This is a genomic window from Streptomyces sp. NPDC002536 (assembly GCF_053594995.1).
Window position 1 is genome coordinate 1 of the sequence record NZ_JBSFWU010000043.1, and the last position, 55,660, is coordinate 55,660.

The following is a 55,660-nucleotide window of genomic DNA, read 5'->3' on the forward strand; positions in this document are numbered from 1 at the left end:
GCGGGTGTTCTGCTCGGGCTCGTACATCGGTCAGTTCGAAACGGCGATTCGCAAGCCGCAGTTGGACGTTGCACAGCGGATCGATGTCGTGCTGGCCGCGGAGCTGCTGGCGGTGCGGGGCACGGGGATCGCAGGGGTCCTGTCGCTGGGCTACAGCCGGCTCGTGGTGCACCGGGGGCGGGTGGTGGCGCGGACAAGCGCGGTGCGGGAGTTCTGCGACGCCCAGGCCGCGGTGGCCCTGGACCTGCCGCGGCAGGCGCCGCGCGGCGCGGACCCGGCCTGACCGCCGGTAGCGGGCTACGGTCGCATCATGCGCATTGTCATCGCAGGTGGACATGGTCGGATCGCGCTGCGGCTGGAGCGGCTGCTCGCCGCGCGCGGTGACGAGGTGGCGGGCGTCATCCGCCGCACGGAACAGGCGGGCGATCTGCTCGCTGCAGGTGCCGAACCGGTCGTGTGCGACCTGGAGTCGGCGACGGTCGGGGACGTGGCACGGCATCTGGAGGGCGCGGACGCCGCGGTGTTCGCGGCCGGCGCGGGCCCGGGCAGCGGCATGGAGCGCAAGGACACCGTCGACCGTGCGGCGGCCTCGCTCTTCGCCGACGCGGCCGAGGCGGCCGGGGTGCGGCGCTTCGTGGTCGTCTCCTCGATGGGCGCCGACCGCGAGCCCCCGGAGGGCACGGATCCGGTCTTCGCCGCGTACCTGCGTGCGAAGGGCGCCGCCGACGCGGACGTCCGCTCCCGGCCCGGCCTGGACTGGACGATTCTGCGCCCGGGGCGGCTGACGAACGAGCCGGGCACGGGCCGGGTGGCCCTGGCGGACTCCACGGGCCGGGGCGACGTCACGCGCGACGACGTGGCGGCCGTGCTGGCGGCGCTGCTGGACGAGCCGGGGACGGCGGGCCGCACGCTGGAGCTGACCGGCGGCGACACGCCGGTGGCGGAAGCGGTCGCGAAAGCGGCGGGAGCCTGATCCGACGGCCGCGCCGCACGCCGCGCCACAAACGGAAAGGCCCCCGATCCGAAGATCGGGGGCCTTGTCCGGTGGCGGCGCCAGGATTCGAACCTGGGTAGGCTAAGCCGACGGATTTACAGTCCGCTCCCATTGGCCACTCGGGCACACCGCCATGGGTTGTCGCCTCGGGTCCCTTGCGAGATCCCCCGGGGCAACGACGTAAACCATACCCGATGACCAGGGGTGGTCCGCCACTCGGTTCGCAGCACCCCTGCGGGGTCCGGGATGACTAGGCTGGCGGCGCGGCCGTCCCCGGCCACCGGCCCGGGTGCCACCGGGCCGCTCCCCTGACGGATCTATGCACGAGGAGCCAACTCAATATGGCCGACTCCAGTTTCGACATCGTCTCGAAGGTCGAGCGGCAGGAGGTCGACAACGCCCTCAACCAGGCCGCGAAGGAGATCTCGCAGCGCTACGACTTCAAGAACGTCGGTGCGTCGATCGCCTGGTCCGGCGAGAAGATCGAGATGCGCGCCAACTCCGAGGAGCGGGTCAACGCGATTCTCGACGTCTTCCAGTCCAAGCTCATCAAGCGCGGCATCTCGCTGAAGGCCCTGGATGCGGGCGAACCGCAGGCCTCCGGCAAGGAGTACAAGATCTTCGCCTCGCTCGAGGAGGGCATCTCCCAGGAGAACGCGAAGAAGGTCGCCAAGATCATCCGCGATGAGGGCCCCAAGGGCGTCAAGGCCCAGGTCCAGGGCGACGAGCTGCGCGTCTCCTCCAAGAGCCGCGACGACCTCCAGGCCATCATCGCCCTGCTGAAGGGCAAGGACCTGGACTTCGCCCTGCAGTTCGTCAACTACCGCTAGACGACTGCCGGTTGCGGTGACCACCCGAAGAGGGCGCGTCAGGGACGGTTCCGCCGTCCCCGACGCGCCCTTTTCCGTGTGCGGGGCGCCGGCCTGCCGTCACCAGCGGCCGAACGCCTCGTCCGTGGACACGATTTCCCGGCCGAGCGGCATCAGCGAAACCGGGATCAGCTTGAAGTTCGCAATGCCCAGCGGAATGCCGATGATCGTGCAACAGAGCGCGATTCCGGTGAAGATGTGCCCCAACGCGAGCCACCAGCCCGCGAAGACGATCCAGATGACGTTGCCGATGAACGAACCCGCGCCCGCGTCACGCCGCTCGACCGTCGTGCGGCCGAACGGCCACAGGGCGTACGAGGCGATACGGAAGCTGGCAATGCCGAAGGGGATCGTGACGATGAGCACGCAGCAGATGAGGCCTGCGATGCAATATCCGATGGCCATCCACAGGCCGCAGAGGACCAGCCAGACGATATTCAGGATGAACCTCATAGTTGACAGCCTTTCACGCGACCGGTTCTCCGGCCACTGAGACGCCGTCGCGCCGCGCTTCGGTTGCTCCTGGTCAGCGGGCCTCCCGGGGAACCTCCTTGACCTCTGCGCCCGCCGCGTTGCGCTTCACGGACTCGATGCCCTTCTCGCAGGCGGACTTCGAGTTGTAGGCCTCGCCGACGGCGATGATCTCGCCGTTGCCCGCCTTGAGCCGGTAGCGGTACTTCCCCGCCTTGTCCTCGTACATCTCGAACTTGCCGGACACGGTTCCTCCTCGGTCGCAGGGGTGCTGCTCCCAGGAACGCACCCCGCGCACCTCCCGGCAGCCCCATGACCACCGTCCGGGTGAGCGGACGTCGCGGCCCCTGCCCACGCGCGGGCCTTCCGGAACCAGGCATATCACCAGTCCGACAAGGGCAGTTCCTGGGTAACCCGGCATCGGCATGCACCCAGGGGGAACCTCATGCAGCCCTTCATCGAACACGCCCGCACCCTGAAGCGGCGCATCGCCCGCAACGCCCGCAGGCGTGCCGAGTTCGGGCGGCTCGCCGACGGGCAGTCGCCCACGGCGCTGTTCGTGACGTGCTCGGACTCGCGGGTCGTACCGTCCCTGATAACCGGCGCCCGCCCGGGCGAGCTGTTCGAACTGCGGACGGCCGGCAACGCCGTCCCTGCGTACGACGACACCCGGCCCAGCGGCGAGTCCGCGACCGTCGAGTACGCGGTGGACGTGCTCGAGGTGCCGGACATCGTGGTGTGCGGCCACTCGCACTGCGGCGCGGTCGGGGCACGGGTGCGCGGTGAGGACCTGACCGCCGTGCCGGCCGTCGCGGGCTGGCTCAACTCCCAGCTGCCGGACGGCCTGGACCGGCTCGGGCACGACGGCGACCCGGGCGTGCACGCGGCGGTGCAGCGCAACGTGCGCGTACAGCTGGAGCGGCTGCGCACGTACCCGTCCGTCCGGGAGCGGCTGGCCGACGGGCGGCTGCGGCTGCACGGCTGGTTCTACGAGGTGAACACCGGCCTGGTGCTCGCGCACGACCCCGGACTCGACGCGTTCCTGCCCCTCTGAGCCTCCGGCCGGCTGCCCCCCGAATGGGGTAACGCAGCGAGCCGTACGGCGGGGCGGCCGGTCATGGTGGGCGTGTCGCAACCCTGCGCATTCCGCGAGGAGTCCCCATGTCCATACGCATGTCCATACGCATGCCCCTACGGGCCCGGACGACCCGCCCCGCAGTCGTCGCCGCGGTGCTGGTCGCCTTCAGCGCACTCGGAGCCTCCGCCTCCGCCGTCGTCCCGACGGACACGGACTTCAAGAGCTGCTACAACGGCAAGGGCAGGCTCGACGTGATCAAGGGCGGGCTCCCCACGCAGCCCATGTACACGCTGGTCTGCAAGGGGGGCGCCTTCGACGGACAGAGCGTCATTTTCGCCAGCGGCGACGACTTCACGCTCGTCGACAGCGTCGCCGGTGCCGACGGCTTCACCGGCCTCGACGGCTTCGGCAAGGCCTGAGGCTACGGCCGCCGGTAGCCGGCCATCTGCTCCAGGCGGGCGATGCGCTCACCCATCGGCGGGTGCGTGGAGAAGAGCTTCGACATGCCCTCCCCCGCCCGGAACGGGTTCGCGATCATCATGTGGCTCGCGGTCTCCAGGCGCGGCTCCGGCGGCAGCGGCAGGCGCTGGGTGCCCGCCTCCAGCTTGCGGAGGGCCGAGGCCAGGGCCAGGGGGTCGCCCGTGAGGCGGGCGCCGGAGGCGTCGGCCTCGTACTCCCGGGAGCGGCTGACGGCCAGCTGGATGAGCGAGGCCGCGACCGGGCCCAGGATCATGATCAGCAGCATGCCGAGGATGCCGGGACCCTCGTCGTCCTCGTTGCGGCCGAAGGGGATCAGCCAGGCGAAGTTGACCAGGAACATCACCACCGAGGCCAGGGCACCGGCCACGGAGGAGATGAGGATGTCCCGGTTGTAGACGTGGCTGAGCTCGTGGCCGATGACGCCGCGCAGTTCGCGCTCGTCGAGCAGGCGCAGGATGCCGTCCGTGCAGCAGACGGCCGCGTTGCGCGGATTACGGCCGGTGGCGAAGGCGTTGGGGGCCTCCGTCGGGGAGATGTAGAGGCGCGGCATGGGCTGGCGCGCGGCCGTGGAGAGCTCGCGGACCATCCGGTAGAGCTGGGGGGCCTCGAACTCGCTGACGGGCCTGGCGCGCATCGCGCGCAGGGCCAGCTTGTCGCTGTTCCAGTAGGCGTAGGCGTTGGTGCCGAGCGCCACCAGGACCGCGACGACCAGGCCTCCGCGGCCGAAGAAGCTGCCGATGACGATGATGAGCGCGGACAGTCCCCCGAGGAGTACGGCCGTCCTGAGCCCGTTGTGCCGGCGGTGCACGGTACGCCCTCCAAATGGTGCGGCAGGGGAACCCTTGAACCAGTGGAACCTTTCGAACTGGTCAACGCCAGACGAGGGCCGCTAGTTCCCTTGTGCACGCTCCCTGGCGCTGCCCCGTTCGGGTGAGCGCGCCCGGGCGGCCCCCTACAGCAGCGCCCCCGAGGCGAAGCGCAGGACCAGCTGCGGGGCGCCGGAGAGGACCACGCCGAGGACGGCCGCCAGGCCGATGGCGGTGGCCAGGGGCAGCGGGATCCGGCCCGCCGGCTGCGGCGCCTCCGCCTCCCCGTCGGCCGGCCTGAACAGCACTGCCGTCCACTGCAGGTAGTAGTAGAGCGCGATCACGACGTTGACGGCCATGACGACCGCCAGCCAGCCGAGCCCCGCGTCCACGGCCGCCGTGAAGACCGTGACCTTCGCGAACAGGCCGATCACGCCCGGCGGCAGACCGGCCAGGCAGAGCAGGAAGAAGCCGAGGGCGAGCGCGGCGAGCGGGCGGCGGGCGTAGAGGCCGCGGTAGTCGGTGATGCGGTTGTCCGGGCTCGTCCGGGCGACGAGCCCGGCGACGGCGAAGGCGCCGAGGTTCACGGCCGCGTACATCAGGGCGTACGCGACGGTGGAGCCGATGGCGTGCCCCGGGCCGCCCGCGTAGCCGGCGGCCGCGATCGGCACCAGCAGGTAGCCGGCCTGGCCGACGGAGGACCAGGCGAGCAGGCGCACGGCGCTGCGGTCGCGCTCCGGGCGCTGGCGCACGGCGGCGACGTTGCCGATGGTCATCGTCAGGGCGGCGAGGACGGCGAGGGCCGGGCCCCACACGTCGGCGTACGACGGGAAGCCGAGGACCGTCACGAGGATGAGGCCGGTGAAGCCGACCGCCTTGCCGATGACGGACAGGTACGCGGCGACGGGCAGCGGCGCGCCCGCGTAGGTGTCGGGCACCCAGAAGTGGAACGGGACGGCCGCGGTCTTGAACGCGAAGCCGACGAGGGTGAGGGCGACGCCCGCCTCGGCGAGGGTGGCCAGGCGCGGGTCGACGTGGGTGAGGCCCTCGGCGACCTGGCCGAGGTGCAGCGTGCCGGTGGCCGCGTAGACGAAGCTGACGCCGAGCAGGGTGACGGCGGTCGCGGTGACCGACGACAGGAAGAACTTCAGCGCCGCCTCGGAGGAGCGGCTGTCGCCGCGGCGCAGGCCCACGAGGGCGAAGGCCGGCAGGGAGGCGACCTCCAGGGCCACCACGATCGTGGCGAGGTCGCGGGAGGCGGGCAGCAGCGCGGCTCCGGCGGCGGAGGACAGCAGCAGGAACCAGTACTCCCCACGGGGGAGTTCGAGATCGTCGAGCGCGCTGAAGGACAGCAGCGCGGTCAGCAGTGCTCCGCCCAGCACGAGGAACTGGATGACCAGGGTGAAGTGGTCCGCCGTGTAGCTGCACACGCGCGTGCCGGTCGTCAGGCAGAAGGTGGAGCGGTCGCCGCCCAGCAGCGGGAGCAGGCTCAGCCCGGCCAGCACCAGTCCGCCGACGGCGATGCGGCCGAGGAGCGGCTTGCGCTCCTCCGGCAGGAAGAGGTCGGCGACCAGGACGGCCAGCGCCACGAGGGCCGTGACGGTGGGCGGGGCGATGGCGAGCCAGTCGACGGACTGGACGAGGGAGCCCATCAGTTGCCTCCTCGGAGGAGCTGCTGTACGGCCGGGTCGGTGAGGCCGAGGAGGGCCGCGGGCCAGAGTCCGGCGAGGACGGTGAGGGCGACGAGCGGGGTCCAGGCGGCGAACTCGTACGTCCGGACGTCCGCGAGGGCGGGGGTCTCCTGCGCCTTCTCCCCCATGCACACGCGGCGCACGACGACCAGCATGTAGGCGGCCGTGAGCAGGGTGCCGAGGCCGGCGAGGGCCATGAACGTCAGGTAGGCGGGGCGGCTGAGGCCGTCGGCGGGGCGGAACGAGCCGAACATGGCGAGCATCTCGCCCCAGAAGCCGGCCAGTCCGGGCAGCCCGAGGGAGGCGACGGCGCCGAAGGCGAGGAGGCCGCCGAGCCGGGGGGCCCGGCCGTAGAGGGCCGCGCCGGTCGCGCCGGAGAGGGCGTCGAGGTCGCTGGTGCCGTACCGGTCCTTGATCGCTCCGACCAGGAAGAAGAGGAGGCCGGTGATGAGGCCGTGGGCGATGTTGGCGAAGAGGGCGCCGTTGACCCCGGTGGGGGTGAGGGTGGCGATACCCAGGAGGACGAAGCCCATGTGGCCCACGGAGGAGTAGGCGATCAGCCGCTTGAGGTCGCCCTTCGCGCCCGAGCGGGCCAGCGCCAGGCAGACCAGGGAGCCGTAGACGATCCCGACGGCCGCGAAGGCGGCGAGGTAGGGCGCCAGCGTGTGGGCCCCGTCCGGGGTGACCGGGAGGATGATCCGGACGAACCCGTACGTGCCCATCTTCAGCAGGACGCCCGCGAGCAGCACCGAACCCGTGGTCGGGGCGGCGGTGTGGGCGTCGGGCAGCCAGCTGTGCAGGGGCCACATCGGGGCCTTGACGGCCAGTCCGATCCCGATGGCCAGAGCCGCGACGAGCTGCGTCGTGTGGCTCAGCTTCGAGCCGTTGTCAGTGGCGAGTGCCACCATGTCGAAGGTGCCGCCCTTGATGCCGACGAGGAGGAGGCCGAGCAGCATCACGACCGAGCCGAGCACGGTGTAGAGGATGAAGCGCCAGGCCGCGCGCTCGCGGCCGTCGCCGCCCCAGCGGGCGACGAGGAAGTACATCGGGACGAGGACCATCTCGAACGCCAGGAAGAACAGCACCAGGTCGAGCACCGCGAAGCTCGCCAGGGTGCCGGACTCCAGCACGAGGATCAGCGCGACGTATGCCTTGGGAGACGGGCCCGCAGGCATGCGGAAGTAGCTGTACAGCGCGCAGAGGAAGGTCAGCAGCGCGGTCAGGACGAGGAGGGGGAGGGAGACGCCGTCCACGCCGAGGTGGATCCGGATGCCGAGGGCCGGGATCCAGCTCACGTCCGTGGTCGCCTGCATCCGCGCCGGGTGACCGTGGTCGAAGCCCGCGGCCAGGGCGACGGACAGCGCGAGGACGGCGCCGGTGACGGTGACGCCGTGCCGGAGCACGGCCTGCTCGGGGCTCCTGCCCTTCAGGCCGGGCGGGGCCGGCAGCAGCGCGGCGACGGCTCCGGCGAGGGGGACGACGACGATCGCAGCGAGGAGGATCTGCAGAACGGTATGACTCACGGTCAGGCTCCGGTGGCTACGAGAACGGCGGCGACGGCCAGGACGACGGAGCCGGCGAACAGGGCACCGAGGTAGGTCTGCACATTGCCGGTCTGCGCCCGGCGCACGGCGGCACCGAGCAGCCCGGGGGCGGAGGCGGCACCGCGCACGTAGGTCTCGACGACCTCGCGGTCGAGGAACTGCGCGAGGCGGGCGGCGGCGCGGGTGGGCCGGACGAACAGCGCGGAGTACACGGCGTCGAGGTGGAAGCCGGTGGCGGCGTGCCGGTGCAGGGGGCCGAGCAGCAGCCGGCCGGGGTCGCCCGGGTCCTGCGCGCCCGCGACGCTGCCGTAGGCCTGCTCGTGGGTGGCGATGGTCTCCGTCTCGGACACATAGGGGGCGGCGTCCGGGTCGGCGGCCACGGCGCCCATGGGGACGGCGGCGGTGAGTGCACGGGAACGGCGCCAGGCCGCGTAGACGGCGGCCAGGCCGAGCAGGGCACAGCCGGTGCCCAGGACGGAGGTGGTGAGGGTCGGGGTCAGCGCGTGCCCGCCGAACCAGTCGGGCAGCTTCCAGGCGGCCAGGCCCAGCGCGAGGGCCGGCACGAACAGCACCCAGAGCACCGCGTTTATGGCGACGGGCTCCCGGCCGTGGTCCGCGGCCTCGGGGCCGGTGCCGCGGAAGGCCATCAGCCAGAGGCGGCCGGCGTAGGCGGCGGTGAGCAGGGCGGTGAGCAGTCCTGCGGCCAGCACGGTCCAGCCGGCCGCGCCGGGGATGCCGTGCGCCTCGCCGCGGGCGGCGTGCTCCGCGGCGCCGAGGACGGCCTCCTTGGAGAAGAAGCCGCTGAAGGGAGGGATCGCGGCGAGCGCGAGCAGGGCGACGGTCATCGTCCAGTACGCGTCCGGGATGCGCCGGGCGAGGCCGCCCGTGCGGGCCATCGCGGACAGCGAGTTGGTGCCGGCGGCGTGGATGATCACGCCCGCCCCGAGGAAGAGGAGCGCCTTGAACGCACCGTGCGTGAGGAGGTGGAAGACGGCGGCGCTGCGGTCGCCGACGGCGAGGGCGCCGGTCATGTAGCCGAGCTGGCCGATGGTCGAGTAGGCGAGGACGCGCTTGATGTCGTCCTGCGCGAGCGCGGCGAGCGCCGAGCCGACCATGGTGACGGCGGCCATCACGGCGAGCACGACGAGCGCGGCCGTGGAGGCGGCGAAGACGGGCAGCAGCCGGGCGACGACGTACACACCGGCGGCGACCATCGTCGCGGCGTGGATCAGCGCGGACACCGGGGTGGGGCCGGCCATCGCGTCGGGCAGCCAGGTGTGCAGCGGGAACTGCGCGGACTTGCCCGCGACTCCGGCGAGCAGCAGCAGCGCGACCAGCGTCGGGTGCGCGAGGCCGCCGTTCGCGGCGGCGGTGAGGATGCCGTTGATCCGGAACGTCCCGGCGTCGGCGGCCAGCGCGAAGATGCCGATCAGGAAGGGGACGTCGCCGAGCTTGGTGACCAGGAAGGCCTTGAGGGACGCCTCGCGCGCCTCCTTGGTCTCCCAGTAGTGGCCGACGAGGAAGTACGAGCAGATGCCCATGACCTCCCAGCCGACCAGCAGCACCATCAGGTCGCCGGAGTAGACGACGAGCAGCATCGCGGAGGTGAAGAGGGAGACGAGGGCCGCGTAGGAGGCGTAGCGCGGGTCGTTGCGCAGGTAGGCCGTCGAGTACAGCTGGACGCAGGAGGCGACGACGCCGACGAGGACGGCGGCGAGCACGGCGAAGCCGTCCAGGTGCAGGGCGAGGTCGATGGGCACGGAGCCGGTCGGGGTGAGCCGGGTGGCCGCGTCGATCGCCCTGCCGCCGCCCTGCTGCCAGGCCACGACGACGGCCAGCACGGCCGCGGCCACGGTCGGCAGCACGGCGAGCGGCCGGACGAATCCGGGCGCGCGGCGGCCGGTGAGCAGGCCCGCGACGGCGCCGAGGAAGGGCAGCAGGGGGACGAGAACGGCGGTGGTCGTGGTCGTCACGCGGCGGCCTCCGCCTTCTGCTGGTCCTGCTCGGGTCGTTCGGGGCGGTCGTCCGGCGTCTCCTTGAGGTCGCGGAGCCGGTCGATGTCGGCGGTGCCGCGGTTGCGGTGGACGAGCAGGACGATGGCCAGGCCGATGCCGATCTCGGCGGCGGCAATGGCGATGACGAAGAGGGTGAGCGCCTGTCCGGCGTGGAGCGTGTCGCGCAGCCACACGTCGAAGGCGACGAGGTTGAGGTTGACGGCGTTGAGCATCAGCTCGACGGACATCAGGACCAGGATCGCGTTGCGCCGGGCGAGCACGCCGTAGAGGCCCACGCAGAAGAGGAGGGCGGCGAGGACGGCGGGATAGACGAGATGCATCAGGGCTGCTCTCCTTCTCCGCTTTCTCCGCGTCTTTCCCCGTGTCCCTTGCGGGACAGGACGATCGCGCCGACCAGCGCGGCGAGCAGCAGGACGGACAGGGCCTCGAACGGCAGCACCCAGTGCCGGAAGAGGATGTCGCCGGTGACCGCGGTGGTGCCCTGCGGGGAGCCGCGCAGGTCGATCCAGGTCGTGCGGAAGGCGTCCACGACGACCCAGACGAGCGCGGCGGCGGCCGCGACGGCCACTGTGAGGGCGGCCCACCGGTTGCCCGAATCGGCGTCCGGGGAGCGGCCGATGGGGGCCTTGGTGAGCATCAGCCCGAAGAGGAGGAGCACGACGACGGAGCCGACGTAGATCAGCACCTGCACCCAGGCGATGAACTCCGCCGTCAGCAGCAGGTACTCCACGGCGAGCCCGCCGAGCGTCACCACCAGCCACAGGGCGGCGTGCACGAGCTGCCGGGTGGTGACGGTGACGAGGGCCGCGCCGAGGGTGACGATGCCGACCAGGAGGAAGGCGATCTCGACGCCGGACGGGGAGAGGAAGCCGGGCGCCTGCGCGGCGAGCGCGGGGGCGGTGGTCATGCGTCTCCCTCCTGCTGTTGCTCTGCCTGTTGCTGTGCTGCCAGTTTCTCGGCGGCCTTGCGGGCGGCCGCGATCTCCTTCGGCTCCTCGGCCGCCGGGTCGAGCGCGGGCGGCTCGGGCACCGTCCACATCCACTCGCGGAGCCGGTCGCGTTCGTGCGTGAGCTCGTGGATGTCCGTCTCGGCGTACTCGAACTCCGGCGACCAGAACAGGGCGTCGAAGGGGCACACCTCGATGCAGATGCCGCAGTACATGCACAGGGCGAAGTCGATCGCGAAGCGGTCGAGGACGTTCCGGCTGCGTTCGCGGCCGCCGGGGGTGGCCGCGGGCACGGTCTCCTTGTGGGAGTCGATGTAGATGCACCAGTCCGGGCACTCGCGGGCGCACAGCATGCAGACGGTGCAGTTCTCCTCGAACAGGCCGATGACCCCGCGGGTGCGGGGGGCCAGTTCGGGCTGCACGTCCGGGTACTGGGCGGTGACCGAGCGCCGGGTCATCGTCCGGAGCGTGACGGCGAGGCCCTTGGCGAGGCCGGAGCCGGGGACGGGCATTACTGGATCGCCACCTTCACGATGCCGGTCAGCGCGATCTGCGCGAGCGCGAGCGGGATGAGCACGGTCCAGGCCAGCTTCTGCAGCTGGTCCTCGCGCAGCCGCGGATAGCTCACGCGCAGCCAGATCACGACGAAGGCGAGCACGGCCGTCTTGAGCAGCGTCCACAGCCAGCCGAGGCCGTCGGCCCCGAACGGGCCGTGCCAGCCGCCGAGGAAGAGGACGGCCGTCAGGGCGCAGAGGACCACGATGCCCGCGAACTCGGCGAGCAGGAACATCGCGAAGCGCAGGCCGGTGTACTCGGTGTACGCACCGAAGATGATCTCCGAGTCGGCGACCGGCATGTCGAACGGCGGCCGCTGCAGCTCGGCCAGGCCGGCCGTGAAGAAGACCAGCCCGCCGACGATCTGCCAGGGCACCCACCACCAGTGGAAGGCCTCCACGATGCCCGGCAGCGACACGGTGCCGGCCGCCATCGCGACCGAGGCCGCGGCGAGCAGCATCGGCAGCTCGTACGCCATCAGCTGGGCGGCGGTGCGCAGACCGCCGAGCAGGGAGAACTTGTTGGCCGACGCCCAGCCGGCCATCAGCGAGCCGAGGACACCGACGCCCATGACGGCGAGGACGAAGAAGATCCCCGCGTCGACGAACTGCCCCACGGCGTTGCCCGGTCCGACCGGGATCGCGATGAGCACGAGCAGGTACGGCAGGAGCGCGACCACGGGCGCGAGCTGGAAGATCCGCCGGTCCGCTCCTGCGGGGACGACGTCCTCCTTCTGCACGAACTTCACGCCGTCCGCGACGAGCTGCGCCCACCCGTGGAACCCACCGGCGTACATCGGCCCGAGGCGCCCCTGCATATGGGCCATGACCTTGTGCTCGGTCTGCCCGACGATCAGCGGCAGCGCGATGAACGCGACGAACACGGCGAGCAGGCGCAGGACGACGTCGAGAGTGCCACTCATACGGTGTCGCCTCCGGCGGGGTTGTGCTGACGGGTTCCGCCCGTACCGGGTTCGCCTGCGGCGGGCTCGGGGGCGGACTCGGGGTCCCGCTCCGGGGGGTTCCCGGCTCCGCCGGGGGCCGGTTCGCCTGCGGCGGGCTTGTCGGGAGTGCCCGGCTGCGTCGGCTCGCCTGCGGCGGGCGGTCCGGCTGCGGCCGGTTCGTCCACGGCGGTCCGGTCCGGGGTTCCCGGCTCCGGCGGCTCGCCGGAGGTACGCGGTTCCGGCGCCGTGGCCGGTTCGTCCGCGGTCGGTTCGTCCGCGGTCGGTTCGACTGCGGTCGGTTCGACTGCGGTCGGTTCGACTGCGGTCGGTTCGACTGCGGCAGGCCCCGGGGGCGCGGCGGCGCCTCCGGCGGGGGCGTCCTCACGGCGGTTGCCGCCGGGCTCGCCTGCGGCGGGTTCGTCCTGGGCCGGCTCGGACGCCGGGGCGGCGGCCGGGGCCGTGGGCTCCGCCGGTGCGCCTGCGGCCGGTTCGGAAGGCGGTTGGGGTGCCGCATCCGGTGCGCCGGCGCCGGGGGTCGGCTCGGGTGCGTCGGCGGCGGACTCGTCGAAGGCCGGGCGGGCGTGGTGCCACGGGGCGTCCGACGAGTTCGGACGGGGCGCGGGGCGCGGTTCCGCCGTGGTGGGCTGCCGGCTCGCCGATCCGTCGGCCACGCTGCGGGTGCGGCGCGCCGGGGCGGCAGCCGCCTGGCTCGCCGAACCCTCGCTCGCGCTCCGTGCCCGGCGCACCGGAGCAGCCGCGCCCTCCGTCGTCTGGCTCGCCGAGCCCTCGCTCGCGCTGCGCGCCCGGCGCACCGGTGCCGCCCCTTCCGCCGGAGCCCCAGCGGCAGCGGCACGGCGTGGGGTGCGGGTCGGGCGGGCGGGGGCCGGGGGGAGCTGGCCCTTCAGGGGGCCCCATTCGTTGGGGTCGGGGACGCCCGGCGGGAGCATCTGGCGACGCTTCGGGCCGCCCTCCGCCGCCTCGCCCGGCTCCTTCGCGCCCGGCCACGCCTTGGCCACCCGTGCCGCCAGGACGAAGTCCTTGCGCAGGGGGTGGCCCTCGAAGCCCTCGGGGAGGAGGAGCGGGACCAGGTGAGGATGGCCCGTGAAGTCCACGCCGAACATCTCGTGCGTCTCGCGCTCGTGCCACTCCGCACCGGCGTACACGCCGATCGCGGTCGGGAGAACCGGGGTCTCGTGCGGCACCGTCGTGCGGACGAGGAGGCGGTGCACCGTGCCCCTGCCCGGCAGGCCGACCACGTGCGCGGACACGCGGAAGCCCGTACCGGGCTCGTCCACGGCGCTCAGCCAGTCGAAGAACGTGCAGCCCAGCCGGTCGCGGGCGGTCTCCAGCGCGGTGATCCAGGACTCCGCGGGGACGTCCACCGTGAGCAGGCCGTACGCCTCCTCCGCGGTCGCGCCCGCACCGAAGAGCTCCTCGGGGGCTTCCGGCAGCCAGCCGACGGCCGTCATCGGGACCGCCCCCCGGCACCGGGCGCCGGCGGCGGGGTCACCAGGCCGCTGCGCAGCGCCGCGACCGGCGCGTCGGTGGTGTACCGCTTGCCGAGCGACTCCTCGGCGATCTTCTCCTGGAGCTTGAGGATGCCCTGCAGCAGCGCCTCGGGGCGCGGCGGGCAGCCGGGCACGTAGACGTCGACGGGGATGATCTGGTCCACGCCCTTCGTCACGGAGTACGAGTCCCAGTACGGGCCGCCGCAGTTCGAACAGGCGCCGAAGGAGATCACGTACTTCGGCTCGGGCATCTGCTCGTACAGCCGCTTCACGGCCGGGGCCATCTTGTCCGTCACCGTGCCGGAGACGATCATGAGGTCCGCCTGCCGCGGGCCGGGCGCGAACGGGATGACGCCGAGGCGGATGAAGTCGTGCCGGGCCATCGACGCGGCGATGAACTCGATCGCGCAGCAGGCCAGGCCGAAGTTGAAGACCCACAGGCTGTAGCGGCGGCCCCAGTTCAGGATCACCTTCATGGGTTCGGGCGCCAGCCGGGCCAGGGTCCCCAGGCGGCGGGGCTCGGGGAGGTCGACGGAGGTCACAGGTGTCACGTCCATTCCAGGACGCCCTTCTTCCATGCATACAGCAGACCGACGGCGAGGAAGCCGAGGAAGACGAACATCTCCACGAGCGTGGCGCCGCCGAAGCCCGGCGCGGCGAAGACCGTCGCCCACGGGAACAGGAAGACCGAGTCCACCGCGAAGATCACATACAGGAAGGCGTACACGTAATAGCGCACCTGTGTGTGCGCCCAGCCCTCGCCGACGGGGTCCACCCCGCACTCGTACGTCAGCAGTTTCTCCGGCGTCGGCACCACGGGCCGCAACAGCCGTCCGGCGCCGAAGGCCACGGCGACGAAGAGGACTCCGATCACCGCGAGGAGGCCGACGACGGAATAGCTGTGGAAGTAGTCGGCGGCAAGCCGGACGTCGGCACCACCGGCGCGCACGGTCGTCTCCGGCACGTCCGCCCCTCGCTCCCTGTCCTGTTTGTTCGACGATCTGTACGCCTGGGAGTCTAGGCCCTGGTGGGGTTCTCCCCACCCCTCACCACCCGGGGCCCCCATGGCGACAGGCCACTCGGGACGTGCAGGCTAAGGGGCATGAGCACCGACGACGACCGCCTCCCCCCGCCCCGCCTCGCGTTCGGCGGGCGGACGTGGAAGGAAATCGCACATCTCCTGGTCAACCTGCCGGAGGCCGTCGTCGCCTTCGTCTACGTCTCGCTGTGGCTCTACGCGGGCATCGCCCTCTCGATCACCGTCGTGGGCCTGCCGCTGCTGGCCGTGGGCCTGATGGGCGCCCGGCAGCTGGGCCGGCTGGAGCGGCGCCGGGCCCGCAGCCTGCTGGGCCTGCACATCGACGAGCCGAGCCCGCTGGCCCGCTCGCGCGGCCGCACGAACCGCGGGTTCTTCGGCTGGTTGTGGACGTCCCTGAAGGACCCGGTCGCCTGGCGCGGCACCCTGTACGCGTTCATCCGGCTGCCCTGGGGCGTCCTCACATTCAGCGTCACCCTGGTCTCGCTCTTCGTCGCCTGGCCTGTCCTGGGACACCTCGCCCGGCTCCTGACCAACGTCGACCGGGCCATGGTGCGCGGCCTGCTGTGCCCGTCGAGCGAGCTGGAGCGGCGCATCGCGGAGCTGGAGCAGGACCGCGGCGTGGTCGTCGACACCGCGGCCGCCGACCTGCGCCGCATCGAGCGCGACCTGCACGACGGCGCCCAGGCCCGCCTCGTCGCCCTCGCCATGGGGCTGGGCCTGGCCAAGGAGAAGCTGCTGGAGGACCCGGAAGTGGCGGCGAAGATGGTGGACGAGGCGCACGGCGAGGTGAAGCTCGCCCTGCAGGAGCTGCGGGACCTCGCCCGCGGCATCCACCCGGCCGTGCTCACCGACCGCGGCCTGGACGCGGCACTGTCCTCGGTGGCGGGCCGTTGCACGGTGCCGGTCACCGTCTCGGTGGAGCTGGACGTGCGTCCCGCACCTGCGGTCGAGGGGATTGCGTACTTCACCGTCTCCGAGCTGCTGCAGAACATCAGCAAGCACAGTCATGCGCGTACGGCGCGCGTGGAGGTGTGGCGGTCGGGCAAGCGGCTGATGTTCCAGGTCCGGGATGACGGTCGTGGCGGTGCGACCACCGCCACCGGCTCCGGCCTTGCCGGGCTCGCCGAGCGGCTGGGCTCGGTGGACGGGGTGTTCGTCGTCGATTCGCCTGTCGGCGGGCCGACGGTCGTCACCGCCGAGCTGCCCTGGCGGGATCGCTAGTCGGGATCTGCGGGTCGGCTGTGGCTGGTCGCGCAGTTCCTCGCGCCCCTTACGGGGCGGGGCTCACCGGAAGGGTAGGGACATCCCCACCCCCCAGACACCGATCCACCGGATGGTTCCGGTCCTCCCTTCCCGGGAGGCTGGACGGTATGGCGATCCACCACGCAACCACCCCCCGCCCCCGGGTTCCCGCCGCGCTGCGGGCGCCGCTCGAAGGGCGCACCTGGCGGGAGTTCCTCCACCTGCTGCTCGGCCTCCCGCTGGCCGTCGTCTTCTTCTCCTACGCCGTCACGATGACCGCCCTCGGCGCGGGCCTGCTGGTCACCTTCCTCGGGGTGCCGGTGCTGGCGCTGGCGCTCGCGGGCGCGCGCGGGTTCGGCGTGCTGGAGCGCGCGCGGGCCCGGGCGCTGCTGCGCCTGGAGATCGCGGAGCCCGAGCCGGTGAACCCGCGCGTCCGCGACGGCCGCAGCGGCCCGATGGCCTGGGTGGGGGCCCTGCTCAAGAGCGGTACGTCGTGGCGGCACATGCTCTACGCGGTGCTGCACCTCCCGTGGGCGGTGTTCGCGTTCTCCGTCTCGCTGGTGCTGTGGACGTACAGCTGGGCGTTGTTCCTGTACCCGGCCTGGCAGTGGGTCTTCCCCACCTACGTCGGCCGGCCCGGCATCCAGCTCTACGGCGACGACAGCGGGCGCGCCGTCTATCTCGGCACCCCCTTCGCGATCGGGGTGACCTGTGCACTCGGCCTGCTGCTGGTGCTCGGCACCCCGTGGGTGATCCGCGGCCTCGCCCACGTGGACCGGCTGCTGGTGACGGGCCTGCTGGGCCCGTCCCGGCTGGCGACCCGGGTGGCGGAACTGGAGCAGGACCGCGGCGTCGCCGTGGACACCGCCGCCGCCGACCTGCGCCGCATCGAGCGCGACCTGCACGACGGCGCCCAGGCCCGCCTCGTCGCCCTCGCCATGGACCTCGGTCTGGCCAAGGAGAAGCTGGCGGCCGACCCGGAGGCCGCCGCGAAGATGGTCGACGAGGCGCACGGCGAGGTGAAGCTCGCCCTGCAGGAGCTGCGCGACCTCGCCCGCGGCATCCACCCCGCCATCCTCACCGACCGCGGCCTGGGCCCCGCCCTGTCGGCGCTGGCCGCGCGGTGCACCGTGCCGGTGGGCGTCTCGGTGGACGTGGGCACCCGGCCCGCAGCCGCCATCGAAGGCATCGCCTACTTCACCGTCTCCGAGCTGCTGCAGAACGTCAGCAAACACAGCCGGGCACGCGCGGCGCGCGTGGAGGTGTGGCGGTCCGCGGACCGCCTGATGCTGCAGGTCCACGACGACGGGCGTGGCGGAGCCGGCACCGCCACCGGTGGTGGGCTTTCCGGGCTGGCCGAGCGGCTCGGGTCCGTCGACGGCGTGTTCGTCGTGGACTCCCCCGTCGGGGGACCGACCGTTGTCACGGCCGAGCTGCCCTGGCGGGATCGCTAGTCGGGATCTGCGGGTCGGCTGTGGCTGGTCGCGCAGTTCCCCGCGCCCCTTACGGGGCGCGGCCCCCGTTCGGGGTCCGGTTGCTGCGATGCTGGACACGTGAACAGCGTCGTGCCAGGGGGGCCGAAGATCGTGGAGGACAGGGTGCGGGTGGTCATCGCCGAGGATTCGGTGCTGCTTCGGGAGGGCCTGACCCGGCTGCTGACCGACCGGGGGCACGAGGTGGTCGCGGGCGTCGGTGACGCCGAGGCGCTGCTGAAGGCCATCAAGGAGTTCGCGGACGAGAACGCCCTGCCCGATGTGGTGGTCGCCGACGTCCGCATGCCGCCGACGCATACGGATGAAGGAGTGCGCGCGGCCGTCCAGCTGCGCCGCGAGCACCCGGACCTGGGCGTGCTGGTGCTCTCGCAGTACGTGGAGGAGCAGTACGCGACCGAGCTGCTGGCCGGCAGCACGCAGGGCGTGGGCTATCTGCTGAAGGACCGGGTCGCCGAGGTCCGCGAGTTCGTGGACGCCGTGGTGCGCGTGGCCCGCGGCGGCACGGCGCTGGACCCCGAGGTCGTCGCCCAGTTGCTGGGCCGCAGCCGCAAACAGGATGTGCTGGCCGGGCTCACGCCGCGGGAGCGCGAGGTGCTGGGGCTGATGGCCGAGGGGCGGACGAACTCCGCGATCGCACGGCAGTTGGTGGTGAGCGACGGCGCCGTGGAGAAGCACGTCAGCAACATCTTCCTGAAACTGGGCCTGTCGCCGAGTGACGGGGATCACCGGCGCGTGCTCGCGGTGCTGACCCACCTCCGGTCCTGAGCGGGGCGGGCGCCCGCCCCGCACCCGGTTGACGGAATGTCACATTGCAGCCGCAACCCCTGGTCGGACGCCCCGCCCGGCGCCAAGCGGAAAGGCGGGTTCAGGGCTTACGACCACGGGACCGGGACCAAAGGACCAGCGGGGCATCACGCCGGTCCGGGGGCACGGGGGGCGAGTAGACCATGACAAACAGGGACAAAAGCACACTTACCACCGCGGTTGGTCAAGTGATCCTCCCCCGTCGGCCAAGGCCTGCCCACGTACGATGGCCATGGGAACGCCGCTCGGCACCACCACCGGCGCGGCGCCGCCATGAGGGAGGTCCGAAGCAGTGACCAGCCAGGTCAGCAGCCCGGCCGGAGAGGCCGATTCCGCCGAGCCCCGCGGGGACTCCCCGCCCGGGGCGAACCCGGTCATCAAGGAGGTCCGCCGGCTGGACCGGGTGATCATCCGGTTCGCGGGCGACTCGGGTGACGGCATGCAGCTCACGGGAGACCGTTTCACATCGGAGACGGCCTCCTTCGGCAACGACCTGTCGACGCTGCCGAACTTCCCTGCCGAGATCCGCGCCCCCGCAGGCACCCTGCCGGGAGTGTCCTCGTTCCAGCTGCACTTCGCCGACCACGACATCCTCACCCCGGGCGACGCGCCCAACGTGCTGGTGGCGATGAACCCGGCCGCGCTCAAGGCCAATCTGGGCGACGTGCCGCGCGGCGGCGAGATCATCGTCAACACCGACGAGTTCGCCAAGCGGGCGATGGCGAAGGTGGGTTACGACTCCAGTCCGCTGGAGGACGGCACCCTGGACGGCTACAGCGTCCACCCCGTGCCGCTGACGACGCTGACGATCGAGGCGCTCAAGGAGTTCGGTCTCTCCCGCAAGGAGGCGGAGCGCAGCAAGAACATGTTCGCGCTCGGCCTGCTGTCGTGGATGTACCACCGGCCGACCGAGAGCACCGAGGCGTTCCTGCGGAAGAAGTTCGCGAAGAAGCCGGACATCGCCGAGGCGAACGTGACGGCCTTCCGGGCCGGCTGGAACTTCGGTGAGACCACGGAGGACTTCGCGGTCTCCTACGAAGTCGCCCCGGCGACCTCCGCGTTCCCCGCGGGCACCTACCGCAACATCTCCGGCAACCTGGCGCTGGCGTACGGCCTGATCGCCGCGGGCCGCCAGGCGGACCTGCCGCTCTACCTCGGCTCGTACCCGATCACCCCGGCCTCCGACATCCTCCACGAGCTGTCGAAGCACAAGAACTTCGGTGTGCGCACCTTCCAGGCCGAGGACGAGATCGCGGGCATCGGCGCGGCCCTGGGCGCCGCGTTCGGCGGTGCGCTGGCGGTGACCACCACCTCCGGCCCGGGCGTCGCCCTGAAGTCGGAGACCATCGGTCTCGCGGTCTCGCTCGAACTGCCGCTGCTGATCGTCGACATCCAGCGCGGCGGCCCCTCCACCGGCCTGCCGACCAAGACCGAACAGGCCGACCTGCTGCAGGCGATGTACGGGCGCAACGGCGAGGCACCCGTGCCCGTCGTGGCACCGCGCACCCCGGCCGACTGCTTCGACGCGACGCTCGACGCGGCCCGTATCGCGCTCGCCTACCGCACCCCGGTCTTCCTGCTCTCCGACGGCTACCTGGCCAACGGCTCGGAGCCGTGGCGGATCCCGGAGACGGACGAACTCCCCGACCTGCGCGTGCAGTTCGCCGCCTCCCCCAACCACGAGCTCGCCGACGGCACCGAGGTCTTCTGGCCGTACAAGCGCGACCCGCAGACCCTCGCCCGCCCCTGGGCCGTGCCCGGCACCCCGGGCCTGGAGCACCGCATCGGCGGCATCGAGAAGCAGGACGGCACGGGCAACATCTCCTACGACCCGGCCAACCACGACTTCATGGTCCGCACCCGCCAGGCCAAGATCGACGGCATCACCGTCCCCGATCTCTCCGTGGACGACCCCACGGGCGACGCGAGGGTGCTGGTGCTGGGCTGGGGCTCGACGTACGGGCCGATCACGGCGGCCGTGCGCCGCGTGCGCGCCGCGGGCGGCACCGTCGCCCAGGCCCACCTGCGCCACCTCAACCCCTTCCCGGGGAATCTCGGGGACGTGCTGGGGCGTTACGAGAAGGTGGTCGTGCCGGAGATGAACCTCGGTCAGCTCGCCACCCTGCTGCGAGCGAAGTACCTGAAGGACATCCGCTCCTACACCCAGGTGAGCGGAATGCCGTTCAAGGCCGAGCAGCTCGCCGATGTGCTCAAGGAGGCCATCAATGACTGAGACGCTCTCGGAGGGCGTGTCCTCCATCGAGGCGCTCAAGCTGGTGCCCAAGGCCGAAGCCGTGCAGTCCATGAAGGACTTCAAGTCCGACCAGGAAGTGCGCTGGTGCCCCGGCTGCGGCGACTACGCCGTCCTCGCCGCCGTGCAGGGCTTCATGCCCCAACTCGGCCTGGCGAAGGAGAACATCGTCTTCGTCTCGGGCATCGGCTGCTCCTCCCGCTTCCCGTACTACATGAACACCTACGGGATGCACTCCATCCACGGTCGCGCCCCGGCCATCGCCACGGGCCTGGCCTCCTCCCGGCGGGATCTGAGCGTCTGGGTGGTCACGGGTGACGGCGACGCGCTGTCCATCGGCGGCAACCACCTCATCCACGCCCTCCGGCGCAACGTCAACCTCAAGATCCTGCTCTTCAACAACCGGATCTACGGCCTGACGAAGGGCCAGTACAGCCCCACCTCCGAGGTCGGCAAGATCACCAAATCGACGCCGATGGGCTCGCTGGACGCCCCGTTCAACCCGGTCTCGCTGGCGATCGGCGCGGAGGCCTCGTTCGTCGCCCGCACCGTCGACTCCGACCGCAAGCACCTCACCGAGGTGCTGCGCCAGGCCGCCGCCCACCCGGGCACGGCACTGGTGGAGATCTACCAGAACTGCAACATCTTCAACGACGGCGCCTTCGAGGTGCTGAAGGACAAGCAGCAGGCGCAGGAGGCGGTCATCCGCCTTGAGCACGGGCAGCCCATCCGCTTCGGCACCGACAACTCCAAGGGCGTCGTCCGCGACCAGGCCACCGGCGACCTGAAGGTCGTCGACGTCACTGCGGAGAACGAGGCGCAGATCCTGGTGCACGACGCCCATACGGCGTCCCCCACCACCGCGTTCGCGCTCTCCCGCCTCGCGGACCCCACCACGCTGCACCACACGCCCATCGGCGTCTTCCGCAGCGTCGAGCGGCCCGTCTACGACACGCTCATGGCCGACCAGCTGGAGGCCGCCGTCGAACAGCAGGGCAAGGGCGACCTCGCCACGCTCCTCACGGGCAACGACACATGGACCGTCGTCGGTTAGTCCGTACCGCTGCCGTGCCCCGGCCGGGCACCCGAATCGGGTGCCCGGCCGGGGCGTCTGACGGTGTTTCGGCCCGGGAACCGTTCTGATATGGCCATGGCCGACTCAAAAGCGCCCCTCGACGGGGACGGCGCACCCGTCGTCATCCGCGACCGGTTCGCCTACCGTGTCAAACGCCGTCTCCTCGGCCCCCCGCTCGTCACCGAGCAGCTCGCCGCGGAGAAACTCTCCAACCCCCTGGCACTCGGCGTCCTCGCCTCCGACTGCATCTCCTCCACCGCGTACGGCACCGAGGAGATGCTGCGCATCCTCGTACCGGTCGTCGGCGTGGCGGCCTTCACGCTGCTGATGCCGGTGACCGGCGCGATCCTGCTCGTCCTGCTCCTCCTGACGCTCTCCTACCGGGACGTCGTCTCCGTCTACACCCGCGCCGGCGGCTCGTACGTCGTCGCCCGGGAGAACTTCGGGCCGCGGATCGCCCAGATCGCGGCCGTCGCCCTGCTCGTCGACTACATCGTCACCGTCGCCGTCCAGACCGCCGCCGGGACCGACGCGCTGATCTCCCTCGCCCACCTCGTCGGCAACGGCTACACGGGCATGGACCACCTCAAGCTCCCCATCACCGTGGGCGTCGTGGTGGTCCTGATGTACGGCAACCTGCGCGGCATCCGCGAAGCGGGCCGGGCCTTCGCCGCACCGGCCTACCTCTTCATGGTGGCCGTCGCCCTGATACTGGCCGTCGGCCTGGTCCGCGCCCTCACCACCGGGCTGCCGCACGCGGACGTGCACGCGCACGGCGCCATCCCGCTCGGCACGTCCGGCAACGGCTGGCTGTACGGCACCTCGCTGTTCATGGTGCTGCGCTCGTTCGCCAACGGCGGCTCCTCGCTCACCGGCCTGGAGGCGATCTCCAACGGCGTCTCCGCCTTCCGCAGTCCGCAGGGCATCAACGCCCGCCGCACACTGACCGCGATGAGCATCATCCTCGGCATCATGGTGCTGGGCGTCTCCACGCTCGCGCACTTCACGCACGCGATCCCCTACGTCGACGGCAACCCGACCGTCATCGCCCAGGAGGCCCACCTCATCTTCGGCAGCAGCTGGCTGGGCACGGCGGGCCTGGTGTACGTCCAGCTGGCGACGGCCCTGATCCTCTACACGGGCGCCAACACCCCTTTCACGGGCTTCCCGTTCCTCGCCAGCTTCGTCGCCGAGGACCGCTTCCTCCCCCGCCAGCTGACCCGGCGCGGCCACCGCCTCGCCTTCTCCAACGGCATCATCTGCCTCACGGTCGTCTCCCTGGCGCTGCTCTTCGTCACGGGCAGCAGCGTGGACAAGCTCGTGGCGCTGTACGCCATCGGCGTCTTCACCGGCTTCACCATGGCGGCCGCCGGCATGACCGCCCACCACTGGCGGCTCGACGAGCCGTACCGCCGCATCAAGATCGGCGTGAACCTGGCCGCGGCCGTGACCTCCGCGATGGTGGTCGTGATCTTCGCGATCACCAAGTTCACGGAGGGCGCGTGGCTGGTGGTGGTCGTCTTCCCGGTCGGCGTCTGGGCGTTGATCCGCATCAACCGCCAGTACCGCGAGGAGGCCGAGGCGCTGGAGAACGTCCCGACGTTCACGACGGACCGCCCGCGGTGGCGCCGGCACGTGGTGTACGTCCTCGTGGACGGCCTCGACCTGGCGACGGTCAAGGCCCTGCGCTACGCCCACGAACTGCGCCCGGACGAGGTCCGGGCCGTCCACTTCATGATCGACGAATCACGGGCCCGGCGCCTGGTGTCCCGCTGGGACGAGACCCCCGGCACGACGGTCCCCCTGGAACTCGTCAACTGCCCCGACCGCCGCCTCCGCCGCGCAGTGGCGGATCTGGCGGCCCGCACGACGGAGGACGGCACGACGGCCCTGACGCTGCTGATCCCGCGACGCACCCATTCGACGCCCCTGGGACGGCTGTTGCACCGCGACACGGGCAACGAGATCGCGCGCGTGCTGGAGCAACTGCCGAACGTGGCCGTGACGATCCTGCCGTTCGATGTGACGCGGGCGATGGAGCTGTTGCGCTCCGCGCGGTCGGGGGCGACGGAGGCGGATGTGTGAGGGGGACGGCCCCCTCACACCCCGTTCGGGGGAGTCGAGGGCAAAGGGATCCGGACGCTGCCGAGAGTCGGCGAAGCTGGCCTTCACCCGGGAGGGGGTGCGACGTTCCGCATGCTGGTGGAGGAGTTCGAGCAGGTCGCCTCGGCGGCGCCCGAGACCGTCACGTTGGAGTTCGTCGACGGACGGATCGGGGAGAAGCGGGGAGCGGACGGCTCCCACGGCACCGTGGTCATGTGGCTGCTCAGGCAGTGCCTGCAATCCCGCCCGGACCTCAACCTCGTTCCGGGCCGGGGTCTCAAGGTCGGGAAGGACCGCAACGGACGCGCACGCCCGGATGGGGTGCTCGCTCCAGTGGGACACTTCGTGGGGCACGGCGAGTGGTCGGACCCTGACGGTGTCCTGATGGCGGTCGAGGTGACCTCGACCGACGACGGCACCAACAGCCGCGACCGGCAGGAGAAGCCGGCTGCGTACGCTGCTGCGGGCGTGCCTGTCCATCTCCTTGTCGATCGCGACTCCGCCGAAGTCGTGGGCCACATCAACCCCGACCGGAAGAGCGGCTGTTACCGCGACATCCACCGAGCGCCCTTCGGTGAGCAGGTCACGCTCCCCGACCCGGTCGGCATCACGCTCGACACAGAGATCCTGAAGAACTACGTCCGCTGAGGCTTCGCGTTCGCCGCAAGCCACGGACGCCGACGGCCAGCGCCCACACCAGGAGGGGAAACACCGCGACCCGTTCCATGCCGCCCATGCCGAGCCCCAGATAGTGCTCGGAGAGGAAGCACCCGAAGGCCGCGATCGCCACGACGCCGAGCAGGAGGGTCGCCCTGCGCAGGGAACGCGGGACGTCGTCCGCCAGACCGGCTCCCGCCAGCAGCAGCCCGATGTTGCCCGTTCCCATGATGAGCAGGGCGCCCAGCACGTGCTGATTCTCGTCGACGTCCGAAGGCGCCAGCCCGGCCAGCACGAACCCCGCACCGGCGCCGGCCACCAGGACCCGGGCCGTGGCCGCGACCGCGCCCCTGCGCCACAGGGCGCCGGTGAGGGCGGCGCCGACGACGAGCAGGGTGCCCAGCGCGATGAACGAGCCGTTCATCAGGGCGTGTTCGGGCGAACATATGTAGCGCGGCGTGGGGTCCGGCTGCACGGCGCAGTGAGCGTTGCCCAAGTCGCTTATGTTGTTCGCGGCCCAGCTGTACGGCCTCGCCCAGGCGGATTCGACGATCACGTGCATCACGAAGAACTGCACCACGCCGACGACCCATGCCAGATATCCGATCCGCGCCTTCAACTTCCCGCCTTCTTCCGTGTGTTCAATCGCACGGACAGCGGATCATGCGGCGTCGGTCCAGGGCACTCCGGCAAGCCACCTGGTGTGGGGTAGGGAAGACCCCCGGCGGATGCGGGCGCTTCCCAGGGATGGCCGCCCTCACCCGTCGGGGACGTTGTCAGTGGCGCCCGGCACCATAGCGATCATGAGTCACAACATCTGGTACTCCACTGCGGACAAGGCCGATATCCTGGCCTACCTGGGCAGCACCGGCGAGTTCTCCGCCGACCAGTTGCGCCGCCTGGCCGGCATGCGCAAGGACGCCCGGGCCCACCAGGACGATCTCGACCGCCAGGGCGTCAACTGGGGCCTGTCAGTCCCCGACGCCCTGGACCATCTCGTCGCCGCGCACACCGGCTCGGATGCGGAGTACGCAGGCAACGCGTACCACGCTGCACTGCAGCACATCATCGACCACAACGCGTCCGACCCCTCCCATCTGGGCACCTACTCCAAGCCCAGCACGTTCTTCGGGCTGGTGGACGAGGAAATGCGACGCCTGGGCGTGCCGACCGACCTGCTGCCCCATGGCTACCTCTATGGCGGGCCTCCCCCCGAGTTCCCGTACCTCCCGTACGCGATCGACGGCTACCCGGCCATCGGACACCTGCCCCTGGCCAAGGCAAAGACCGCCGCCGACGCCTACCGCGCGGTATTGGGCGACATGGACTCTGGCTTCCGGTATGACGTTCAAGCACTCATCGACAAGCTGGAGTTCGAGCACGAGGAGTGGGCCTACGCAACGAAGAACATCGGCTGGTACACCCAGGACACCCTCTTCTTCTCGCTCACGTGATGGGCCCCCGGACGCGCGAAGCGCCACGGCTCGCGCAGCGGAACGGTGCGGCCAACACGTCGCCCTTCGGAGGAGCCGCAGGGTCCGAGAGCAGAGAGACCATATCTGTGCCGAACGAACGTCCTTCGATATCCGCGCTGCCGACCGCCCAATGCACGCCGGTGGTCCGCACCGACTTCTCCGATCAGGAGGCCTGGGAGAACGTCTGCCGAGCGATCGAGTCGCCGAACGAGCAAGGCTTCGTCGCGAACGTCGACTTCATCGACGATACGGCGTGCCGAAGCCTCACGGCCGAAGAACTTGTCGCCCTGGTGCCGGAGGACTACGAGCACCCGCTCCTGGTGGTCGTGGACGGTGTCGCCCTTTCCTCGGACGAGATGCCGCTGCTCTGCATCGACCTGTGGGAGGAGCGAGGCCGCACGATCCGCGTGATCGCGCGCGAGTTCTGGGGGATCGAGAACAATCTCACGCTGAGCAACATGTACTTCGACGACTTCGCAGAGTCGGTCGATGACGACGGGGTCTTCCGCGACTTCCGGTAGCGGGTCGTAAGGCGGTCATCGGGCGAGGACGCCCTCCTTCACCCCGGTGACGAACGCCGACCATGCGCCGACTTTGAAGATGAGGGTGGGCCCGTGGAGGTTCTTGCTGTCGCGGACAGGCATCAAAGCAGGTATGCCGTCCGCGACTTGTATGCTGTTTGACCATGGCCCGCGGACCGCCAATCACCCGGCGCAGCGCCGCTTCGTCCACTACCGCCCGGAAGTCGAGGGGATCCGCGCGCCGGAAGGCAGCGTTCTGCCGGGCGAGCCCCGGACGGGAGTGGGAGGCACTCCCCTGCGACATCCGCCCGGCAACCAGCACCGACGCGCTCAGCGCGAAGGTGGCCGATGCCAACGAGCGCAGCACGCAGGGGCCGCTGGCACCCCCGCGCCCCCGGTGCGCAACGTGCGCCGACATCAAGCGCCGACGGCACAAGGCCCTCGAAGCCGACGACCGGGATGGGGCAGCCCGCCTGACGACGGTCATGGGCCGGCATCAGCGCGAGGCGCACTCGGAGTAGCTCGGTGAGGGGCACCGCCGCGGCGATGCCCCTCACCGAATCGGAAGGCTCGACTACGGGAACGGTGTTGCGGGGTGGGCCTGTGAGTCGACGAGAGCCGGGAGCCCCGCCGCCCGTCCCCGTACCAAGAGGTTCTGCGTCCCCAGGCCGATCGCCAGGTACGCGTACACCGAGGCGGTACCGAGCAGTCCGGCCCCGGCCGCGTGGTCGATCCACAGGCCGAGGCCGACGTGCGCGGCCACCGACGCCAGCCAGAGGCCCGTGGTGGCGGTCGTGCCCTTGCGCAGGGCCGTGCCGTGGGGGTCGCGCCAGACCCGTACCGTCCGCGCCCTGACCGCGCCGAAGACCGCCGCGACGAAGAAGCTTGCGACGAGAAGGCATAGGGGCAGCGCGGTGAGCGGGTGGTCCTTGACCACCGAGGCGATGCCGAACGCGAGTCCCGCGACACCCAGGACGCCGAAGACCACCGGGGTGACCAGCGAGCCGATGCGGCGCACCGGACGGGTCCGCAGCTGTTGTCGGACCACCAGGCCCACGATCACCACGGCCATGACGAGCGCGGGTGCGCCATTCGCGTTCTGCATACCAACTCCCCCGGTCCAGGCGCCGCATGCAGGCGGCAGCGCCATACCACCTCATTGTTCCTGATAGAAATTCCCGGTTACTCTGCACGCTCAAGAAAACCGGGGGATATCAGTGGCCACCCCGCCGCAACCACCATCGCAGCCGCAACCCCAGCCGCAGCCGGGCCCGTTCCAGGGACAGCAAGCCGTTCAGCAGGGTTGGGGGCAGGCCCAGGCCCCCGGCCCGCATCCCGTCTGCCGGCTCTGCGGTGCGATACCCGCCGTCGACACCACCGTGCGCGGGCACCAGGGCATTCTCATCATGATGCGGTTCCTCAGCCTGAAGGGCCCTTTCTGCCGGAATTGCGGTACGGCCGTATGGCGCGACATGACCGGAAAGACGCTCTGGCAGGGGTGGTGGAGTCCCATATCCCTGGTCGCCATCACCCCTTTCACGCTGATCTGGAATCTCACGGTCAGGGCCAAGCTGAACAAGCTCCCGCCGCCGGTTCCGGGGCAGCCCGGGCCGCAGCTCGACCCGGGGGTGCCGCTGCGCCGGCGGCCCGTCGTCCTGGCGGCGTTGATCCCCGTCGCCTGGGTGCTGTTCCTGGTCTTCCAGATCGCGACCCATGCAGGGGACTCCTCGGATTCCGCGAGCAGCGGGAGCAGCGGGAGCAGCAGTCGCGTGAGCGGTCACCCGGGCACCGCGGACGACGACAAACCGCAGAAGCCGCTGAAGCTCGGGCAGCCGAGTGCCGAGACGCAGGACGTCGAACGCAGCGGCAAGACGGGGAAGTTCACCATCACGCCGCAGAAGGTCGTCATGGGCAAGCCGTCGGATCTCGACGAGCTGAAGGACAAGGACAAGGACAAGTACGCGGGCCAGACCATCGCCTGGGTGTACGTGAACGCCAAGCTCGTCGGCGGTGACGCGCCGGTCCAGGGCCCCATGATCATGAGCAACGTCGGGACGCTCTCCGGAGGCAGCCTGCCCGGCACCAAGCTGCTGATCATGTTCGGCGACCTCGGCAGCAAGCCCGCGGACTGCAAGAGCGAGGACCTCGACGCCACCTGGCAGAAGGGCGACGAGCACACGCTCTGCACCCCCTACCTCGTGCCGGAGTCGCAGAAGCTCACGACCGTGACGTACTCCCGCGGCTGGTACAAGGAGCCGCTGAAGTGGGACGTGGGCTAGGAGCCCGGCCAGGGGGCGGCGGACTGTCATGACCGTCACGCGAGACACGAATGACATACCCCCGCCCCCGGCGCTAACTTCGCTGGGTCGCATCCATCCACCGCCACCCAGGGAGGGACCTTGACGTCGAACCCGCCGTCCGCACGGAGTGAGACCCGTAAGGGGATGATCTGCAGCGTCGCCGCGTACACGATCTGGGGTCTCTTCCCGCTCTACTGGCCGCTGCTCAAGCCCGCCGGCGCGGCCGAGATCCTCGCGCAGCGCATGGTGTGGTCGCTCGTGGCCGTCGTCGCCGTGCTGGCCGTGACGCGGCACTGGGGGTGGATACGGCCGCTGCTGCGGCAGCCCAAACGGATCGGGATGATCGCGCTCGGTGCGGCCTTCATCTCCGTGAACTGGGCCGTCTACATCTGGGGCGTGAACTCCGGGCACGTCGTCGAGACGTCCATGGGGTACTTCATCAACCCCCTCGTGAGCATCGCCTTCGGCGTTCTCATCCTGCGCGAGCGGCTGCGGACCATGCAGTGGGTGGCCGTCGGGGTGGGGGCGGCCGCGGTGGTCGTGATGACCGTGGCCTACGGGAAGCCGCCGTGGATCTCCCTCGCCCTCGCCGCCACGTTCAGCTCGTACAGCCTGGTGAAGAAGCGGGTCGGGCTGGGCGGGCTGGAGTCGCTCGCCGCCGAGACGGCGGTCCAGTTCCTGCCCGCGCTCGGTTTCCTCGTCTTCCTCGGGGCGCAGGGCCACAGCACCTTCACCGACCACGGCACCGGGCACGCGCTGCTGCTGATGTGCTCGGGCGCCCTCACCGCGGTGCCGCTCATCTGCTTCGGCGTGGCCGCCGTGCGGCTGCCGCTCACCGTGATCGGGATGGTGCAGTACCTCGCGCCGGTCTTCCAGTTCGCCCTGGGGCTGGCCGTCTTCCACGAGGCGATGCCGGCCGAGCGCTGGGCGGGCTTCGCCCTGGTCTGGCTGGCGCTGGCGCTGCTCGTCGGGGATGCGCTGCGGACGGCACGGAAGGCGCAGGTCGCGTTGCGCAGTGCGGAGGAGAAGGCCACGGCGTCCGGCTCCCCCTCCGGCGCTCCCTCCAACCCTCCCTCCGATAACCGGAATTCGGTGTCCGAAATCCGCTCTTGACGCACGTCCGGGGGGCCACTCAGCATCATGCTCACGTCAAGCACTGAGTTGGGAGCCCCCCACATGCGTCCCAGAAACCACCTTGCTGCGGCGTTGCTCGCCGCTGCCCTCATCGGCTCGTCCGCCGTACCGGCCTCCGCGACGCGACCCGCAACGGCCGCCGACGCGCCCGAGATACCCGTCGCCGGCATCAAGGCCCATCTCAACCAGCTCCAGTCCATAGCCGACGCCAACGGCGGCAACCGCGCCCACGGGCGCAGCGGCTACAAGGCCTCGCTCGACTACGTCAAGAGCAAGCTGGACGCGGCCGGATACACCACCACCGTCCAGCAGTTCACGTCCAACGGGTCCACCGGCTACAACCTCGTCGCCGACTGGCCGGGCGGCGACACCAACCACGTCGTGTTCGCCGGCTCGCACCTCGACTCCGTCAACCGCGGCCCCGGCATCAACGACAACGGCTCCGGCTCGGCCGGCGTCCTGGAGGTCGCCCTCGCCGTCGCCCGCTCCGGCTACAAGCCGGACAAGCACCTGCGGTTCGGGTGGTGGGGAGCGGAGGAGCTCGGGATGGTCGGCTCGACGAACTACGTCAACAAGCTGTCGGGCGCCGACCGTTCGAAGATCGACGAGTATCTGAACTTCGACATGATCGGCTCACCGAACCCCGGGTACTTCGTCTACGGGTACGACTCCCGTCTGCAGGGGCTCTTCGAGAACTGGTTCGCGGCGAAGAACATCGCGACCGAGGTCGATCACGAAGGGGACGGCCGGTCCGACCACGCGCCCTTCCAGGACGCCGGGATTCCCGTGGGCGGGCTGTTCAGCGGGGCCGACTACATCAAGACCGATGCGCAGGCCGCCCAGTGGGGCGGGACGGCGGGGCAGGCGTTCGACGCGTGCTATCACCAGTCGTGCGACACCGCGGCGAACCTTGATGACACCGCGCTCGGGACCAATACGGCGGCCATCGCCTCCGCCGTGTGGAAGCTGAGCGGTTCGTAGGCCCGTAGGCCCGTGAGGGGGTCGCCGGGCCCCGGCAACCCCCTCACGCCGTCACGTCCCGCGTCGTGAACCTCGCCCACGCCGCCGAGCCGAACACCGCGGCGTACAGCGCCTGCAGCCCCAGGTTCCGCAGCAGCTGCTCGCCCCACACCGGGTCCCGCAGCAGGTCCGCGAAACTCTGCCAGTAGTGCGGGAAGAGGTACGGCTGCACCGCGTGCAGCTGCGGGAACTGGTCCAGGATCTGCACCGTGATCAGCAGGCCCACCGTCGTCGCCATCGCCGCGATGCCGCTGTCGGTGAGCGTCGAGACGAACAGGCCCAGCGCCGCCAGGCCCGTCAGCGACGCCGCCACCACGCCCGCGATCGCCAGGGCCCGCAGCAGGCCGTTCCCGAAGGACACCGTCGTGCCGCTGATCAGCGTCACGTCGCCCAGCGGGAAGAGCAGCGCCCCGACCGTCAGGGCCGACACCGCCACCACGAGCGTCGCCGCCAGGCAGAAGACCAGCGTGGAGGCGTACTTGGCGAGCAGCAGCCTGGTCCGGCCCGCGGGGGCCACCAGCAGGTAGCGCAGGGTGCCGGCGGACGCCTCCCCGGCGACGGCGTCGCCCGCCACGACGCCCACGGCCATCGGGAGGAAGAAGGGGAGGGTCACCGCCAGCGACGTGAAGACCAGGAACAGGCCGTTGTTGGTGACCTGGTTGATGAAGGCGGGGCCCGTCCCGCCGCTCCCGCCGCCCCGGCCCGTCTCCATCTTCACCGCGATGCCCACCAGCACCGGCACCGCCGCCAGCACGCCCAGCAGCGCCAGGGTGCGCCAGCGCCGGAACACGGTGAGGATCTCGTTGCGGAAGAGCGAGAGGCTCCACAGGGGGTTCGGGCGCCCGGACCGTACCGACAGCACCTCGGCCTGCGACACCTCAGCCTGCGACATCGAAACCCTCCCCGGTGAGTGCCACGAACGCGTCCTCCAGCGACGCCCGTTCGGCGCCGAAGGCCCGTACCCGGACGCCCGCGCGGACCAGTGCGGCATTGAGGTCCGCCGGATCGGCAGCGGGCGGTTCGCCCGTCACGCGGTCGTCGGTGACCACGAGGTCGTTCACTCCGTGCTCCTTCAGGACGCGCACGGCCTCGGCCGTGTCGGGCGTGGTGACGGACAGCCGGCCGCGCGCGGAGGCGGCCAGTTCGGCCACCGTGCCCTGCGTGAGCAGCCGCCCCTGGGACATCACCGCGACGTGCGTGCAGACCTGCTCGATCTCGTCCAGGAGGTGGGAGGAGAGGAAGACCGTGGTGCCCTCGGCGACCAGGCCGCGCACCAGGGTGCGGATCTCGCGCATGCCCTGCGGGTCGAGGCCGTTGGTCGGCTCGTCCAGCACCAGCAGCTCGCGCGGCTGCAACAGGGCTGCCGCCAGGCCGAGTCGCTGCTTCATGCCGAGCGAGTACGCCCGCGCCTTCTTGCCCGCGGCGGCCGCGAGGCCCACCCGGTCCAGCGCCTCGCCGACCCGGGCGGACCGGGTGCGGGGGTCCGCGGCGGGGTCGGCGGCGTCGAGCCGGACGAGGTTGTCGCGGCCGTCGAGGAAGCCGTAGAGCGCGGGGCCCTCGATCAGGGCCCCCACCCGGGGCAGCACCCGCCGCCCCGCCTTCGGCATCGGTTCGCCGAGGACCCGCGCGACGCCGGACGTCGGCTCGATCAGGCCCATGAGCATGCGGATCGTGGTCGTCTTCCCGGAGCCGTTGGGGCCGAGGAAGCCGAAGACGCTGCCGCGCGGCACGACGAGGCCGAGGCCGTCGACGGCCGGCCGGCCGCGGCCGTAGCGCTTGGTGAGCGCATGTGTCTCGATCACCGGTTCCGGCTCCATGGCCGCTCCTTTCACCGACGCGCACGTCACCCCGGCCGGGCCGCGGCCGGGGTGACGATCGGGACCGGCGCCCGGCCTACTTGGCCGCGTCCGCCGCCTTGATCAGTGCATCCTTGGAGACCGCACCGACGTAGACCCTGCCGTCGTCCGTCATCAGGGCGTTGACCACCCGGGTGCTGAAGACGCGGCCCGAGCCGAAGTCGCCCGTCACCTTGGAGCCGAAGCTGTCCAGGAGCTTGGAGGCTTCGCCGTTCTTGTCGCCGTTCTTGTCGGCGCCCTGGCTCTTGCCCTTGCCCGGGACCGCGGCCTTGTCGCCCTTGAACTCGGCGATGGACGCCCAGCCCTTGCCGATGACCTTCGAGCCGCCCTGGTGACCGGCGCCGCCGGTCAGGCCGTCGAGGCCGTTCATGCCCTCGGGGAGCTTGCCCTTGGCCTCGGGGCCGTTCTTCTCCTGCCGGCCGTCCTTGCCGGCCTCGGTCACCTTGGCGCCCTTGGGCGGGGTGAACGAGAAGGTGTCCGCCGCCGGCTTGCCGAAGTCCACCTTGGTGAACGAGGCGTCGACCACGGCCTTGCCGCCGCCCTTGGGCGAGAGCGTGAACTTCAGCGGCACACCGTTCTTCGCGTCCACCGCGATACGGATCGAATCCACCGTCGTCTCGGACTGCTTGGGCTTGATCACCAGCTGGTAGGCGTCCCGCCCGGCCACCTTCGCCGTGCCGTCGACCGTGACCGCCGTGGTGTCGTCCGCCGCGGCGAGGGCCTTCTTGGCCATCTCCTGCGGCGAGACGTCCTTCACGTCGCCGGGCATCCCGCCGTGGGCCTGCTCGCGGCCCTTGCCGCCGTGCTGCTCCTGCTGCGCCTTCGAGTGGTAGGCGGTGTTGCTCGCGCTGTCGTACGCCCAGACCTGGTCGCCGTTGCGGACGACGCTGTACTCGGCGGACTGCTCGACGATCGACACCCGCTGCTTGTCCGGACCGTCGGCGGCCACCCGCAGCGTGTGCGTGCCGGAGGCGAGTTCGGTGAGCTTGGCCTGCGGGGAAGCCCCCTCCTTCGCCTTGCCCTTCGCGTCACCGCCCATCGAGAGGCCCGAGGGCAGGGCGGGCAGGCCGAGGTCCGTGCTGATCTTCACCGTGCCCGACATCTGCTGCGTGTCGGACGCGGCCATCTTGGCTATGAGGTCCTGCGCGCTGATCTTCGGAAGGTCGGGGGCGCCGGAGCTCGCGAGGGCGGAGCCGATCCCGATGGCCGACGCGGCGACTCCCGCCACCACGACCGGCACCGCGTAGCGGACGGCCTTGCGGCGGCCCGTGGCCGCGCCGGGTGCCGTGCCCGCGCCGTCGGCGCCCTCGGCCCCTGGTGTCGGCTGGATCCGTGCCATGTGCTCTACCTCCGTCGTCTGCGGCGGTCTTGTGCAACCGTGCACGTCATGCACCGTGTCCGCACCGAAGGCTCAACAGTGGCCCGACCGCTCGGTGGTGGGGACGTCTTCCATTCCACCAAAACGACCGTGGACGGTCATCAGCCGACGGGATCAACTCCGCGTACGCCTCGGGTATGACGCTGCATGAGAACGAGCCCGCCGTGCGGCGGAACGCGGTCAGCCCGCGCGGTGCACCACCGCGTCGCACAGCTCCTCCAGCGCGGCCTTCGCCGGGCAGTCGGGCAGCGGCGACAGGATCGCGCGGGCCTCCTGCGCGTAGCGCACGGTGTCGCGCCGCGCCTGCTCCAGCGCCGGGTGGGCGCGCAGCCTGCGCAGCACCTCGGCGTGGACCGCGTCGTCGGTCAGGTCGCCGTCGAGCAGCGCGCACAGCTCCAGGTCCTCGGGCGCGCCGGTGGCCGCGGCGTGGGCCCGCAGGTGCAGCACGGGCAGGGTGGGGATGCCCTCGCGCAGGTCCGTGCCGGGCGTCTTGCCGGACTCGTGGGAGTCGCTGGCGATGTCCAGGACGTCGTCGGCGAGCTGGAAGGCGGTGCCGAGCCGCTCCCCGTAGTGGGTGAGGATCTCGACGACGCCCTCGTCCGCGCCGGACATCATGGCGCCGTAGCGGCCGGAGACGGCGATCAGCGAACCGGTCTTGCCGGCGATGACGTCCAAGTAGTGCTCGACCGGGTCGCGCCCGTCGCGCGGGCCCGCGGTCTCCAGGATCTGGCCCGTCACCAGGCGCTCGAAGGCCTCGGCCTGGATGCGGACGGCCTCCGGGCCCAGATCGGCGAGTATCCGTGAGGCGCGGGAGAAGAGGAAGTCGCCGGTGAGGACGGCCACGGAGTTGTCCCAGCGGGAATTGGCGCTGGGCACGCCGCGGCGCACCGCGGCCTCGTCCATGACGTCGTCGTGGTAGAGCGTGGCCAGGTGGGTGAGCTCGACGACGACGGCCGAGGGCACCACGCCGGGGGCGTACGGGTCGCCGAACTGCGCGGCGAGTGCCACCAGCAGCGGCCGGAACCGCTTGCCGCCGGCCCGGACCAGGTGCTGGGCGGCCTCGGTGATGAAGGGCACGTCGCTCTTGGTGGCCTCCAGGAGGCCCTCCTCGACGGCGGCCAACCCGGCCTGGACATCGGCTTCAAGAGCCTGGTCCCGCACGCTCAGCCCGAAAGGCCCGACGACGGTCACGAGGGGTACTCCTGTCTGCCTGCGAACACGGGGTTTGTCGATGTGTCGCTGTCTCCACCGAAAGTCAGCGTATCCGGTCGGCTGTCGATCACCCTCGGCGCCCGTCCTTTCCGGCCCGGCCGTCCCGTGGCGCGATCCTTTCGTTCACGGCCGGGGAACGGCCCCGGCGCCCGGCCACGCAAACGCCGGACGGGCCTGAAACTGCCCGTCCGGCGTCCCTGGATCCGGGTCTGCTACAGCGCGGTCACCGCCCGCGCGAGCCGCGGCGATGCGTACTCCGTCCCGCACACGAACCGCATCACCGGCCCGTAGCTGGCCGCCGCGGGCAGCCCGGTGAAGAAGAGCCCCGGTACCGAGGACCGGTAACCGGCCCCCAGCCGCGGTCCGCCCGCTGCCACCGCCAGCCGGGCGCGCAGTCCGGCCCCGAGGAAGTCGAGCGCGCCGATATCCACGCGGTAGCCGGTGGCGGCGATGACGTGGTCGGCGCGCATCTCGCTCCCGACGCCCCCGTCACCCGTGAGCGTGAGCACCGCACGGCCGTCCTCGGTCCGGGCACCGGTGATCCGCCGTCCCTCGCTGACCCGGACGCGGCCGACGAACCGGTCGCGCAGCCACCAGGCCCCCAGCGGCCCGAGCACCCGCTGCACCAGGAACCTCCGGGTCGGCGACGGCAGATGGCGGAAGCGGTCCGCGTGGTACGAGAAGGCGTACAGCGACCAGGCGCGCCCGAAGGGCGTGTCGGGCTTCAGCGGCGACTGCCCGTCCGGCGCCGCCCCGAAGCGCACCGCGCCCCGCCTGCGGGCGACCACGCGCACGGCTGCGGCCCCCGCGTCGGCCAGCAGCACCGCGGTCTCCAGCGCGGACTGGCCGGCGCCGACGACCACGACCTCGCGCCCCGCGAAGTCCGACAGGTCGCGGTGCTGGGAGCTGTGCGAGAAGGCGGCGCCCGGCGCGGGCCCGTCCGGTGCGGCCGCGGCCAGTTCGGGCGGCAGGTGGGTCAGGCCGCTCAGCCCGGTGGCGACGACCACCGCGCGGGCGGCGAACTGCTCGCCCGAGTCCAGTTTCAGCTCGAAGCCGGCGCCGTGGTCGCGCCGCTCCACGGACACCACACGCACCTGCTCCAGCGCGGGCACCAGCCGTTCCTGGAACCACAGCCCGTACCGGGCGAAGGTCTCGACGGGGATGACGTCCCAGTCCGACTCGTAGCGGCCCTCGCCCGTGTCCAGGCAGAAGTCGGACAGCGTGTGCCCCGGCTGCGGGGCGTCGATGCTCGAGGCGATCGGGGTGGATTTCAGCAGCATCCCGGCGGGCATGTGCTCGCGCCAGCTCACCATCGGGGCGCCGAAGACCCGCGTGGGGATGTTGCGCGCTTTGAGGTGGGCCGCGGTCGAGAGGCCGTACGGGCCGGCCCCGATGACTGCTACCGGAAGTGTCACGTGCTTCCCCTCCAGGGCGTTCCTCGCTCCAGGGCCTGATCGAAGGCCAGGGATTATCGGGCGGACTGCTCGGCCGACTGGTCGGCGGGCTGTTCCCCGGCCGCCGCGGCGGCGGCGCGGCGCCGGGAGCGCCACAGCTGCCGCAGATGCCGGACGCCCGGCCGTACGAACCGGGCGAGCATGGTGAAGAAGGGCTTGATGTCGTCGCGAGCGGCCCACGCCAGCTCGGTGCCGCTGGCACGGGCGGGGGCGTGCGGGGTGGTGTAGCCGCTGCGGCGGTACGCGGCCAGGGCGGGCAGGTCGATGTTCTCGACGACGAAGCGACGGCCCGTGAGCTGCTCGCCCTCGGGCACCTTGCGGCCGGTGAGGTCGAGGTGCTGGGCGCGGACGACGTCGATGCCCGCCTCGTTCTCGAACATACGGAACTGGGCGCCCATCCGCGGGTTGAAGTCCAGCAGCTTGTACTGCCCGTCGCGGCGGTCGAAGCGCCAGTCCAGGTCGATGATCCCGCAGAAGCCGATGCGCTTGATGAACTGCTCGGCCATGGCGGCCAGTTCGGGGTTGTCGACGATGTAGGCGTTGGCCGTCATGCCCGCGTGCGGCGGCCAGGAGCGCACCTTCACCCCGGTGAACAGCGCCAGCGGCGCGGACTCGGCGTCGAAGTAGGCGTGGACGATCCAGTCCTCCGCCTCCTCCCGCGGCAGGTACTCCTGCAGGATCACGCCGGGCTCCGGCCCCCACTCCCGGGCCAGGTCCAGCAGTTCGCGGGGGCCGCCGATGCGGGTCGTGCCGTGCACGGCGGGCCGCCGGCGCCGCTCGAAGGCCTCGCGGTTCTTGGCGACCACGGGGAAGCGGGCGACGGACGCGTACTTCTCGATCTCCTCGAACGAGGCCGGGAACAGCGTTGCCGGGGTGGGCACCCCGTGCTCCGTGCACAGCTCGTGCAGGCCCTGCTTGCTCGCGAGTCTGCGGGGCAGCCCCTGCTCGACCGGGGGAAAGAGGAACGTGCCCGCGAGCCGGTCGGCGTGTTCGGCGATCAGAACGGCCGCCTCCTCGTCCGTGGGCACCAGCACCGCGGGCCGGCCGATCCGCCGTCCGATCCCGAGCAGGCCCGTGACCAGCTCCTCCGCGGGCTCGGTGCCCGTGGTGGGCCAGACGAAGCCGGCGGTGAGATAGCGGGAGAGCGCAGCGGGGGTCCAGCGGTCCTCGGTGATCGCGTACATCGGGACCCCCAGCCGGCCGAGGCTGCGGATCGCGCCCACCCCGCCGTGGTGCAGGGGATAGTCGCCGATCTTCACCATCAACCCTGGTACGGACCGGTCCGCCGCTACGGGCGCGCGCCTGATCGCCACCAGCACCCCCCTCGGCCACCCAGCCTCAGCGGCCCCCCAATGAGTGTGACCCGACTTAGGACGCTACTTCGGAATCGCCGCTTCCAGCAAGGAGTTACCGGACATTGCTCCCCCTTTAGTCAGCGATCGGGCGCCCCTCGAACACCTCTTGCCAGGGAATGTTCACCCCGTAATGTGTGGACCGGCCCCCCGGGGGCCGAACCGGAGCGTCCGGACGTCCAGGAGAAGGCGAGGCAGCATCACCATGCACGTGCAGAGCCCCAGCGAGCTGTCCGAAGGCGACCCCTTCGGCGCGGCCACCCTTCCGTACGGCATCTTCAGCACGCCCGACGCGCCGGACCGCCCCCGCGTCGGCGTCCGTTACGGCGACCACGTCCTCGACGCGGCGGCCGCGGCGGCCGCCCACGGCTCCGTGCACGCGGACCTGCTGGCGCAGCCCACGCTCAACGCGCTGATGGCCGCCGGGCGTCCGGTGTGGGAGGCCGTACGGCAGGAGATCCGCGGCTGGCTGCAGGAGCCGTACTTCCTCCCCCTGGACGGCGTGACGCTCCACCTGCCGTTCGAGGTCGCCGACTACGTCGACTTCTACGCCAGCGAGCACCACGCCACCAACGTGGGCCGCATCTTCCGTCCCGGCATGGACCCGCTCACGCCCAACTGGAAGCACCTGCCCATCGGTTACCACGGGCGCGCGGGCACGGTCGTGGTGTCCGGCACCGACGTCGTGCGCCCCCAGGGCCAGCGCAAGGCCCCCGACGCCGAACTGCCCTCCTTCGGGCCGTCGTTGCGCCTCGACATCGAGGCCGAGGTCGGCTTCGTCGTGGGCACCCCGGCGCCGACCGGAACCCCTGTGACGATCGGGGAGTTCCGCGAGCACGTCTTCGGCGTCTGCCTCGTCAACGACTGGTCGGCGCGCGACGTCCAGGCGTGGGAGTACGTGCCGCTCGGCCCGTTCCTCGGCAAGTCCTTCGCGACCTCCGTCTCGGCGTGGATCACCCCGCTGGAGGCCTTCGACGCGGCACGCACGGCGCCGCCGGAGCGTACGTACCCGCTGCTGCCGTACCTGGACGACAGCACGGCCGAGCCGGGCGGCATCGACCTGCGGATCGAGGTGCGCATCAACGGGGAGACCGTCTCGCAACCGCCGTTCGCGTCCATGTACTGGACCGCGGCCCAGCAGCTGGCCCATATGACCGTCAACGGCGCCTCGTTGCGCACCGGCGACCTCTACGCGTCCGGCACGGTGAGCGGCCCCGAGCCGGACCAGCTGGGCTGCCTGCTCGAACTCACGCAGGGCAAGGGGCCGTACCTCGCGGACGGCGACGAGGTCGTGCTGACGGCGTGGGCGCCGGGCGCCGACGGCGCTCGCATCGGGCTGGGCGAGGTCAGGGGGCGCATCCTCCCGGCGCGCACGGCGTAGTGGCGGGCGCGGGGCGCGTACCGGAGTCGCGCTGCTAACTTGTCGTGTCCAGTTCCACCGAGGACAACAGAAGGGCACGCAGTGCGCAAGGCAGTACAGATCACGGGGGCGGCGTGCATCGCCGCTGTGCTGATGACGGGTTGCAGCAGTAGCAGTGACGGCGGCGGCGACAAGAAGGCGGACGGCGACAAGGCCACCGCCAGCGCCCAGCCCGCGTCGCCGGGCAACAACGCCCCCGCCCCGGACCCCGGTTCCAACAACAAGGCCGACGCCGCCGCCCTCAACGGCGGCTGGGCCGACCTCAAGTCGCCCGACGGCGCCGTCGGCCTCTACATCAGCGGCACCAAGGCCGCCGTCGTCAACGGCACCCACAAGTGCAGCGGCGGCATCAACCAGGCCAAGCCGGCTGCGCTGGACCTGACCTGTGCCGATGGTGACAGCAAGCGGACGCATGGCACCGTCGAGAAGGTGGACGGGTCCTCGCTGACCATTGCGTGGGCCTCCGGCACCAAGGAGACGTTCACGAAGGCCGGCATGCCGGGTGCCTCCGGCGGTGCCAGTGGGGGGCAGATGCCGCAGTTGCCCGACCTGAGCAAGATCGGGCACTGAGCGGGCAGTTCTTCGGCTGCGGACCGGCCTGGGCTGATCGCGCAGTTCCCCGCGCCCCTTCGGGGCGCGGGGAAACGGTATGCGGACCCTTTCTCTACCTGACGAACGTGCCCGCCTGCCCCGCCAGGTTCAAGAAGTACTGCGGCGCCACGCCCAGGACCAGGGTGACCGCCACTCCGATCGCGATCGCCGCCGACGTCAGCGGGCTCGGCACCGCGACCGTCGGGCCCTCCGCCTTCGGCTCGCTGAAGAACATCAGCACGATCACCCGGATGTAGAAGAACGCGGCGATCGCGGACGCCACCACACCCACGATGACCAGCGGCGCCGCCCCGCCCTGCGCCGCGGCCTTGAAGACCGCGAACTTCCCCGCGAACCCGCTCGTCAGCGGAATGCCCGCGAACGCCAGCAGGAACACCGCGAACACCGCCGCGACCAGCGGCGAACGCCGCCCGAGACCCGCCCACTTGGACAGGTGCGTGGCCTCGCCGCCCGCGTCCCGCACCAGCGTCACCACCGCGAACGCGCCCAGCGTCACGAAGGAGTACGCGGCGAGGTAGAACAGCACCGAGGAGACGCCGTCGGGTGTCACCGCGATGACACCGGCCAGGATGAAGCCCGCGTGCGCGATGGACGAGTAGGCCAGCAGCCGCTTCACGTCCGTCTGCGTGACGGCGACGATGGCGCCGATCAGCATCGTGACGATCGCGACGCCCCACATCACCGGCCGCCAGTCCCAGCGCAGGCCCGGCAGCACCACGTACAGCAGCCGCAGCAGGGCGCCGAAGGCGGCGACCTTCGTCGCCGCCGCCATGAAGCCCGTCACCGGCGTGGGGGCGCCCTGGTAGACGTCCGGGGTCCACATGTGGAACGGCACCGCGCCGACCTTGAACAGCAGGCCCATCAGCACCATCGCGCCGCCGGTCAGCAGCAGCGCGTCGTTGCCCATGGTCGCGGCGAGGGCCGGGTCGACCGTCGGCGTCGTGCCGCCGACGACCTCGGCGATGCCCGCGTAGGTGACCGTGCCGGCGTAGCCGTAGAGCAGCGCGATCCCGAAGAGCAGGAAGGCCGAGGAGAAGGCGCCGAGCAGGAAGTACTTGACGGCCGACTCCTGCGAGAGCAGCCGCTGGCGGCGGGCCAGCCCGCACAGCACGTACAGCGGGAGGGAGAAGACCTCCAGGGCGATGAAGAGCGTCAACAGGTCGTTGGCGGCGGGGAAGACGAGCATGCCCGCGACCGCGAAGAGCAGCACCGGGAAGACCTCGGTGGTCGTCAGGCCCGCCTTCACCGCCCTGCGCTCGGCGTCGCCGCCGGGCACCGCGGCGCCCTGGGCGGCGAAGGAGTCCACCGGGCGGCCGTGCGCGGCCGGGTCGAGCCGGCGCTCGGCGAAGATGAACACCGCGACCAGGGAGACGAGAATGATCACGCCCTGCAGGAACAGCGCCGGGCCGTCGACGGCCAGCGCCCCCATGGCCGCGATGTGCGCCTTGTCGGTGCCGTAACCGGCGGTCGCCAGCGCGACGACGGCGGCGAAGGCCGCGGCCAACCCGACGACGGCCAGGGCGACTTGGGAGACGTAGCGGGCGCGGCGCGGCAGGAACGCCTCGACGAGGATGCCCAGGACCGCGACGCCGAGGACGATCAGCGTCGGGGACAGCTGGGCGTACTCGATGTGCGGGCCGGGGATCTTCCGCGGCGCCTCGGCCGCCACACTTGTCCACAGGCTGTGGACAGTGTGGGCGGCGTGGACGGCTGGCACGGATGCCGGGTGACTCACTTCGCGGCCTCCACATCGTTCGCGTGCACGGGGGGCTTGGGATCGGTCCGGTCCAGCTGCGACATCGTGTGTGCGACGGCCGGCTCGATCATCCGGGTCAGCGGCTTGGGGTAGACGCCGAGGAACAGCAGCAGCGCGATCAGCGGTGCCACGACGGCCAGTTCACGCACCCTGAGGTCCGGCATGCCGCGCACCGGCTCGCGCACCGGGCCGGTCATGGTGCGCTGGTAGAGCACGAGCACGTAGAGCGCGGCCAGCACGATGCCGACGGTCGCCACCACGCCGACCGCCGGGTAGCGGCTGAACGTGCCGACGAGCACCAGGAATTCGGAGACGAAGGGCGCCAGGCCCGGCAGGGACAGCGTGGCCAGACCGGCGACCAGGAAGGTGCCGGCGAGGACCGGCGCCACCTTCTGCACACCGCCGTAGTCCGCGATGAGCCGCGAGCCGCGGCGCGAGATCAGGAATCCGGCGATGAGCATCAGCGCCGCCGTGGAGATCCCGTGGTTGACCATGTAGAGCGTGGCGCCGCCCTGGCCCTGGGTGGTCATCGCGAAGATGCCCAGGATGATGAAGCCGAAGTGCGAGATCGACGCGTAGGCGATCAGCCGCTTGATGTCCCGCTGGCCGACGGCCAGCAGCGCGCCGTAGAGGATGCTGATCAGCGACAGCACCAGGATCGCGGGCGTCGCCCACTTCGAGGCCTCGGGGAAGAGCTGGAGGCAGAAGCGCAGCATCGCGAACGTGCCGACCTTGTCGACCACCGCGGTGATGAGCACGGCGACCGGGGCCGTGGACTCCGTCATGGCGTTGGGCAGCCAGGTGTGCACCGGCCACAGCGGCGCCTTCACCGCGAAGGCGAAGAAGAAGCCGAGGAACAGGGCGCGTTCGGTGACGGTCGCGAAGTGCAGCCTGCCCGCGGCGCGCGCCTGGAGGATCTCCTGGAGGGAGAAGGTGCCGGTGCCCAGCTGGTGGGCGGTGACCGCGTACAGCCCGACGACCGCGGCCAGCATGATCAGACCGCCGGCCAGGTTGTAGAGCAGGAACTTGACGGCGGCGTACGAGCGTTGGGCCGCCGCCTCCTCCTCGGACCGCTCCCCCGCCCGGTCCCCGAAGCCGCCGATGAGGAAGTACATCGGGATGAGCATGGCTTCGAAGAAGATGTAGAAGAGAAAGACGTCGGTGGCCTCGAAGGCGATCACCACCATCGCCTCGACCATCAGGATGAGCGCGAAGAAGCCCTGTGTGGGCCGCCAGCGCTTCGAGTGCGTCTCCAGCGGGTCGGCGTCGTGCCAGCCGGCCAGGACGACGAAGGGCACCAGCAGTGCGGTGAGCGCGATGAGCACCACGGCGATGCCGTCGACTCCCAGCTCGTACCGCACCCCGAAGTCCTTGATCCAGGCGTGGGATTCGGTGAGCTGGAACGGCCCGGCTGCTCCCCCAGAGCCTCCGGCCTGGGAGGTACCCCCAGGGTCGAACTGCGCCAGCTGCACGCCCGCGAGGCCGAGCGTGGCGAGCGAGAAGGCCAGCGCGAGCCACTTGGCGGCGGTGCGGCGCGCGGCGGGGACCGCGGCCGTGGCGACCGCGCCGAGCGCGGGCACCGCCGCCGTGACCGTCAGCAGAGAAGTCATGGCTTATACCGCCCTCATCAGCAGGGTCGCGGCGATCAGCACCGCCGCGCCGCCGAACATCGAGACCGCGTACGACCGCGCGAAGCCGTTCTGCAGCCGGCGCATCCGGCCCGACAGCCCGCCGACGGAGGCGGCGGTGCCGTTGACCACGCCGTCGACGAGCTTGTGGTCGACGTAGACCAGGCTGCGCGTGAGGTGTTCGCCGCCGCGCACCAGCACGACGTGGTTGAAGTCGTCCTGCAGCAGGTCGCGCCGGGCCACCCGGGTGAGCAGCGTGCCGCGCGGCGGCGTGACGGGCACGGGCGCGCGCCCGTACTGCTGCCAGGCGACGGCGGCGCCGACCACGAGGACGACCATGGTGGCCGCGGTGACCTGCCCGGCACCGACCGGCGAGTGGCCCTCGGCGTGCCCGGTGACGGGCTCCAGCCACTTCAGGAAGGTGCTGTTGATGCTGAACAGGCCACCGGCGAAGACCGATCCGACGGCGAGGAGGATCATCGGGACGGTCATGGTCTTCGGCGACTCATGCGGCTGCGGCAGGTTGCCGTCGGCATCGGGCTGCCAGCGCTTCTCACCGAAGAAGGTCAGGAGCATCACGCGCGTCATGTAGTACGCGGTGATGGCCGCGCCCAACAGGGCGGCGGCGCCCAGGATCCAGCCCTCGGTGCCGCCCTTGGCGAAGGCGGCCTCGATGATCTTGTCCTTGGAGAAGAAGCCGGACAGGCCCGGGAAGCCGATGATGGCGAGATAGCCGAGACCGAAGGTCCAGAAGGTGACCGGCATGTACGTCCGCAGGCCGCCGTAACGGCGCATGTCCACCTCGTCGTTCATGCCGTGCATCACCGAACCGGCCCCGAGGAAGAGCCCGGCCTTGAAGAAGCCGTGGGTGACCAGGTGCATGATCGCGAAGACATAGCCGACCGGGCCGAGGCCAGCGGCGAGGATCATGTAGCCGATCTGGGACATCGTCGAGCCCGCCAGGGCCTTCTTGATGTCGTCCTTCGCGCAACCGACGATCGCACCGAAGAGGAGCGTGACCGCACCGACCGTCACCACGGCCGTCTGTGCGTCCGGCGCCCCGTTGAAGATCGCGGAGGACCGGGTGATGAGGTACACCCCGGCCGTCACCATCGTGGCCGCGTGGATCAGGGCCGAAACGGGCGTCGGACCCTCCATCGCGTCCCCGAGCCAGGACTGCAGCGGCACCTGGGCCGACTTGCCGCACGCGCCGAGCAGGAGCAGCAGCCCGATGGCCGTGAGCTTCCCCTCGCCGGCCTGGTCCGCGTGGGCGAAGACCGGGGCGAAGGCGAAGGTGCCGAAGGTGGTGAACATGACCATGATCGCAACGGACAGGCCCATGTCGCCGACGCGGTTGACGAGGAAGGCCTTCTTCGCGGCCGTCGCCGCGCTGGGCTTGTGCTGCCAGAAGCCGATCAGCAGGTACGAGGCGAGGCCGACGCCCTCCCAGCCGGCGTACAGCAGAAGGTAGTTGTCGGCGAGGACGAGCAGCAGCATCGCGGCGAGGAAGAGGTTGAGGTAGCCGAAGAAGCGCCGCGGCCGCTCGTCGTGCGCCATGTAGCCGACCGAGTAGAGGTGGATCAGCGAGCCCACACCCGTGATCAGCAGGACGAAGGTCATCGACAGCTGGTCGAGGTGGAAGCCGACGTCCGCCCGGAAGCCGCCGACCGGCACCCAGCTGAACACCGTGACGTCCAGCGCCCGGTTGTCGCCCTTGCGGCCCAGCATGTCGGCGAAGAGCCACAGGCCGAGCACGAAGGACACGGCCGCGAGCCCGGTGCCCACCCACGGCCCGCTGCGATCGAGCCTGCGCCCGCCGCACAGCAGCACGCCCGCACCCAGCAAGGGCGCCAGGACGAGCAATCCGATGAGGTTCTCCACGTCTGCGTCCCCTTACAGCTTCAGCAGGCTGGCGTCGTCGACCGAGGCCGAGTGGCGGGAGCGGAAGATGCTCACGATGATCGCGAGGCCGACGACGACCTCGGCGGCCGCCACGACCATCGTGAAGAAGGCGATGATCTGGCCGTCGAGCGTGCCGTGCATCCGGGAGAAGGTGACGAACGCCAGGTTGCACGCGTTCAGCATCAGCTCGATGCACATGAAGACGACGATCGCGTTCCGCCGGATGAGCACTCCGGCCGCCCCGATGGTGAACAACAGGGCCGCGAGATAGAGGTAGTTGACCGGGTTCACTTGGCGGCCCCCTGTCCGTGCGCGCTCTCCTCGCTGCGGCCGCTCTCCAGGCGCTCCTGCGCGCGCTGCTCCAGCGCGGCGAGCTCGGCGAGGGCCTCGCCGGACACGTCGCGGACCTGGCCGCGGGCGCGCAGCGTCGGGCTCACGGTGAGCTCGGACGGCGTGCCGTCGGGCAGCAGGCCGGGGACGTCGACCGCGTTGTGCCGGGCGTAGACGCCGGGCGCGGGGAGCGGGGGGACCTGCGTGCCCGCGCGGACGCGCGCCTCGGACCGCTCGCGCTGGGTGGCGGCACGCTCGGTGCGCTCGCGGTGGGTGAGCACCATCGCGCCGACGGCCGCGGTGATGAGCAGCGCGCCGGTGAGCTCGAAGGCGAAGACGTACTTGGTGAAGATCAGCGCCGCCAACCCCTGGACGTTTCCACTGGAGTTGGCCTGGCCGAGCCCGTTGAACCGGTGCAGCGAGGCGTTGGCGATGCCCGCGGAGAGCAGGATGCCGAAGCCCAGGACGCACAGTCCGGCGAGCACGCGCTGGCCCTTGATGGTCTCCTTCAGGGAGTCCGCCGCGGTGACGCCGACCAGCATGACGACGAACAGGAACAGCATCATGATCGCGCCGGTGTAGACGACGATCTGGACGATGCCGAGGAAGTAGGCGCCGTTGGCGAGGTAGAAGACCGCGAGGACGATCATCGTCCCGGCGAGGCACAGTGCACTGTGCACGGCCTTCCTTATCAACACCGTGCCGAGCGCCCCGGCCACGGCGATCACCGCCAGGATCCAGAACTGCACGGCCTCACCGGTGGACGTGGACGAGACGGCGTCCGCGAGGGCGCTCATGCGTCCGCCCCCTTGTCTTCGGGCTGCTCACCCTTGGACACCGCGACCTGCCGGACCGTCCCCGGCGCGGCCTCCGTCACCAGCCCCCGGTAGTAGTCCTGTTCGGTCATGCCGGGGAAGATCGCATGCGGGGTGTCGACCATGCCCTCTTCAAGGCCGGCCAGCAGCTGCTCCTTGGTGTAGATCAGCGACTCGCGGCTCTCGTCGGCCAGTTCGTACTGATTGGTCATCGTCAGCGCGCGCGTGGGGCAGGCCTCGACGCACAGGCCGCACAGGATGCAGCGCAGGTAGTTGATCTGGTAGACGCGGCCGTACCGCTCGCCCGGGGAGTAGCGCTCCCCGTCGGTGTTGTCCGCGCCCTCCACGTAGATGGCGTCCGCCGGGCAGGCCCAGGCACACAGCTCGCAGCCGATGCACTTCTCCAGGCCGTCGGGATGCCGGTTGAGCTGGTGGCGGCCGTGGAAGCGCGGCGCGGTCGGCTTCTTGTACTCCGGATACTGCTCGGTGAGCCGCCTCTTGAACATGGCCTTGAAGGTCACGCCGAAGCCGGCCACGGGGTTCTGGATGGGGGTCCGGGGGGCTTCCCCCCGGGAAGGTACGTCAGACACCGTCACCCGCCTCCTTTCCGTCACTCAGAGTGTCCACCCCGCCACTGACAACGAACTCCCGCTCCTGGCGCGGCCGTCGGCGCGGCACCGGCGGCACCTCCTGGCCGGGCAGCGGCGGCACGGGGAAGCCGCCCGCCATCGGGTCGAACGGCCCGGGCTCCGGCCCCGCCGTCCCGGCGGGCACCCCGCCGGCGTGCTTCCCGCCGCCGTCCCGCTCCCGGAAGACGTCGACGAGGAAGGACAGCAGCAGCACCGCGAGCACCGCGCCGCCGACGTAGAGCACGATGTCCTGGAAGTCGTAGTTCTCGTTCCGCAGCGCCCGCACGGTCGCGACCAGCATCAGCCAGACCACCGAGACCGGGATGAGCACCTTCCAGCCCAGCTTCATCAGCTGGTCGTAGCGCACCCGGGGCAGCGTGCCGCGCAGCCAGATGAAGAAGAACAGCAGCACCTGGACCTTGATGACGAACCACAGCATCGGCCACCAGCCGTGGTTCGCCCCCGGCCACACCGCGGAGAGCGGGTACGGGGCCTGCCAGCCGCCCAGGAAGAGAGTCGTCGCCACGGCCGAGACCGTGACCATGTTGACGTACTCGGCGAGCATGAACATCGCGAACTTGATCGACGAGTACTCGGTGTTGAAGCCGCCGACCAGGTCGCCCTCGGACTCCGGCATGTCGAACGGGGCCCGGTTGGTCTCGCCGACCATCGTCGCGATGTAGACGAGGAAGGAGACCGGCAGCAGCAGGACGTACCAGCGGTCGTGCTGCGCCTCGACGATCGTCGACGTCGACATCGACCCGGAGTAGAGGAAGACCGAGGCGAACGCCGCGCCCATCGCGATCTCGTAGGAGATCATCTGCGCGCAGGAGCGCAGCCCGCCGAGCAGCGGGTAGGTCGAACCGGAGGACCAGCCGGCCAGCACGATCCCGTAGATGCCCACCGAGGCGACGGCGAGGATGTAGAGCACCGCGATCGGCAGGTCGGTGAGCTGCATGGTGGTGCGGTGGCCGAGGATCGAGATCTCGTCGTGCGCGGGCCCGAAGGGGATCACGGCGATGGCCATGAACGCGGGGATCGCGGCGACGACCGGGGCCAGCACGTAGACGACCTTGTCCGCGCGCCGAACGACGACGTCCTCCTTGAGCATCAACTTGATGCCGTCGGCCAGCGACTGCAGCATGCCCCACGGGCCGTGCCGGTTGGGGCCGATGCGCAGCTGCATCCAGGCCACGACCTTGCGCTCCCAGACGATCGAGAACAGCACGGTGACCATGAGGAACGCAAAGCAGAACACAGCCTTGATCAGCACCAGCCACCACGGGTCGGAGCCGAACATGGACAGGTCCTCCGCGGCGAGGACCGTGTGCGGGACGTTCACGACTGCACCTCCGGAGTCGTCGCGGGGCCGATGCGGACCACCGCGCCGGGCTGGGCGCCGGTGTCGGAGGCGACGCCCCCGCCCGTGGAGTTCAGCGGCAGCCACACCACCCGGTCCGGCATCGCGGTGACCTTCAGGGGCAGCCGTACGGAGCCGGCCGGGCCGGTCACCTGCAGGACGTCGCCGTCCTTGACCCCCGCCTCCTCCGCCGTCGCCGCCGACACCCGGGCGAGGGCCGCGTGCCGCGTGGCGGCGAGCGCGTCGTCGCCCTCCTGGAGCCGGCCCCGGTCGAGCAGCAGCCGGTGCCCGGCGAGCACCGCCTCCCCGGCCTGCGGCCGCTGCACCGGGCGCGCGGGCTCGGAGGGGCCGGCCGCCCACTCGCCCTGCCAGCGGCCCAGCCGCTCCAACTCGGCGCGCGCGGACGGGACATCGGGCAGTGCCAGGTCCACGTCCATGGCGGCGGCCAGCATGTGCAGCACCCGGGCGTCGGGCATGGGCTGCCGGGTCGTCGCCTGGTCCGGCCGGACCGCCGCCTCGAACGGGCGGGCCCTGCCTTCCCAGTTGAGATACGTTCCTGCCTTCTCGGCCACGGCCGCGACCGGCAGCACCACGTCCGCCAGCCCGGTCACCTCGCCCGGCCGCTGCTCCAGGCTCACCAGGAACCCGACCGCGTCCAGGGCCTCCCGGGCCCGCGCCGGGTCCGGCAGGTCCGCGGGCTCCAGCCCGGCCACCACCAGCGCGCCCAGCTCGCCCGTGGCGGCGGCCTCGACGATCTGGCCGGTGTCCCGCCCGGGGCTGCGCGGCAGTTCGCCGATGCCCCAGGCGGCCGCCGTCTCCTCGCGCGCCCGCGGGTCCGTCGCCGGACGCCCGCCCGGCAGCAGCCCCGGCAGGGCGCCCGCTTCGAGCGCACCCCGCTCGCCCGCCCGGCGCGGGATCCACACCAGCGCCGCACCGGTCGCCCCGGCGGCGGCGACGGCCGCGGTCAGCGCGCCCGGCACGGCCGCCAGCCGCTCGCCCACGGCGATCACCGCGCCCTCGGCGCGCAGCGCCTCGGCTGCCGCGCGGCCCGCCGTGTCCAGCCCGGCCGACAGCCCCGCCGTGTCGGCGAGCGCCTGCAGCCACTCGGTCTCGGTGCCGGGCGCCGCGGGCAGCAGCGTGCCGCCCGCCTTCTCCAGGCCGCGCGTGGCGTGCGTGGCGAGCGCGAACACCCGCAGCCCGCGCTTGCGCCACGCCTTGCGCAGCCGCAGGAATACGCCGGGCGCCTCCTCCTCCGCCTCCAGCCCGACGAGCAGCACCGCGGGCGCCAGTTCCAGCGCCGTGTACGTCACGCCACTGCCGTCCAGGTCCCTGCCGCGCCCGGCGACCCGGGACGCGAGGAAGTCGGCCTCCTCGCCGCTGTGCACCCGCGCCCGGAAGTCGATGTCGTTGGTGTCGAGCGCGACCCGCGCGAACTTCGCGTAGGCGTAGGCGTCCTCGAACGTCAGCCGCCCGCCCGTCAGCACGCCCGCCCGGCCGCGGGCCGCCGCCAGCCCGCGGGCCGCCGCCTCCAGCGCCTCGGGCCAACTGGCCGTCTGCATCTCACCGTTCGCATCCCGCACGAGCGGCGTGCCCAGGCGGTCCGGCCGCTGCGCGTAGCGGAACGCGAAGCGGCCCTTGTCGCAGATCCACTCCTCGTTGACCTCGGGGTCGGGCGAGGCGAGCCGGCGCATCACCTTGCCGCGCCGGTGGTCCGTACGCGTCGCGCAGCCGCCCGCGCAGTGCTCGCACACGGACGGCGAGGAGACCAGGTCGAACGGCCGCGCGCGGAACCGGTACGCCGCCGACGTCAGCGCGCCCACCGGGCAGATCTGGATGGTGTTGCCGGAGAAGTACGACTCGAAGGGATCGCCCTCGCCGATGCCGACCTGCTCCAGCGCCCCGCGCTCCAGCAGCTCGATCATCGGGTCGCCCGCGATCTCGTTGGAGAAGCGGGTGCAGCGCGCGCACAGCACGCACCGCTCCCGGTCCAGCAGCACCTGCGCGGAGATCGGGACCGGCTTCTCGTAGGTCCGCTTGCGGCCCTCGAAGCGGGAGTCGGCCTGCCCGGCCGTCATCGCCTGGTTCTGCAGCGGGCACTCGCCGCCCTTGTCGCAGACCGGGCAGTCGAGCGGATGGTTGATGAGCAGCAGCTCCATCACCCCGCGCTGCGCCTTCTCCGCGACGGGCGAGGTCAGTTGGGTCCTGACGACCATGCCGTCCGTGCACGTGATCGTGCAGGAGGCCATGGGCTTGCGCTGGCCCTCGACCTCGACGATGCACTGCCGGCAGGCACCGGCCGGCTCCAGCAGCGGGTGGTCGCAGAACCGCGGGATCTCGATCCCGATCATCTCCGCCGCACGGATCACGAGGGTGCCCTTCGGCACCGAGAGCGCGATCCCGTCGATGGTGACGGACACCAGATCGTCCGCAGGAGGCGCACTGGACGTCGGTTCAGTCACGGTCATGCAGGCACCTCCGGGTGCGGCTGGTCGGCCCACACAGTGGACTTGCTGGGATCGAAGGGGCAGCCCTTGCCCTTGACGTGCTGCTCGTACTCGGCGCGGAAGTACTGCAGCGAGGAGAAGATCGGGCTCGCCGCGCCGTCGCCGAGGGCGCAGAAGGACTTGCCGTTGATGTTGTCCGCGATGTCGGCCAGCTTGTCGAGGTCCGCCATGCGGCCCTTGCCGGCCTCGATGTCGCGCAGCAACTGCACCAGCCAGTACGTTCCTTCACGGCAGGGCGTGCACTTGCCGCACGACTCGTGCGCGTAGAACTCCGTCCACCGCGTCACCGCGCGCACCACGCACGTCGTCTCGTCGAAGCACTGCAGCGCCTTGGTGCCCAGCATCGATCCGGCCGCGCCCACGGCCTCGTAGTCCAGCGGCACGTCCAGGTGCTCGTCCGTGAGCAGCGGCGTCGAAGAGCCGCCCGGCGTCCAGAACTTGAGCGTGTGGCCCGGCCGCATCCCGCCGCTCATTCCGAGCAGCTGGCGCAGCGTGATGCCCAACGGGGCCTCGTACTGGCCGGGGTTGGCGACGTGACCGCTCAGCGAGTACAGCGTGAAGCCCGGGGACTTCTCGCTGCCCATCGAACGGAACCATTCCTTGCCCCGGTTGAGGATCGCCGGAACCGAAGCGATGGATTCGACGTTGTTCACCACAGTGGGGCACGCGTACAGGCCCGCGATCGCCGGGAAGGGGGGCCGGAGCCGGGGCTGGCCGCGGCGGCCTTCGAGGGAGTCGAGGAGGGCCGTCTCCTCGCCGCAGATGTACGCGCCCGCCCCTGCGTGCACGGTGATGTCGAGGTCGAGTCCGCTGCCGAGGATGTTGCGGCCCAAGTAGCCTGCTGCGTACGCCTCGCGCACGGCCTCGTGCAGCCGCCGCAGCACGGGGACGGTCTCGCCGCGCAGATAGATGAAGGCGTGGTCGCAGCGGATCGCGTAACTGGCGATCAACATCCCCTCGACGAGGGAGTGCGGGTTGGCGAAGAGGAGGGGAATGTCCTTGCAGGTGCCGGGCTCGGACTCGTCGGCGTTGACGACGAGGTAGTGCGGCTTGCCGTCGCCCTGCGGGATGAACTGCCACTTCATGCCGGTCGGGAAGCCGGCGCCGCCGCGGCCGCGCAGCCCGGACTCCTTGACGTACGCGATCACTTCGTCGGGCTGCATGGCGAAGGCCTTGCGCGCGCCCTCGTAGCCCTCGTGCCGCAGATAGGTCTCCAGGGTCCAGGAGCGGGGCTCGTCCCAGAAGGCGCTCAGCACGGGCGCGAGCAGCTTCTCCGGGCTGGTTTCGTGCATCTCCGGTGCCACGGTCATCCCTCCCCCTCCTCGGACTGCGCGGGCGGTGCGGGGCGCGGGGGGCCGACGCGGGGCGTGCCCTCGCCCTTGGCCAGCCGCAGGCCGGCCAGCGTGGCGGGTCCGGCGCCGCCGCTCGCCTCGACCGCGCCCGGGCGTTCGTCGGGGAAGCCGGCGAGGATGCGTTCGGTCTCGCGGTACGTGCAGAGCGGGGCGCCGCGCGTGGGCTCGACGGTGCGTCCGGCGCGGAGGTCGTCGACGAGCTTCTTGGCGCTCTCGACGGTCTGGTTGTCGAAGAACTCCCAGTTGACCATCACCACGGGCGCGAAGTCGCAGGCCGCGTTGCACTCGATGTGCTCCAGGGTGACCTTGCCGTCCCCGGTGGTCTCCCCGTTGCCCACGCCCAGGTGCTGCTGCAGCGCACCGAAGATCGCGTCGCCGCCCAGCACCGCGCACAGGGTGTTGGTGCAGACCCCCACCTGGTAGTCGCCGCCCTGCTTGCGGCGGTACATGGTGTAGAAGGTCGACACGGCGGTCACCTCGGCCGTGGTGAGCCCGAGTTGCCCGGCGCAGAAGCGGATGCCGGTGCGGGTGACGTACCCCTCCTCGGCCTGCACCAGGTGCAGCAGCGGCAGCAGGGCGCTGCGCCGGTCCGGATAGCGGCCGACGAGCTGCGCGGCATCGGCCTCCAGCCGGGCCCGCACCTCGGCGGGGTAGTCGGGAGCGGGCAGCTGCGGCATGCCCAACTGGACGCCGTGACCGCCTGATTCAGCAGTGCTCACCGGTCGACGCCTCCCATCACGGGATCGATGGACGCCACGGCGACGATGACGTCGGCCACTTGACCGCCTTCGCACATGGCCGCCACGGCCTGGAGGTTGGTGAAGGACGGGTCGCGGAAGTGGACCCGGTGGGGCCGGGTGCCGCCGTCGCTGACGACGTGCACGCCCAGCTCCCCCTTGGGCGACTCGACGGCCGCGTACACCTGGCCCGGCGGCACCCGGAAGCCCTCGGTCACCAGCTTGAAGTGGTGGATCAGGGCCTCCATCGAGGTGCCCATGATCTTCTTGATGTGGTCGAGGGAGTTGCCGAGCCCGTCCGGGCCGAGGGCCAGCTGGGCGGGCCAGGCGATCTTCTTGTCGGCGACCATCACGGGCCCGGGCGCGAGCCGGTCCAGGCACTGCTCGACGATCCGCAGCGACTGGTGCATCTCCGCGATGCGGATCAGGAAGCGCCCGTAGGCGTCGCTGGTGTCGGCTGTGGCGACCTCGAAGTCGTAGCCCTCGTAGCCGCAGTAGGGCTGGGCCTTGCGCAGGTCGTGCGGCAGGCCCGTGGCGCGCAGTATGGGGCCGGTGATGCCCAGGGCCATGCAGCCGGCCAGGTCGAGGTGACCGACGTCCTGCAGGCGGGCCTTGAAGATGGGGTTGCCGGTGGCGAGCTTGTCGTACTCGGGCAGGTTCCGGCGCATCTTCTTCACGAACTCGCGCACCTGGTCCACCGCGCCGGGCGGCAGGTCCTGGGCGAGCCCGCCGGGACGCACGTAGGCGTGGTTCATCCGCAGGCCGGTGATCAGCTCGAAGACGTCGAGGACGAGCTCGCGGTCCCGGAACCCGTAGATCATGATCGTGGTGGCGCCGAGCTCCATGCCGCCGGTGGCGATGGCCACCAGGTGCGAGGAGATTCGGTTCAGCTCCATGAGCATGACGCGGATGACGGAGGCCCGCTCGGGGATCTGCTCCTCGATGCCGAGCAGCTTCTCGACGCCCAGGCAGTACGCCGTCTCGTTGAAGAACGGCGTCAGGTAGTCCATGCGCGTCACGAACGTGGTGCCCTGGGTCCAGGTCCGGTACTCGAGGTTCTTCTCGATGCCGGTGTGGAGGTAGCCGATGCCGCAGCGGGCCTCGGTGACGGTCTCGCCGTCGATCTCCAGGATCAGCCGGAGCACTCCGTGCGTGGAGGGGTGCTGGGGACCCATGTTGACGACGATGCGCTCGTCGTCGCCCTTGCGGGCGGCGTCGGCGATCTCGTCCCAGTCGCCGCCGGTGACCGTGTAGACGGTGCCCTCGGTGGTCTCGCGGGGGCTGGTCGGTGTGGACATCAGGAGTACGACCTCCGCTGGTCCGGAGCCGGGATCTGGGCGCCCTTGTATTCGACGGGGATGCCGCCGAGGGGATAGTCCTTGCGCTGCGGGAAGCCCTGCCAGTCGTCGGGCATCATGATCCGCGTGAGGGCCGGGTGGCCGTCGAAGACGAGGCCGAAGAAGTCGTAGGCCTCGCGCTCGTGCCAGTCGTTGGTCGGATAGACCGCGACGAGGGACGGGAGGTGCGGATCGGCGTCGGGGACGCCCACCTCCAGCCGGACCAGCCGGTTGTGGGTGATCGAGCGCAGGTGGTAGACGGCGTGCAGCTCGCGCCCCTTGTCGCCGGGGAGGTGCACGCCGCTGACGCCCGTGCAGAGTTCGAAGCGCAGCGCCGGGTCGTCGCGCAGCGTGCGGGCGACGCGGGGCAGGTGCTCGCGGGCGATGTGGAAGGTGAGTTCGCCGCGGTCGACGACCGTCTTCTCGATCGCGTTCTCCGGGACGAGCCCCTGTTCCTCCAGGGCGCCTTCCAGTTCGTCCGCCACCTCGTCGAACCATCCGCCGTACGGCCGGACCGCCTGGCCGGGCATCCGCACGGTGCGCACGAGGCCGCCGTAGCCGGTGGTGTCGCCGCCGTTGGCGGCGCCGAACATGCCGCGGCGGACGCCGATGACCTCGCCGGACTCCTCGCGCTGGGCCGGGAATTCACCCTGACCGTTGTTCTCGCCGGGGGTCACGCTCACTGCAGCAGCCCCTTCATCTCGATGAGCGGCAGGGACTTCAGCGCCGCTTCCTCCGCCTGCCGGTCGGCCTCCTCGCGGTGGGCGCCGAGCTTCTCGTTCTGGATCTTCCGGTGCAGCTTGAGGATCGCGTCGAGCAGCATCTCGGGGCGCGGCGGGCAGCCGGGCAGATAGATGTCGACGGGGACGATGTGGTCGACGCCCTGGACGATCGCGTAGTTGTTGAACATGCCGCCGCTGGAGGCGCAGACGCCCATGGAGATCACCCACTTGGGGTTGGGCATCTGGTCGTAGACCTGCCGCAGCACGGGCGCCATCTTCTGGCTGACCCG

53 protein-coding genes, 1 tRNA gene and 2 pseudogenes (1 of these 56 cut by a window edge) are annotated in these 55,660 nt (G+C 71.2%); 19 read left to right on the forward strand and 37 right to left on the reverse strand.

From position 1 onward, the window contains the following. Positions 1-283, forward strand: a pseudogene (locus tag ACWD4B_RS17605) (hypothetical protein); the annotation flags it as partial. Between the two features lie 27 nt (positions 284-310). Next, positions 311-973, forward strand: coding sequence for an NAD(P)H-binding protein (locus tag ACWD4B_RS17610; RefSeq protein ID WP_451421569.1), 663 nt, complete (start codon positions 311-313; stop codon positions 971-973). Between the two features lie 72 nt (positions 974-1,045). On the opposite strand, the gene ACWD4B_RS17615 is transcribed toward ACWD4B_RS17610, so the two are convergent. Further along, a tRNA-Tyr gene (locus ACWD4B_RS17615) sits at positions 1,046-1,127 on the reverse strand. Between the two features lie 208 nt (positions 1,128-1,335). On the opposite strand from ACWD4B_RS17615, the gene ACWD4B_RS17620 reads away from it, so the two are divergent. Then, a complete protein-coding gene (locus ACWD4B_RS17620; protein WP_336413089.1) occupies positions 1,336-1,824 on the forward strand; it encodes a YajQ family cyclic di-GMP-binding protein in 489 nt (162 codons plus the stop codon). A 99-nt stretch (positions 1,825-1,923) separates the two neighbouring features. Here the strand turns inward: ACWD4B_RS17620 and ACWD4B_RS17625 are convergent, their stop codons facing one another. Both ACWD4B_RS17625 and ACWD4B_RS17630 read right to left on the reverse strand, forming a co-directional pair. After that, complete coding sequence (locus ACWD4B_RS17625) at positions 1,924-2,316, reverse strand: YccF domain-containing protein (RefSeq protein ID WP_336413090.1); 393 nt, start codon at positions 2,314-2,316, stop codon at positions 1,924-1,926. Between the two features lie 73 nt (positions 2,317-2,389). Beyond that, positions 2,390-2,581: a YegP family protein gene (locus tag ACWD4B_RS17630; RefSeq protein ID WP_451421570.1), complete on the reverse strand. Its 192-nt coding sequence runs from the start codon at positions 2,579-2,581 to the stop codon at positions 2,390-2,392. Between the two features lie 198 nt (positions 2,582-2,779). On the opposite strand from ACWD4B_RS17630, the gene ACWD4B_RS17635 reads away from it, so the two are divergent. Further along, a complete protein-coding gene (locus ACWD4B_RS17635) occupies positions 2,780-3,388 on the forward strand; it encodes a carbonic anhydrase (protein ID WP_451421571.1) in 609 nt (202 codons plus the stop codon). A 107-nt stretch (positions 3,389-3,495) separates the two neighbouring features. Then, positions 3,496-3,831, forward strand: a complete 336-nt coding sequence (locus ACWD4B_RS17640) for a hypothetical protein (protein WP_451421572.1) — start codon at positions 3,496-3,498, stop codon at positions 3,829-3,831. 2 nt (positions 3,832-3,833) lie between these two features. On the opposite strand, the gene htpX is transcribed toward ACWD4B_RS17640, so the two are convergent. From htpX to ACWD4B_RS17695, 11 genes are all read right to left on the reverse strand, one after another. Next, positions 3,834-4,700, reverse strand: coding sequence for a zinc metalloprotease HtpX (htpX, locus tag ACWD4B_RS17645; protein ID WP_336413094.1), 867 nt, complete (start codon positions 4,698-4,700; stop codon positions 3,834-3,836). Positions 4,701-4,844: 144 nt separating this feature from the next. Further along, positions 4,845-6,350, reverse strand: coding sequence for an NADH-quinone oxidoreductase subunit N (locus tag ACWD4B_RS17650; protein WP_451421573.1), 1,506 nt, complete (start codon positions 6,348-6,350; stop codon positions 4,845-4,847). Continuing rightward, entirely contained in the window at positions 6,350-7,912 is a 1,563-nt protein-coding gene (locus ACWD4B_RS17655) for a complex I subunit 4 family protein (protein ID WP_451421574.1), read from the reverse strand. Before ACWD4B_RS17655 ends, ACWD4B_RS17650 begins: the two co-directional genes overlap by 1 nt. Before the next feature lie 2 nt (positions 7,913-7,914). Next, positions 7,915-9,906 carry an NADH-quinone oxidoreductase subunit 5 family protein gene (locus ACWD4B_RS17660; protein ID WP_451421575.1) on the reverse strand — a complete coding sequence of 664 codons (1,992 nt, stop codon included), beginning with the start codon at positions 9,904-9,906 and terminating at the stop codon, positions 7,915-7,917. Then, entirely contained in the window at positions 9,903-10,268 is a 366-nt protein-coding gene (nuoK, locus tag ACWD4B_RS17665) for an NADH-quinone oxidoreductase subunit NuoK (RefSeq protein ID WP_336413098.1), read from the reverse strand. The genes ACWD4B_RS17660 and nuoK (ACWD4B_RS17665) overlap by 4 nt, the downstream gene beginning before the upstream one ends. Beyond that, positions 10,268-10,855 carry an NADH-quinone oxidoreductase subunit J family protein gene (locus ACWD4B_RS17670; protein WP_451421576.1) on the reverse strand — a complete coding sequence of 196 codons (588 nt, stop codon included), beginning with the start codon at positions 10,853-10,855 and terminating at the stop codon, positions 10,268-10,270. The genes nuoK (ACWD4B_RS17665) and ACWD4B_RS17670 overlap by 1 nt, the downstream gene beginning before the upstream one ends. Further along, the gene (locus ACWD4B_RS17675) at positions 10,852-11,406 is read right to left on the reverse strand and encodes a NuoI/complex I 23 kDa subunit family protein (protein WP_451421577.1); all 555 of its coding nucleotides are present in this window, start codon (positions 11,404-11,406) and stop codon (positions 10,852-10,854) included. Before ACWD4B_RS17675 ends, ACWD4B_RS17670 begins: the two co-directional genes overlap by 4 nt. Continuing rightward, positions 11,406-12,371: a complex I subunit 1/NuoH family protein gene (locus ACWD4B_RS17680; protein WP_390780769.1), complete on the reverse strand. Its 966-nt coding sequence runs from the start codon at positions 12,369-12,371 to the stop codon at positions 11,406-11,408. Before ACWD4B_RS17680 ends, ACWD4B_RS17675 begins: the two co-directional genes overlap by 1 nt. Beyond that, on the reverse strand, positions 12,368-13,861 hold the full coding sequence (locus ACWD4B_RS17685; protein ID WP_451421578.1) for an NADH-quinone oxidoreductase subunit C: 1,494 nt from the start codon (positions 13,859-13,861) through the stop codon (positions 12,368-12,370). Before ACWD4B_RS17685 ends, ACWD4B_RS17680 begins: the two co-directional genes overlap by 4 nt. Next, on the reverse strand, positions 13,858-14,457 hold the full coding sequence (locus tag ACWD4B_RS17690) for an NADH-quinone oxidoreductase subunit B (protein WP_451421579.1): 600 nt from the start codon (positions 14,455-14,457) through the stop codon (positions 13,858-13,860). Before ACWD4B_RS17690 ends, ACWD4B_RS17685 begins: the two co-directional genes overlap by 4 nt. Then, complete coding sequence (locus tag ACWD4B_RS17695; protein ID WP_336413104.1) at positions 14,448-14,864, reverse strand: NADH-quinone oxidoreductase subunit A; 417 nt, start codon at positions 14,862-14,864, stop codon at positions 14,448-14,450. The genes ACWD4B_RS17690 and ACWD4B_RS17695 overlap by 10 nt, the downstream gene beginning before the upstream one ends. A 138-nt stretch (positions 14,865-15,002) precedes the next feature. On the opposite strand from ACWD4B_RS17695, the gene ACWD4B_RS17700 reads away from it, so the two are divergent. From ACWD4B_RS17700 to ACWD4B_RS17730, 7 genes are all read left to right on the forward strand, one after another. Beyond that, positions 15,003-16,160, forward strand: coding sequence for a sensor histidine kinase (locus ACWD4B_RS17700; RefSeq protein ID WP_451421580.1), 1,158 nt, complete (start codon positions 15,003-15,005; stop codon positions 16,158-16,160). A 149-nt stretch (positions 16,161-16,309) separates the two neighbouring features. Continuing rightward, positions 16,310-17,635: a sensor histidine kinase gene (locus tag ACWD4B_RS17705; RefSeq protein WP_451421581.1), complete on the forward strand. Its 1,326-nt coding sequence runs from the start codon at positions 16,310-16,312 to the stop codon at positions 17,633-17,635. A 132-nt stretch (positions 17,636-17,767) separates the two neighbouring features. After that, the gene (locus tag ACWD4B_RS17710) at positions 17,768-18,439 is read left to right on the forward strand and encodes a response regulator (protein WP_451421611.1); all 672 of its coding nucleotides are present in this window, start codon (positions 17,768-17,770) and stop codon (positions 18,437-18,439) included. Between the two features lie 331 nt (positions 18,440-18,770). Continuing rightward, the gene (locus ACWD4B_RS17715; protein WP_451421582.1) at positions 18,771-20,711 is read left to right on the forward strand and encodes a 2-oxoacid:acceptor oxidoreductase subunit alpha; all 1,941 of its coding nucleotides are present in this window, start codon (positions 18,771-18,773) and stop codon (positions 20,709-20,711) included. After that, entirely contained in the window at positions 20,704-21,783 is a 1,080-nt protein-coding gene (locus ACWD4B_RS17720; protein ID WP_451421583.1) for a 2-oxoacid:ferredoxin oxidoreductase subunit beta, read from the forward strand. Before ACWD4B_RS17715 ends, ACWD4B_RS17720 begins: the two co-directional genes overlap by 8 nt. Positions 21,784-21,879: 96 nt before the next feature. Further along, a complete protein-coding gene (locus ACWD4B_RS17725; RefSeq protein WP_451421584.1) occupies positions 21,880-23,889 on the forward strand; it encodes an APC family permease in 2,010 nt (669 codons plus the stop codon). A 111-nt stretch (positions 23,890-24,000) separates the two neighbouring features. Then, the gene (locus ACWD4B_RS17730; protein ID WP_451421585.1) at positions 24,001-24,555 is read left to right on the forward strand and encodes a Uma2 family endonuclease; all 555 of its coding nucleotides are present in this window, start codon (positions 24,001-24,003) and stop codon (positions 24,553-24,555) included. On the opposite strand, the gene ACWD4B_RS17735 is transcribed toward ACWD4B_RS17730, so the two are convergent. Continuing rightward, positions 24,515-25,183, reverse strand: coding sequence for a DUF998 domain-containing protein (locus tag ACWD4B_RS17735; protein WP_451421586.1), 669 nt, complete (start codon positions 25,181-25,183; stop codon positions 24,515-24,517). The genes ACWD4B_RS17730 and ACWD4B_RS17735 overlap by 41 nt on opposite strands. Before the next feature lie 184 nt (positions 25,184-25,367). Here ACWD4B_RS17735 and ACWD4B_RS17740 point away from each other — a divergent pair, with 184 nt between their 5' ends. Further along, positions 25,368-26,018, forward strand: a complete 651-nt coding sequence (locus ACWD4B_RS17740; protein ID WP_451421587.1) for a DUF7691 family protein — start codon at positions 25,368-25,370, stop codon at positions 26,016-26,018. A gap of 107 nt (positions 26,019-26,125) precedes the next feature. After that, positions 26,126-26,560: a DUF6924 domain-containing protein gene (locus ACWD4B_RS17745; RefSeq protein WP_451421588.1), complete on the forward strand. Its 435-nt coding sequence runs from the start codon at positions 26,126-26,128 to the stop codon at positions 26,558-26,560. Between the two features lie 15 nt (positions 26,561-26,575). Here ACWD4B_RS17745 and ACWD4B_RS17750 read toward each other — a convergent pair whose 3' ends face one another. The 3 genes and pseudogenes from ACWD4B_RS17750 to ACWD4B_RS17760 all read right to left on the reverse strand — a co-directional run bounded on the left by ACWD4B_RS17750 (position 26,576) and on the right by ACWD4B_RS17760 (position 27,665). Further along, positions 26,576-26,743 carry a DUF397 domain-containing protein gene (locus ACWD4B_RS17750; protein ID WP_451421589.1) on the reverse strand — a complete coding sequence of 56 codons (168 nt, stop codon included), beginning with the start codon at positions 26,741-26,743 and terminating at the stop codon, positions 26,576-26,578. Next, a pseudogene (locus ACWD4B_RS17755) lies at positions 26,727-27,047 on the reverse strand (hypothetical protein); the annotation flags it as partial. The pseudogene ACWD4B_RS17755 and the gene ACWD4B_RS17750, both read right to left, overlap by 17 nt. 87 nt (positions 27,048-27,134) lie before the next feature. Continuing rightward, on the reverse strand, positions 27,135-27,665 hold the full coding sequence (locus tag ACWD4B_RS17760) for a hypothetical protein (RefSeq protein ID WP_451421590.1): 531 nt from the start codon (positions 27,663-27,665) through the stop codon (positions 27,135-27,137). 367 nt (positions 27,666-28,032) lie between these two features. Between ACWD4B_RS17760 and ACWD4B_RS17765 the strand changes: the two genes are divergently transcribed. From ACWD4B_RS17765 to ACWD4B_RS17775, 3 genes are all read left to right on the forward strand, one after another. Then, positions 28,033-28,839 (forward strand): hypothetical protein, encoded by an 807-nt coding sequence (locus tag ACWD4B_RS17765; RefSeq protein ID WP_451421591.1) that lies wholly within the window; start codon positions 28,033-28,035, stop codon positions 28,837-28,839. Between the two features lie 165 nt (positions 28,840-29,004). After that, positions 29,005-29,973, forward strand: a complete 969-nt coding sequence (gene rarD, locus ACWD4B_RS17770) for an EamA family transporter RarD (RefSeq protein WP_451421612.1) — start codon at positions 29,005-29,007, stop codon at positions 29,971-29,973. Between the two features lie 63 nt (positions 29,974-30,036). Next, a complete protein-coding gene (locus tag ACWD4B_RS17775; protein WP_451421592.1) occupies positions 30,037-30,975 on the forward strand; it encodes a M28 family metallopeptidase in 939 nt (312 codons plus the stop codon). A gap of 43 nt (positions 30,976-31,018) precedes the next feature. Here the strand turns inward: ACWD4B_RS17775 and ACWD4B_RS17780 are convergent, their stop codons facing one another. The 6 genes from ACWD4B_RS17780 to ACWD4B_RS17805 all read right to left on the reverse strand — a co-directional run bounded on the left by ACWD4B_RS17780 (position 31,019) and on the right by ACWD4B_RS17805 (position 38,176). Then, complete coding sequence (locus tag ACWD4B_RS17780; protein WP_451421593.1) at positions 31,019-31,906, reverse strand: ABC transporter permease; 888 nt, start codon at positions 31,904-31,906, stop codon at positions 31,019-31,021. Next, complete coding sequence (locus ACWD4B_RS17785; RefSeq protein WP_451421594.1) at positions 31,893-32,831, reverse strand: ABC transporter ATP-binding protein; 939 nt, start codon at positions 32,829-32,831, stop codon at positions 31,893-31,895. Before ACWD4B_RS17785 ends, ACWD4B_RS17780 begins: the two co-directional genes overlap by 14 nt. A gap of 76 nt (positions 32,832-32,907) precedes the next feature. Beyond that, positions 32,908-34,209, reverse strand: a complete 1,302-nt coding sequence (locus ACWD4B_RS17790; protein ID WP_451421595.1) for a LolA family protein — start codon at positions 34,207-34,209, stop codon at positions 32,908-32,910. A 219-nt stretch (positions 34,210-34,428) separates the two neighbouring features. Next, complete coding sequence (locus tag ACWD4B_RS17795; protein ID WP_451421596.1) at positions 34,429-35,439, reverse strand: polyprenyl synthetase family protein; 1,011 nt, start codon at positions 35,437-35,439, stop codon at positions 34,429-34,431. Between the two features lie 233 nt (positions 35,440-35,672). After that, complete coding sequence (locus tag ACWD4B_RS17800; protein WP_451421597.1) at positions 35,673-36,875, reverse strand: FAD-dependent oxidoreductase; 1,203 nt, start codon at positions 36,873-36,875, stop codon at positions 35,673-35,675. Positions 36,876-36,928: 53 nt separating this feature from the next. Continuing rightward, positions 36,929-38,176 (reverse strand): carboxylate--amine ligase, encoded by a 1,248-nt coding sequence (locus ACWD4B_RS17805; RefSeq protein ID WP_451421613.1) that lies wholly within the window; start codon positions 38,174-38,176, stop codon positions 36,929-36,931. A 295-nt stretch (positions 38,177-38,471) separates the two neighbouring features. On the opposite strand from ACWD4B_RS17805, the gene fahA reads away from it, so the two are divergent. Both fahA and ACWD4B_RS17815 read left to right on the forward strand, forming a co-directional pair. Beyond that, on the forward strand, positions 38,472-39,647 hold the full coding sequence (gene fahA / locus ACWD4B_RS17810) for a fumarylacetoacetase (protein WP_451421598.1): 1,176 nt from the start codon (positions 38,472-38,474) through the stop codon (positions 39,645-39,647). Positions 39,648-39,728: 81 nt separating this feature from the next. Continuing rightward, entirely contained in the window at positions 39,729-40,256 is a 528-nt protein-coding gene (locus ACWD4B_RS17815; RefSeq protein ID WP_451421599.1) for a hypothetical protein, read from the forward strand. 94 nt (positions 40,257-40,350) lie between these two features. Here ACWD4B_RS17815 and nuoN read toward each other — a convergent pair whose 3' ends face one another. The 13 genes in view from nuoN to ACWD4B_RS17880 are tightly spaced (at most 38 nt apart) and all read right to left on the reverse strand, a layout consistent with a single transcriptional unit that may run on beyond the window. Next, positions 40,351-42,015 (reverse strand): NADH-quinone oxidoreductase subunit NuoN, encoded by a 1,665-nt coding sequence (gene nuoN, locus ACWD4B_RS17820; protein WP_451421600.1) that lies wholly within the window; start codon positions 42,013-42,015, stop codon positions 40,351-40,353. Between the two features lie 14 nt (positions 42,016-42,029). After that, positions 42,030-43,664, reverse strand: a complete 1,635-nt coding sequence (locus ACWD4B_RS17825) for an NADH-quinone oxidoreductase subunit M (RefSeq protein WP_451421601.1) — start codon at positions 43,662-43,664, stop codon at positions 42,030-42,032. A gap of 3 nt (positions 43,665-43,667) precedes the next feature. After that, positions 43,668-45,563, reverse strand: a complete 1,896-nt coding sequence (gene nuoL / locus ACWD4B_RS17830; RefSeq protein ID WP_451421602.1) for an NADH-quinone oxidoreductase subunit L — start codon at positions 45,561-45,563, stop codon at positions 43,668-43,670. A 12-nt stretch (positions 45,564-45,575) separates the two neighbouring features. Beyond that, on the reverse strand, positions 45,576-45,875 hold the full coding sequence (nuoK, locus tag ACWD4B_RS17835) for an NADH-quinone oxidoreductase subunit NuoK (RefSeq protein ID WP_336413130.1): 300 nt from the start codon (positions 45,873-45,875) through the stop codon (positions 45,576-45,578). Further along, a complete protein-coding gene (locus tag ACWD4B_RS17840; protein WP_451421603.1) occupies positions 45,872-46,711 on the reverse strand; it encodes an NADH-quinone oxidoreductase subunit J in 840 nt (279 codons plus the stop codon). The genes nuoK (ACWD4B_RS17835) and ACWD4B_RS17840 overlap by 4 nt, the downstream gene beginning before the upstream one ends. Then, on the reverse strand, positions 46,708-47,319 hold the full coding sequence (nuoI, locus tag ACWD4B_RS17845; RefSeq protein ID WP_451421604.1) for an NADH-quinone oxidoreductase subunit NuoI: 612 nt from the start codon (positions 47,317-47,319) through the stop codon (positions 46,708-46,710). Before nuoI ends, ACWD4B_RS17840 begins: the two co-directional genes overlap by 4 nt. After that, positions 47,312-48,658 (reverse strand): NADH-quinone oxidoreductase subunit NuoH, encoded by a 1,347-nt coding sequence (nuoH, locus tag ACWD4B_RS17850; RefSeq protein WP_451421614.1) that lies wholly within the window; start codon positions 48,656-48,658, stop codon positions 47,312-47,314. The genes nuoI and nuoH overlap by 8 nt, the downstream gene beginning before the upstream one ends. 38 nt (positions 48,659-48,696) lie before the next feature. Next, on the reverse strand, positions 48,697-51,183 hold the full coding sequence (locus tag ACWD4B_RS17855; RefSeq protein WP_451421605.1) for an NADH-quinone oxidoreductase subunit G: 2,487 nt from the start codon (positions 51,181-51,183) through the stop codon (positions 48,697-48,699). Continuing rightward, positions 51,180-52,532: an NADH-quinone oxidoreductase subunit NuoF gene (nuoF, locus tag ACWD4B_RS17860; RefSeq protein WP_451421606.1), complete on the reverse strand. Its 1,353-nt coding sequence runs from the start codon at positions 52,530-52,532 to the stop codon at positions 51,180-51,182. Before nuoF ends, ACWD4B_RS17855 begins: the two co-directional genes overlap by 4 nt. Next, positions 52,529-53,251 carry an NADH-quinone oxidoreductase subunit NuoE gene (gene nuoE, locus ACWD4B_RS17865; RefSeq protein ID WP_451421615.1) on the reverse strand — a complete coding sequence of 241 codons (723 nt, stop codon included), beginning with the start codon at positions 53,249-53,251 and terminating at the stop codon, positions 52,529-52,531. The genes nuoF and nuoE overlap by 4 nt, the downstream gene beginning before the upstream one ends. Positions 53,252-53,289: 38 nt before the next feature. Beyond that, on the reverse strand, positions 53,290-54,609 hold the full coding sequence (locus ACWD4B_RS17870) for an NADH-quinone oxidoreductase subunit D (RefSeq protein ID WP_451421607.1): 1,320 nt from the start codon (positions 54,607-54,609) through the stop codon (positions 53,290-53,292). Next, a complete protein-coding gene (locus tag ACWD4B_RS17875; RefSeq protein ID WP_451421608.1) occupies positions 54,609-55,331 on the reverse strand; it encodes an NADH-quinone oxidoreductase subunit C in 723 nt (240 codons plus the stop codon). Before ACWD4B_RS17875 ends, ACWD4B_RS17870 begins: the two co-directional genes overlap by 1 nt. Beyond that, a protein-coding gene (locus tag ACWD4B_RS17880; RefSeq protein WP_336413137.1) for an NADH-quinone oxidoreductase subunit B family protein crosses the window boundary here: on the reverse strand, positions 55,328-55,660 show its 3' portion. Its footprint extends 222 nt past the window's final position; the window shows 333 of its 555 coding nt (coding positions 223-555); the start codon falls outside the window, past its right edge; it ends in the stop codon at positions 55,328-55,330. Before ACWD4B_RS17880 ends, ACWD4B_RS17875 begins: the two co-directional genes overlap by 4 nt.

What these genes read in the sequence shown, in the direction of transcription:
- ACWD4B_RS17705 (WP_451421581.1), top strand. Translation starts at nt 16,310, where the DNA reads ATGGCGATCCACCACGCAACCACCCCCCGCCCCCGGGTTCCCGCCGCG.
- nuoK (WP_336413098.1), bottom strand. Translation starts at nt 10,268, where the DNA reads ATGCATCTCGTCTATCCCGCCGTCCTCGCCGCCCTCCTCTTCTGCGTG.
- ACWD4B_RS17620 (WP_336413089.1), top strand. Translation starts at nt 1,336, where the DNA reads ATGGCCGACTCCAGTTTCGACATCGTCTCGAAGGTCGAGCGGCAGGAG.
- ACWD4B_RS17855 (WP_451421605.1), bottom strand. Translation starts at nt 51,183, where the DNA reads ATGACCGTGACTGAACCGACGTCCAGTGCGCCTCCTGCGGACGATCTG.
- rarD (WP_451421612.1), top strand. Translation starts at nt 29,005, where the DNA reads ATGATCTGCAGCGTCGCCGCGTACACGATCTGGGGTCTCTTCCCGCTC.
- ACWD4B_RS17640 (WP_451421572.1), top strand. Translation starts at nt 3,496, where the DNA reads ATGTCCATACGCATGTCCATACGCATGCCCCTACGGGCCCGGACGACC.
- ACWD4B_RS17725 (WP_451421584.1), top strand. Translation starts at nt 21,880, where the DNA reads ATGGCCGACTCAAAAGCGCCCCTCGACGGGGACGGCGCACCCGTCGTC.
- ACWD4B_RS17765 (WP_451421591.1), top strand. Translation starts at nt 28,033, where the DNA reads ATGACCGGAAAGACGCTCTGGCAGGGGTGGTGGAGTCCCATATCCCTG.
- nuoE (WP_451421615.1), bottom strand. Translation starts at nt 53,251, where the DNA reads ATGCCGCAGCTGCCCGCTCCCGACTACCCCGCCGAGGTGCGGGCCCGG.
- ACWD4B_RS17840 (WP_451421603.1), bottom strand. Translation starts at nt 46,711, where the DNA reads ATGAGCGCCCTCGCGGACGCCGTCTCGTCCACGTCCACCGGTGAGGCC.
- ACWD4B_RS17730 (WP_451421585.1), top strand. Translation starts at nt 24,001, where the DNA reads ATGCTGGTGGAGGAGTTCGAGCAGGTCGCCTCGGCGGCGCCCGAGACC.
- ACWD4B_RS17680 (WP_390780769.1), bottom strand. Translation starts at nt 12,371, where the DNA reads ATGAGTGGCACTCTCGACGTCGTCCTGCGCCTGCTCGCCGTGTTCGTC.
- ACWD4B_RS17870 (WP_451421607.1), bottom strand. Translation starts at nt 54,609, where the DNA reads ATGTCCACACCGACCAGCCCCCGCGAGACCACCGAGGGCACCGTCTAC.
- ACWD4B_RS17825 (WP_451421601.1), bottom strand. Translation starts at nt 43,664, where the DNA reads ATGACTTCTCTGCTGACGGTCACGGCGGCGGTGCCCGCGCTCGGCGCG.
- ACWD4B_RS17775 (WP_451421592.1), top strand. Translation starts at nt 30,037, where the DNA reads ATGCGTCCCAGAAACCACCTTGCTGCGGCGTTGCTCGCCGCTGCCCTC.
- ACWD4B_RS17610 (WP_451421569.1), top strand. Translation starts at nt 311, where the DNA reads ATGCGCATTGTCATCGCAGGTGGACATGGTCGGATCGCGCTGCGGCTG.
- ACWD4B_RS17790 (WP_451421595.1), bottom strand. Translation starts at nt 34,209, where the DNA reads ATGGCACGGATCCAGCCGACACCAGGGGCCGAGGGCGCCGACGGCGCG.
- ACWD4B_RS17700 (WP_451421580.1), top strand. Translation starts at nt 15,003, where the DNA reads ATGAGCACCGACGACGACCGCCTCCCCCCGCCCCGCCTCGCGTTCGGC.
- ACWD4B_RS17780 (WP_451421593.1), bottom strand. Translation starts at nt 31,906, where the DNA reads ATGTCGCAGGCTGAGGTGTCGCAGGCCGAGGTGCTGTCGGTACGGTCC.
- ACWD4B_RS17670 (WP_451421576.1), bottom strand. Translation starts at nt 10,855, where the DNA reads ATGACCACCGCCCCCGCGCTCGCCGCGCAGGCGCCCGGCTTCCTCTCC.
- ACWD4B_RS17635 (WP_451421571.1), top strand. Translation starts at nt 2,780, where the DNA reads ATGCAGCCCTTCATCGAACACGCCCGCACCCTGAAGCGGCGCATCGCC.
- ACWD4B_RS17690 (WP_451421579.1), bottom strand. Translation starts at nt 14,457, where the DNA reads ATGGACGTGACACCTGTGACCTCCGTCGACCTCCCCGAGCCCCGCCGC.
- ACWD4B_RS17675 (WP_451421577.1), bottom strand. Translation starts at nt 11,406, where the DNA reads ATGCCCGTCCCCGGCTCCGGCCTCGCCAAGGGCCTCGCCGTCACGCTC.
- ACWD4B_RS17740 (WP_451421587.1), top strand. Translation starts at nt 25,368, where the DNA reads ATGAGTCACAACATCTGGTACTCCACTGCGGACAAGGCCGATATCCTG.
- ACWD4B_RS17805 (WP_451421613.1), bottom strand. Translation starts at nt 38,176, where the DNA reads ATGGTGAAGATCGGCGACTATCCCCTGCACCACGGCGGGGTGGGCGCG.
- ACWD4B_RS17760 (WP_451421590.1), bottom strand. Translation starts at nt 27,665, where the DNA reads ATGCAGAACGCGAATGGCGCACCCGCGCTCGTCATGGCCGTGGTGATC.
- nuoH (WP_451421614.1), bottom strand. Translation starts at nt 48,658, where the DNA reads ATGTTCGGCTCCGACCCGTGGTGGCTGGTGCTGATCAAGGCTGTGTTC.
- ACWD4B_RS17625 (WP_336413090.1), bottom strand. Translation starts at nt 2,316, where the DNA reads ATGAGGTTCATCCTGAATATCGTCTGGCTGGTCCTCTGCGGCCTGTGG.
- ACWD4B_RS17650 (WP_451421573.1), bottom strand. Translation starts at nt 6,350, where the DNA reads ATGGGCTCCCTCGTCCAGTCCGTCGACTGGCTCGCCATCGCCCCGCCC.
- ACWD4B_RS17720 (WP_451421583.1), top strand. Translation starts at nt 20,704, where the DNA reads ATGACTGAGACGCTCTCGGAGGGCGTGTCCTCCATCGAGGCGCTCAAG.
- fahA (WP_451421598.1), top strand. Translation starts at nt 38,472, where the DNA reads ATGCACGTGCAGAGCCCCAGCGAGCTGTCCGAAGGCGACCCCTTCGGC.
- ACWD4B_RS17685 (WP_451421578.1), bottom strand. Translation starts at nt 13,861, where the DNA reads ATGACGGCCGTCGGCTGGCTGCCGGAAGCCCCCGAGGAGCTCTTCGGT.
- ACWD4B_RS17785 (WP_451421594.1), bottom strand. Translation starts at nt 32,831, where the DNA reads ATGGAGCCGGAACCGGTGATCGAGACACATGCGCTCACCAAGCGCTAC.
- nuoF (WP_451421606.1), bottom strand. Translation starts at nt 52,532, where the DNA reads ATGACCGTGGCACCGGAGATGCACGAAACCAGCCCGGAGAAGCTGCTC.